At 43.1% G+C, this 57,671-nt stretch carries 55 protein-coding genes and 1 pseudogene (2 of these 56 running past the window's edge); 41 read left to right on the top strand and 15 right to left on the bottom strand.

Annotation, left to right across the window (positions count from 1 at the left end):
- Positions 1-965 carry the end of a cadherin-like beta sandwich domain-containing protein gene (locus M2444_RS18100; protein ID WP_280787676.1) on the top strand. It extends 3,691 nt beyond the left edge of the window, so the window shows 965 of its 4,656 coding nt (coding positions 3,692-4,656); its start codon lies off the left edge, out of view; its stop codon occupies positions 963-965.
- Positions 966-1,060: 95 nt separating this feature from the next.
- Here M2444_RS18100 and M2444_RS18095 read toward each other — a convergent pair whose 3' ends face one another.
- On the bottom strand, positions 1,061-1,948 hold the full coding sequence (locus M2444_RS18095; protein WP_280787675.1) for a fructose bisphosphate aldolase: 888 nt from the start codon (positions 1,946-1,948) through the stop codon (positions 1,061-1,063).
- A gap of 770 nt (positions 1,949-2,718) precedes the next feature.
- Between M2444_RS18095 and zwf the strand changes: the two genes are divergently transcribed.
- The 3 genes from zwf to M2444_RS18080 all read left to right on the top strand — a co-directional run bounded on the left by zwf (position 2,719) and on the right by M2444_RS18080 (position 6,031).
- Positions 2,719-4,254: a glucose-6-phosphate dehydrogenase gene (zwf, locus tag M2444_RS18090; protein ID WP_094868868.1), complete on the top strand. Its 1,536-nt coding sequence runs from the start codon at positions 2,719-2,721 to the stop codon at positions 4,252-4,254.
- Positions 4,255-4,326: 72 nt separating this feature from the next.
- A complete protein-coding gene (gene gnd / locus M2444_RS18085; protein ID WP_280787674.1) occupies positions 4,327-5,220 on the top strand; it encodes a phosphogluconate dehydrogenase (NAD(+)-dependent, decarboxylating) in 894 nt (297 codons plus the stop codon).
- Between the two features lie 166 nt (positions 5,221-5,386).
- Entirely contained in the window at positions 5,387-6,031 is a 645-nt protein-coding gene (locus tag M2444_RS18080) for a class I SAM-dependent methyltransferase (protein WP_280787673.1), read from the top strand.
- Positions 6,032-6,117: 86 nt separating this feature from the next.
- On the opposite strand, the gene M2444_RS18075 is transcribed toward M2444_RS18080, so the two are convergent.
- Positions 6,118-6,873, bottom strand: coding sequence for a DeoR/GlpR family DNA-binding transcription regulator (locus tag M2444_RS18075; protein ID WP_094868924.1), 756 nt, complete (start codon positions 6,871-6,873; stop codon positions 6,118-6,120).
- A gap of 458 nt (positions 6,874-7,331) precedes the next feature.
- Between M2444_RS18075 and M2444_RS18070 the strand changes: the two are divergent.
- The 11 genes and pseudogenes from M2444_RS18070 to M2444_RS18020 all read left to right on the top strand — a co-directional run.
- Positions 7,332-7,461 (top strand): annotated as a pseudogene (locus M2444_RS18070) (lactaldehyde reductase); the annotation flags it as partial.
- A gap of 27 nt (positions 7,462-7,488) precedes the next feature.
- Positions 7,489-8,955 carry a rhamnulokinase gene (gene rhaB / locus M2444_RS18065; protein WP_094868870.1) on the top strand — a complete coding sequence of 489 codons (1,467 nt, stop codon included), beginning with the start codon at positions 7,489-7,491 and terminating at the stop codon, positions 8,953-8,955.
- Positions 8,956-8,993: 38 nt separating this feature from the next.
- Entirely contained in the window at positions 8,994-10,250 is a 1,257-nt protein-coding gene (gene rhaA, locus M2444_RS18060; protein ID WP_094868871.1) for an L-rhamnose isomerase, read from the top strand.
- A gap of 49 nt (positions 10,251-10,299) precedes the next feature.
- Complete coding sequence (gene rhaD, locus M2444_RS18055; RefSeq protein WP_280787672.1) at positions 10,300-11,145, top strand: rhamnulose-1-phosphate aldolase; 846 nt, start codon at positions 10,300-10,302, stop codon at positions 11,143-11,145.
- A gap of 158 nt (positions 11,146-11,303) precedes the next feature.
- Positions 11,304-12,398 carry an NADH:flavin oxidoreductase gene (locus tag M2444_RS18050; RefSeq protein WP_280787671.1) on the top strand — a complete coding sequence of 365 codons (1,095 nt, stop codon included), beginning with the start codon at positions 11,304-11,306 and terminating at the stop codon, positions 12,396-12,398.
- A 275-nt stretch (positions 12,399-12,673) separates the two neighbouring features.
- On the top strand, positions 12,674-14,260 hold the full coding sequence (gene miaB, locus M2444_RS18045) for a tRNA (N6-isopentenyl adenosine(37)-C2)-methylthiotransferase MiaB (RefSeq protein WP_280787670.1): 1,587 nt from the start codon (positions 12,674-12,676) through the stop codon (positions 14,258-14,260).
- A 28-nt stretch (positions 14,261-14,288) separates the two neighbouring features.
- Entirely contained in the window at positions 14,289-14,738 is a 450-nt protein-coding gene (locus tag M2444_RS18040; RefSeq protein WP_060623306.1) for a YlbF/YmcA family competence regulator, read from the top strand.
- 165 nt (positions 14,739-14,903) lie between these two features.
- Positions 14,904-15,674, top strand: coding sequence for an NUDIX domain-containing protein (locus M2444_RS18035; RefSeq protein ID WP_042128449.1), 771 nt, complete (start codon positions 14,904-14,906; stop codon positions 15,672-15,674).
- Positions 15,675-15,704: 30 nt separating this feature from the next.
- A complete protein-coding gene (locus M2444_RS18030) occupies positions 15,705-16,244 on the top strand; it encodes a cysteine hydrolase family protein (RefSeq protein WP_280787669.1) in 540 nt (179 codons plus the stop codon).
- Positions 16,245-16,296: 52 nt separating this feature from the next.
- The gene (locus tag M2444_RS18025; RefSeq protein ID WP_076283476.1) at positions 16,297-17,748 is read left to right on the top strand and encodes a nicotinate phosphoribosyltransferase; all 1,452 of its coding nucleotides are present in this window, start codon (positions 16,297-16,299) and stop codon (positions 17,746-17,748) included.
- A gap of 96 nt (positions 17,749-17,844) precedes the next feature.
- Entirely contained in the window at positions 17,845-18,531 is a 687-nt protein-coding gene (locus tag M2444_RS18020; RefSeq protein WP_280787668.1) for a DUF6273 domain-containing protein, read from the top strand.
- A gap of 95 nt (positions 18,532-18,626) precedes the next feature.
- Here M2444_RS18020 and M2444_RS18015 read toward each other — a convergent pair whose 3' ends face one another.
- Together M2444_RS18015 and M2444_RS18010 are read right to left on the bottom strand one after the other, a co-directional pair.
- The gene (locus M2444_RS18015; RefSeq protein WP_306440371.1) at positions 18,627-19,082 is read right to left on the bottom strand and encodes a hypothetical protein; all 456 of its coding nucleotides are present in this window, start codon (positions 19,080-19,082) and stop codon (positions 18,627-18,629) included.
- A gap of 224 nt (positions 19,083-19,306) precedes the next feature.
- On the bottom strand, positions 19,307-20,650 hold the full coding sequence (locus tag M2444_RS18010) for an amino acid permease (RefSeq protein WP_094875193.1): 1,344 nt from the start codon (positions 20,648-20,650) through the stop codon (positions 19,307-19,309).
- 322 nt (positions 20,651-20,972) lie between these two features.
- On the opposite strand from M2444_RS18010, the gene M2444_RS18005 reads away from it, so the two are divergent.
- The 5 genes from M2444_RS18005 (at position 20,973) to M2444_RS17985 (ending at position 26,777) form a co-directional block, all read left to right on the top strand.
- Complete coding sequence (locus M2444_RS18005) at positions 20,973-21,983, top strand: 2-oxoacid:acceptor oxidoreductase family protein (protein ID WP_094868878.1); 1,011 nt, start codon at positions 20,973-20,975, stop codon at positions 21,981-21,983.
- A gap of 25 nt (positions 21,984-22,008) precedes the next feature.
- Positions 22,009-24,315, top strand: coding sequence for a thiamine pyrophosphate-dependent enzyme (locus tag M2444_RS18000; RefSeq protein ID WP_280787667.1), 2,307 nt, complete (start codon positions 22,009-22,011; stop codon positions 24,313-24,315).
- A 157-nt stretch (positions 24,316-24,472) separates the two neighbouring features.
- Entirely contained in the window at positions 24,473-24,955 is a 483-nt protein-coding gene (locus M2444_RS17995) for a helix-turn-helix domain-containing protein (RefSeq protein WP_094875190.1), read from the top strand.
- A 16-nt stretch (positions 24,956-24,971) separates the two neighbouring features.
- Complete coding sequence (locus tag M2444_RS17990) at positions 24,972-25,979, top strand: carcinine hydrolase/isopenicillin-N N-acyltransferase family protein (protein WP_179281506.1); 1,008 nt, start codon at positions 24,972-24,974, stop codon at positions 25,977-25,979.
- A gap of 93 nt (positions 25,980-26,072) precedes the next feature.
- Positions 26,073-26,777: a hypothetical protein gene (locus M2444_RS17985; RefSeq protein WP_280787666.1), complete on the top strand. Its 705-nt coding sequence runs from the start codon at positions 26,073-26,075 to the stop codon at positions 26,775-26,777.
- A gap of 576 nt (positions 26,778-27,353) precedes the next feature.
- Here the strand turns inward: M2444_RS17985 and M2444_RS17980 are convergent.
- Positions 27,354-27,566 carry a hypothetical protein gene (locus M2444_RS17980; RefSeq protein WP_094868883.1) on the bottom strand — a complete coding sequence of 71 codons (213 nt, stop codon included), beginning with the start codon at positions 27,564-27,566 and terminating at the stop codon, positions 27,354-27,356.
- Between the two features lie 99 nt (positions 27,567-27,665).
- On the bottom strand, positions 27,666-28,178 hold the full coding sequence (locus M2444_RS17975; RefSeq protein WP_094868884.1) for a MogA/MoaB family molybdenum cofactor biosynthesis protein: 513 nt from the start codon (positions 28,176-28,178) through the stop codon (positions 27,666-27,668).
- A gap of 172 nt (positions 28,179-28,350) precedes the next feature.
- Between M2444_RS17975 and M2444_RS17970 the strand changes: the two genes are divergently transcribed.
- From M2444_RS17970 to M2444_RS17945, 6 genes are all read left to right on the top strand, one after another.
- Positions 28,351-29,376: a CobW family GTP-binding protein gene (locus M2444_RS17970; RefSeq protein ID WP_280787665.1), complete on the top strand. Its 1,026-nt coding sequence runs from the start codon at positions 28,351-28,353 to the stop codon at positions 29,374-29,376.
- Positions 29,377-29,470: 94 nt separating this feature from the next.
- A complete protein-coding gene (locus tag M2444_RS17965) occupies positions 29,471-29,818 on the top strand; it encodes a four-helix bundle copper-binding protein (RefSeq protein ID WP_042128424.1) in 348 nt (115 codons plus the stop codon).
- Between the two features lie 166 nt (positions 29,819-29,984).
- A complete protein-coding gene (locus M2444_RS17960) occupies positions 29,985-30,134 on the top strand; it encodes a hypothetical protein (RefSeq protein ID WP_179281507.1) in 150 nt (49 codons plus the stop codon).
- 173 nt (positions 30,135-30,307) lie between these two features.
- Positions 30,308-31,270 carry an ATP-binding cassette domain-containing protein gene (locus M2444_RS17955; RefSeq protein ID WP_280787664.1) on the top strand — a complete coding sequence of 321 codons (963 nt, stop codon included), beginning with the start codon at positions 30,308-30,310 and terminating at the stop codon, positions 31,268-31,270.
- Positions 31,267-31,980, top strand: a complete 714-nt coding sequence (locus M2444_RS17950; RefSeq protein ID WP_094868887.1) for a hypothetical protein — start codon at positions 31,267-31,269, stop codon at positions 31,978-31,980. The genes M2444_RS17955 and M2444_RS17950 overlap by 4 nt, the downstream gene beginning before the upstream one ends.
- 45 nt (positions 31,981-32,025) lie before the next feature.
- Positions 32,026-32,490 carry a hypothetical protein gene (locus M2444_RS17945; RefSeq protein ID WP_042188942.1) on the top strand — a complete coding sequence of 155 codons (465 nt, stop codon included), beginning with the start codon at positions 32,026-32,028 and terminating at the stop codon, positions 32,488-32,490.
- On the opposite strand, the gene M2444_RS17940 is transcribed toward M2444_RS17945, so the two are convergent.
- From M2444_RS17940 to M2444_RS17930, 3 genes are all read right to left on the bottom strand, one after another.
- Positions 32,467-33,720 carry a winged helix-turn-helix domain-containing protein gene (locus M2444_RS17940; RefSeq protein WP_280787663.1) on the bottom strand — a complete coding sequence of 418 codons (1,254 nt, stop codon included), beginning with the start codon at positions 33,718-33,720 and terminating at the stop codon, positions 32,467-32,469. The genes M2444_RS17945 and M2444_RS17940 overlap by 24 nt on opposite strands.
- Before the next feature lie 106 nt (positions 33,721-33,826).
- Positions 33,827-35,914, bottom strand: coding sequence for an ABC transporter ATP-binding protein (locus M2444_RS17935; protein WP_094868889.1), 2,088 nt, complete (start codon positions 35,912-35,914; stop codon positions 33,827-33,829).
- A 47-nt stretch (positions 35,915-35,961) separates the two neighbouring features.
- Positions 35,962-37,710, bottom strand: coding sequence for an ABC transporter ATP-binding protein (locus M2444_RS17930; RefSeq protein ID WP_280787662.1), 1,749 nt, complete (start codon positions 37,708-37,710; stop codon positions 35,962-35,964).
- Positions 37,711-38,313: 603 nt separating this feature from the next.
- Between M2444_RS17930 and M2444_RS17925 the strand changes: the two genes are divergently transcribed.
- Positions 38,314-38,631 (top strand): HesB/YadR/YfhF family protein, encoded by a 318-nt coding sequence (locus M2444_RS17925; RefSeq protein WP_094868891.1) that lies wholly within the window; start codon positions 38,314-38,316, stop codon positions 38,629-38,631.
- A gap of 74 nt (positions 38,632-38,705) precedes the next feature.
- On the opposite strand, the gene M2444_RS17920 is transcribed toward M2444_RS17925, so the two are convergent.
- Complete coding sequence (locus M2444_RS17920) at positions 38,706-39,221, bottom strand: ADP-heptose synthase (protein ID WP_094868892.1); 516 nt, start codon at positions 39,219-39,221, stop codon at positions 38,706-38,708.
- A gap of 124 nt (positions 39,222-39,345) precedes the next feature.
- Here M2444_RS17920 and M2444_RS17915 point away from each other — a divergent pair, with 124 nt between their 5' ends.
- The 3 genes from M2444_RS17915 (at position 39,346) to M2444_RS17905 (ending at position 42,678) form a co-directional block, all read left to right on the top strand.
- A complete protein-coding gene (locus tag M2444_RS17915) occupies positions 39,346-41,094 on the top strand; it encodes an ABC transporter ATP-binding protein (RefSeq protein WP_094868893.1) in 1,749 nt (582 codons plus the stop codon).
- 134 nt (positions 41,095-41,228) lie between these two features.
- Positions 41,229-41,747 (top strand): sigma-70 family RNA polymerase sigma factor, encoded by a 519-nt coding sequence (locus tag M2444_RS17910; protein WP_280787661.1) that lies wholly within the window; start codon positions 41,229-41,231, stop codon positions 41,745-41,747.
- Positions 41,740-42,678 carry a DUF4179 domain-containing protein gene (locus tag M2444_RS17905; protein ID WP_280787660.1) on the top strand — a complete coding sequence of 313 codons (939 nt, stop codon included), beginning with the start codon at positions 41,740-41,742 and terminating at the stop codon, positions 42,676-42,678. The genes M2444_RS17910 and M2444_RS17905 overlap by 8 nt, the downstream gene beginning before the upstream one ends.
- A gap of 76 nt (positions 42,679-42,754) precedes the next feature.
- Here the strand turns inward: M2444_RS17905 and M2444_RS17900 are convergent, their stop codons facing one another.
- Positions 42,755-43,198, bottom strand: coding sequence for a DUF441 domain-containing protein (locus tag M2444_RS17900; protein ID WP_042188929.1), 444 nt, complete (start codon positions 43,196-43,198; stop codon positions 42,755-42,757).
- A gap of 1 nt (position 43,199) precedes the next feature.
- Positions 43,200-44,204, bottom strand: a complete 1,005-nt coding sequence (locus M2444_RS17895) for a YpdA family putative bacillithiol disulfide reductase (protein WP_280787659.1) — start codon at positions 44,202-44,204, stop codon at positions 43,200-43,202.
- A 180-nt stretch (positions 44,205-44,384) separates the two neighbouring features.
- Here M2444_RS17895 and M2444_RS17890 point away from each other — a divergent pair, with 180 nt between their 5' ends.
- The 4 genes from M2444_RS17890 (at position 44,385) to rsgA (ending at position 47,976) form a co-directional block, all read left to right on the top strand.
- Complete coding sequence (locus M2444_RS17890) at positions 44,385-44,981, top strand: DUF2087 domain-containing protein (RefSeq protein WP_094868896.1); 597 nt, start codon at positions 44,385-44,387, stop codon at positions 44,979-44,981.
- A 121-nt stretch (positions 44,982-45,102) separates the two neighbouring features.
- On the top strand, positions 45,103-45,561 hold the full coding sequence (locus tag M2444_RS17885; protein ID WP_094868897.1) for a DUF3939 domain-containing protein: 459 nt from the start codon (positions 45,103-45,105) through the stop codon (positions 45,559-45,561).
- A gap of 156 nt (positions 45,562-45,717) precedes the next feature.
- Positions 45,718-46,389, top strand: a complete 672-nt coding sequence (locus tag M2444_RS17880; protein ID WP_280787658.1) for an HAD family hydrolase — start codon at positions 45,718-45,720, stop codon at positions 46,387-46,389.
- Between the two features lie 495 nt (positions 46,390-46,884).
- Entirely contained in the window at positions 46,885-47,976 is a 1,092-nt protein-coding gene (gene rsgA, locus M2444_RS17875) for a ribosome small subunit-dependent GTPase A (RefSeq protein WP_280787657.1), read from the top strand.
- Between the two features lie 116 nt (positions 47,977-48,092).
- Here rsgA and M2444_RS17870 read toward each other — a convergent pair whose 3' ends face one another.
- Together M2444_RS17870 and M2444_RS17865 are read right to left on the bottom strand one after the other, a co-directional pair.
- On the bottom strand, positions 48,093-48,719 hold the full coding sequence (locus M2444_RS17870) for an FMN-dependent NADH-azoreductase (RefSeq protein WP_042128394.1): 627 nt from the start codon (positions 48,717-48,719) through the stop codon (positions 48,093-48,095).
- Between the two features lie 495 nt (positions 48,720-49,214).
- A complete protein-coding gene (locus M2444_RS17865; protein WP_042128392.1) occupies positions 49,215-49,454 on the bottom strand; it encodes a hypothetical protein in 240 nt (79 codons plus the stop codon).
- 142 nt (positions 49,455-49,596) lie between these two features.
- On the opposite strand from M2444_RS17865, the gene M2444_RS17860 reads away from it, so the two are divergent.
- On the top strand, positions 49,597-50,265 hold the full coding sequence (locus M2444_RS17860; RefSeq protein ID WP_094875176.1) for a hypothetical protein: 669 nt from the start codon (positions 49,597-49,599) through the stop codon (positions 50,263-50,265).
- On the opposite strand, the gene M2444_RS17855 is transcribed toward M2444_RS17860, so the two are convergent.
- A complete protein-coding gene (locus tag M2444_RS17855; protein WP_280787656.1) occupies positions 50,252-51,952 on the bottom strand; it encodes an alpha-amylase family glycosyl hydrolase in 1,701 nt (566 codons plus the stop codon). The two genes, M2444_RS17860 and M2444_RS17855, sit on opposite strands and share 14 nt — an antisense overlap.
- 273 nt (positions 51,953-52,225) lie before the next feature.
- Between M2444_RS17855 and M2444_RS17850 the strand changes: the two genes are divergently transcribed.
- The 6 genes from M2444_RS17850 to M2444_RS17825 form a co-directional block, all read left to right on the top strand.
- Positions 52,226-53,248 carry an ABC transporter substrate-binding protein gene (locus M2444_RS17850; protein WP_280787655.1) on the top strand — a complete coding sequence of 341 codons (1,023 nt, stop codon included), beginning with the start codon at positions 52,226-52,228 and terminating at the stop codon, positions 53,246-53,248.
- Between the two features lie 53 nt (positions 53,249-53,301).
- A complete protein-coding gene (locus M2444_RS17845) occupies positions 53,302-54,078 on the top strand; it encodes an ABC transporter ATP-binding protein (RefSeq protein ID WP_094868902.1) in 777 nt (258 codons plus the stop codon).
- On the top strand, positions 54,078-54,914 hold the full coding sequence (locus tag M2444_RS17840; protein WP_094868903.1) for an ABC transporter permease: 837 nt from the start codon (positions 54,078-54,080) through the stop codon (positions 54,912-54,914). Before M2444_RS17845 ends, M2444_RS17840 begins: the two co-directional genes overlap by 1 nt.
- Before the next feature lie 95 nt (positions 54,915-55,009).
- Positions 55,010-55,996, top strand: a complete 987-nt coding sequence (locus tag M2444_RS17835) for an aromatic acid exporter family protein (protein ID WP_094875173.1) — start codon at positions 55,010-55,012, stop codon at positions 55,994-55,996.
- A 165-nt stretch (positions 55,997-56,161) separates the two neighbouring features.
- Positions 56,162-57,184, top strand: coding sequence for an HD-GYP domain-containing protein (locus tag M2444_RS17830; protein WP_094868905.1), 1,023 nt, complete (start codon positions 56,162-56,164; stop codon positions 57,182-57,184).
- Positions 57,185-57,409: 225 nt separating this feature from the next.
- Positions 57,410-57,671, top strand: partial view of an outer spore coat protein CotE gene (locus tag M2444_RS17825; protein ID WP_036687755.1) — the beginning only. It continues 296 nt past the right edge of the window; the window shows 262 of its 558 coding nt (coding positions 1-262); its start codon is at positions 57,410-57,412; its stop codon lies off the right edge, out of view.

Here is a 57,671-nt window from a genome sequence, read left to right as displayed (position 1 = left end):
ATGTTAATCCTTCGGTCAATAGCGGAACAGTCACAGTAAATGGTGGTGTACTGTCTTTGAACGGGATAGAAATTAATGTTCCGGCTGGGGCAAAGGATAAAGGATTTACGGTAACAGTAACTAAACTAAGTGATATCTCGAACCTTTTCACTGAAGCTGAATTGATATTGCTGGGTGATATTTATGAGATCATCAAGAATGTGGAAGGGGATTTTGCTAAAGCGATCACAATTACACTACCTTTTGACAAGCAGAAAGTGGACTTTAACAAATCCGATGTAGGGTTGTACTGGTTGAACGAGCAGACGAAAAAGTGGGTGAAGCTGGATAATCTGCAACTGGATCTGGAAAGTGGAACGGTGTCGGGAACAGTTACGCATTTTACGAAATTTGCTGTTCTGGTCTCTGATAAAACAGTGGCCCCGACCCCTTCACCGGATGCGGATTTTGTTGATATCAAGGGACATTGGGCTGAAGCAAGCATCAGAGATTTGGTTAAACTTGATGCGATCAATGGCTATCCGGACAATACTTTTAAACCAGATAGTAAGATTACAAGAGCCGAATTCGTAACTATAATCGTCAAAGCCTTCCAGCTTCAGGCCGAAGTCGGCAAAGTGTTTGGCGACACGAAGACGCATTGGGCTAATGAAGCCATTGCAACAGCGGCAGCACTCGGAGTTGTTAATGGTTATAACGCTGGCAACTTCGGACCAGATGAAATGGTTACTCGTGAGCAGGTAGCTACAATTGTCGTTCGCGCAGCGCAGCTTGCAGAAGCAAATATGAGTATGAACTTCTCGGACAGCGCCAAGGTCTCCGCCTGGGCTCGTCCTGCGCTGGGTGCAGCTATAGCTGAGGGACTTCTTAAGGGATATACAGATGGTACATTAAAGCCGCAGGGCAGTACTACTCGTGCTGAAGCAGCAACTATTATTCTGAGAGCACTAGTGTTAAAAAAGTAAAACCAAATTAAAAAGGGCTGTTTCCCGACAGTTATTCACCTGTTAGGGAAACAGCCCTTTTATGTGTTTGGCTTCCTCACGAAGAGAAGAGCTGCTTATTGAATAGAGGCAGCATAAATGGCTTCTACAGATTTGGAGAGGAGCGCGTTAAACTCTTCGTTTGATTGCTCGGCGCTTAGTCCTTGCGATAAAGCACGCGAGAAGCTGGCGATCAAGCCCTGATTATGGGCGAGCTTATCGTTGGCCTCTGCTTGTGTGTAACCGCCGGACAAAGCGACAATTCTTAAAACATGAGGATCATCCATTAATTCACGATAGAAGTTATTCTCCGTGGGGATGGAGAGCTTAAGCATGACCTTCACATCTTTGCCCAGCTTAGACAATTGAGCTGAAAGTTCTTCTTTTAACAGCTTTTCGGAGGCAGTTTTATCATCAGAATGGATATCAACCTCAGGTTCGATAATCGGGATCAGTCCCGCTTCTAAAATTTGCTTGCCGACTTCAAATTGCTGTTCAACCACTTTTTTGATGCCGGAAGGATTGGCTTCTTTAATCACCGAGCGCATTTTCGTTCCAAAGATACTCCGTTCGTTGGCCCGCTTCAGAAGATCACTTAAGCCGGGAATTGGCTTCATGAGCTGTACCCCGTTTTCTGGTTCGGCAAGTCCTTTATCGATTTTCAAAAAGGGCACAATGCCTTTTTCCTCCCACAGATAATCAGCAGTATATTTTCCGTCGATGAGACGGTCCATTGTGTTCTCGAATAAGATGGCACCCAGTATATACTTCGAATCAAATGCAGGGCTCTTGATAATGCGCGTTCGCATCTCGTGAACCATTGCATACATTTGATCTTCATTGGAATAGCTGTCCTCTGTAATGCCATATTGCAGCAGCGCTTTAGGTGTACTTCCACCACTTTGGTCCAAAGCAGCTATAAATCCCTGTCCCGTCCGAATTCGATCCCATTGTTTCATATTCATGAAAAAATCTCCTTCCTTTCGTGAACTGAATGGCTATTCATGCGTTCTTTAATTATAACACTTAATATACTGGCCTTAAACAAGAGGCAGGGTGAATAAGGGGGTAGCCGTCCAACATGAGTGGGTCTCAAGCAAGGAGTTAAGGGCTTCTGCGTCCGATTCAACCAAGGAGATCAGCACGAGTTGACGTAACGGACTGCTTTGCAACTATTGGTCTAGTTTGTGCATTTTTTGAGAGAAATCGGACTGTTTAGCTCTTATCATCTCTCGGAAGCATACTCTGATAATCTTCCTCGAAGAGGACCTTTTTTATGCTTGAAAATCTAAGTTGAGATAAAGCAAGATCGATTTGTAATATTTTATTGACGTCGTCCATTTTAAAATGATCAATTACTTGAAGTTAGTTTAAAGATACAAGGGAGCGTGAGTAAAGTTGACGACTGGAAATTTTATTCTTGTTACTAATTGGCTGTTGTGATGGATTTTAAACCGGAGGGAGAGGATTCAAGTTTGTTAAAGCCGCACTGGGATTGGAATTTTTCTTTAATCAACGTGAATATCCGAGTAATTTAATGCGAATGATCCCATACTATTTTCTTTGTGACATTAATCATAATTTCCAATTCACAGCTTTGTGAAAATAATAACTTTTCGTAAATGTCGAAATGAGGTTGACGTATGAAAATATCAGTCGTATGATTGATTCTACTGAGTATGTTAGTAATTAAAAGTAAGTATATAAATAATATATAACAACAGGAGGAATGAAAGTGGAATCATCAACATTTGTGCTATTCGGCGCTACAGGAGATTTGGCAAAACGTAAAATCTATCCTGCACTATATAACCTCTTTTTAGATGGTCAAATTTCAGGTCCTCTTTCTGTGATTGGATTAGGAAGAAGAGAAGTTTCGAATGAAGCCTTCCGTAAGCAAGTTCTGCAATCCTTACAGACTTTTTCCAGACAACCAGCGGTTGACTCACCGCAATTGCAGGTGTTCTTGGAAGCTTTTGAATATAGTGTTCTAGATGTGGGGAATACCGAAGATTACTTGAAGCTCCTGGAGCATGTTAAACGTCGCGAGCAGTTGTTCAATATTCCAGAGAATCGGATGTTCTATTTGTCTGTGGGTCCTGAGTTCTTCAAGGAAATCGCAGCTAATATTCACTCAAGCGGTCTGGGTTCCACGAAAGGCTGGAAGCGTCTGATTATTGAGAAGCCTTTTGGCACAGATTTAAAATCAGCAAGAGAACTGAATGATAGCTTGAATGCCGTATTTACTGAAGAAGAAATCTTCCGTATTGACCACTTCCTGGGTAAACCGATGGTCCAGAATTTGGAGGTTCTGAAGTATTCTAATCCAGTGCTAAGAGCACTGTGGAAAAATAGATATATCGCGAATGTTCAAATTACAGCGAGTGAGACTGTCGGCGTTGAAGAACGGGCAGGCTATTATGATAAAGCTGGTGCACTTCGTGATATGTTCCAGAACCATATGCTGCAGTTGATGATGATGATGGCAATGCAGCTTCCTAAAGGCAGTACACCTGAAGAAATCCGTGGGAAGAAAATATACGTCATGGAACATCTCATTCCAATTAGCAAAGATGAGGTTAATAAACATGTTGTCCGTGGACAATATGCAGAGGGTGAAATTAAAGGGAATGCTGTAACAGGTTATTTGAATGAGCCGGGAATTAATCAATCCTCGCAAAATGAGACGTTTATCGCAGCGCGTTTATTTATAGATGATCCGCTATGGAATGATGTACCTTTCTATGTTCGTACTGGGAAGAGAATGAAGGAGAAATCCACACGTATTGTTATTGAGTTTAAAGAACCGTTTAATGATAGTAATAACTTGAATAAAGGAAATGACGTACCGAATTTACTAATTATCGAGATTGGACCGAATGAAGCCATAACGCTACAGCTTAACACGAAAGATCAGCTGCAAAAAGGAAAGCTTGAGCCTGTCCGCGCGACTTATGAAGCGGGTACCTCAGATGTTCCGGAAGCCTACGAGAATCTAATCTTCGATGCACTTCGTGGAGATGCTACCTTCTTCGCTCACTGGAGAGAAGTAGAGCTGTCATGGCAGTGGGTTACACCTATTCAGGAAGCGATGGAAGAGGGGCTTATGCCACTTCACACTTATGCGTCAGGATCATATGGTCCAGATGCGGCTATGGAGCTATTGGGTGAAGATCGCTGGTGGTTCGATGAGGCAGATCAGGAGACAGAAGTTACGTCTGCTCAAGCTGAAGTTGCAGCAACGCAAGAATCTATACGGCCAGGGGCGTAAGCCCCTGCCTGTTTTTTTTACCAAATTTGGAGAAATTACATCACAAGAAGCTATATATCGGAGGGGAATTACATGAAAGTAGGATTAGTTGGATTAGGAAAAATGGGCTTTAATTTGGGCCAGAATTTGCTGGATCATGGACATGAGGTTGTCGCATTTGATTTGAATGCACCTGCTGTGGAGGAAATGAAAGCAAAGGGCGCTAAAGGAGCAGTAACACTTACTGAACTGGTACAACAATTGGAAACGCCTAGAATCATTTGGATTATGGTACCACATCAGGTTGTGGACTCTGTCATCGCTGAGATCACACCTTTGTTATCCAAAGGAGATATCGTCGTAGAAGCGGGGAATTCCCATTATAAGGAATCCATTCGCCGTTATGAGCAATTGAAAGAATACGGAATCAGCTTTATGGATGCAGGTACCTCAGGAGGAATGGAAGGCGCGCGGAACGGCGCTTGTTACATGGTTGGTGGAGATCCTGAAGCTTGGGAGGTTGTGGAGCCCATCTTCCGTGATACGGCTGTGGAAAGCGGCTTTTTATATGCCGGTAAAGCTGGTAGCGGCCATTTTCTGAAAATGGTGCATAACGGTATCGAATACGGCATGATGGCTGCCATCGGTGAAGGCTTTGAGGTGCTGGAGAAGAGTGAGTTTGATTACAACTTTGAGGAAGTCGCCCGGGTGTGGAATCATGGATCTGTTATCCGTTCTTGGCTGATGGAACTGGTTGAACGTGCTTTCTCGAAAGATGCTAAATTGGATGAGATCAAAGGGATTATGCACTCCTCCGGAGAAGGCAGATGGACCCTCGAAACCGCATTTGATCTGCAAGCTGCAACACCAGTGATCGCGATGGCGTTATTAATGCGCTACCGTTCACTTGAGACCGATACCTTCACTGGTAAAGTAGTGGCTGCACTCCGGAATGAATTTGGTGGACATGCCGTTGAAACGAAGTAATTAATGTTAATCATTAGCCCGAATTTCCTCGCAATTCATTCTGCGGTGAAATTTGGGCTTTTGTTTTGCAAAAATTAATAAATGGAGAGAATAGATCGAGTACGACTTTAATCCTTTTAACATATTTTAGAGTTAGATGGGGAAATTACGATAAGGGGGAGTTGACATGCGAAACGGAATTCGAGAAAGAATTCATTTTCTGTATAAATTTCTGCATGCGCCCCGACAATTAGGAAGCGTTACTCCCAGTTCACGCTGGCTGGCAAAAACGATGCTTGACATCCTTCCGTGGCAAGAAATGCATAACATCGCTGAACTGGGTGCGGGCACTGGAGCCATCACAAGATTTATTCCAAGCAGGGAAGAGACCGGGATGAATGTGCTCCTGTTTGAGAAGGATCCTGATTTTCGTCATCAACTAAGACTTAAATTTCCTGGCCGTATTTTTCTAAACGATTGCCTGCGGCTAAGGCTTGCACTTCATAATAGAAGGTTAGAGAAGTTAGACTGCATCGTGAGCAGTTTGTCTTTTAGGAATTTTTCAGCCTCAGAACGGACGCTTTACTTTGAACAAATCATCTCTTCTTTAAAAGAGAGTGGCTGGTTCATCACTTTTGAATATTTTCCTCAAATGAAGAAGGAATTAATGCAGCATTTTGATATAGTGAGTGTTAAATGGGTGCTGTTAAATTTCCCGCCAGCGCTTGTTTACATCTGTAGGAAGAAGGCTTCTACACAAGTAAAGCAGGCAGATCCTATTCATTCTTCCATAGATGTAATATCAATTTCTCAGGTTTCTACAGAAAGATAAGGCTGAAAAATACAACAAATGCCGTCACCCATAGCTCAATGGGGAACGGCATTTTTTAAATTAGGCTCAGTATGTTATTACCTATGTTAATAGAGAACCTCAATATTGTCCTCGTTCAGACGTTTCAGCCAAGCTTCAGAAGGCTTACGGTCCGTGATCAAGAAATCAATTTGGCCAAGCTCAACCAGCTTCGTAAAAGCAGTCTTATCGAATTTGGTGTGATCCGCCAGGAGCACGACCTTGTTCGCTTGCCGCAGCATGAACTTCTTAAGCTCACACTCCGGTTCGTTGGAATCTGTGATGCCTCGTTCCATATCCATTCCTTTGCAACTGATGACCGCAGTATCCACATTGTATCTTTGAATGGTGTCATGGGCTACGGGTCCCACCAGCGATAATGACCGGTAGCGAAGTGACCCGCCGGTAGAGATGATATCCATTCCTGAATTCGAGAACACATGCAAAATATTAATGGAGTTTGTGATGATGGTTAAATTGTTTTTGTTGCCGAGCAATTTTAGAAACTCAAAGGCTGTAGAGCTTGGATCTACCATTAATGTATCTCCATCATTGATTAAATCGAGTGCCTTCAAGGCGATTCCCCGTTTAATATCTGTATTCAAGGCATTTCGTGTAACAAAAGGCAGATCCTCATTCGTATGACGATTCAGCATAGCACCGCCATAGGTACGACTAAGGATGCCATCCTTCTCAAGCTTCTCCAAATCTCTGCGTATCGTCTCTTCTGTAACTTCAAACATCCGGCTCAAATCAGAGACCAGTACCCGTTTATCTTGATGGACGAGATCTATAATTTTTTTACGTCTTTCGGCTGCAAGCATAGGAATCACCTTTCCAAAGCTATATTTTACAATCATAGCGCTAAATATCTGTGTTTTGCAATGAAAACAACGTAAAAACATCTGTACTTTCCAATAATATTCACAAAACAGATATAAAACAAACAAAAACAACATAAATTATATTTAAAATGTTGACAACAAAGATTTAGGGGCATACGATGAAGAAGGAAATAATTCCCTTAGAGATTAGTCGAGTTAGTGTGATGCAAGGCCGGCCCAGCTGCTATTCAGAGGCCAGCCTGAGGCGCAGCAGCCGGAATACTGCGCTCTAGAATGCAGAGTAAAGTGATTAAACTTGGTGTTGATGAATTAACATTAGGAGGCTGGTCAAGAAATGAGCACACATGTGTTTTACGTTCCACCCGATCAATATTCGTGAGTAAATGGTGTATGCATTTTTCCTAGGCGGACTTGGTTATTTGCATGCGATGGTGCATCAGCTTGGAGTAGATGAGGTCGATCTTGATCTTTTAGCCAGAGAACTCCATGAAGGACGCTTGTGCACCGGGTAATCCTTTTATTCCTACGAAGGAAGAAGTCATTGCACTATTCAAAAAAATACTATAATTCATCCCTTACTTTAGGAGATTCTTTATGAATAATCATATCGCCGTGGATATTGGTGCCTCTAGTGGGCGGTTAGTACGCGGAATACTGCAAGAGGGCGTCCTCACCTTAGAGGAGCTTCATCGGTTTAGCAATCGTTTTGTAGAACAAGAGGATTCTTATTTCTGGGACATAGATTATTTATTCGAGCAGATTATTATAGGGCTTCAGAAAGCTAAGGGGCAAGGCATTACAGCGTGTACGCTGGGGATAGATACATGGGCTGTAGATTATGTTCTTGTGGATGCAGAGGGAACACGTATTCAAGAGGTTTACGCTTATCGTGATCGTAGAACCGATAAGGCTATGGATGAGGTAGCTAAGCATATTTCTCCTCAAACTATATATGAAAAGACTGGTATTCAACAGTTATCTTTTAATACGTTGTATCAGCTTTATGTTCACAGTGAAGAAGAAATAGCCCAAGCGGATCAAATCTTACTCGTGCCTGATTATCTGTATTTCAGATTAACGGGGTGCAAGATCAATGAGGTTACTAATGCATCTTCAACTCAGCTATTGAATCTAGAGAGTCGAGATTTCGATAATGACCTGTTGGATTTTCTGAATATTAAAAGAGATCAATTCGCTACATTGACTGAACCTGGAGTAATTATTGGCCCCCTCGATGAAGCACTATTTCAGGAATATGATCTTCCGGATTGCCAACTGATCTGTGTAGCCACACATGATACAGCTTCTGCAGTGCTGGGTGCCCCTCTTCAAAGGGACTCCGCGTATATCAGCAGTGGAACATGGTCATTGCTCGGTGTTGAACGAACTCAGCCACTCAATTCTATGATGGCCATGAAGGCCAATTACACCAATGAATGGGGCGCATACGGAACCTATAGATTCCTCAAAAATGTTATGGGCCTTTGGCTCATCCAAGAGGTTCGCAGGCTAATGGACGATCGTTATAGCTTTGCGGAACTAACAGAGCTTGCACATGGAGAAGAAGGCTTCCGGAGCCTGATCTCCTGTAATGATCCAAGATTTCTCAATCCTTCAAATATGATAGAAGAGATTCGTAATGCCTGCGCAGAGAGCGGGCAGCCTGTTCCTGAGACGCCAGGTCAGTTGGCTCGCTCTATTTTTGACAGCTTGGCATTAACGTACCTTACTTACTTGGAAGAACTAGAAGAATTAATAGAAAGCCGGATCGAGGTTCTGCAAATTGTGGGTGGAGGTGCTAACAACAGCCTGTTATGCCAACTGACTGCTGATGTTATAGGCAGAGAAGTTAAGGCTGGCCCAACGGAATCCACAGCACTTGGTAATCTAGTGGTGCAGATGATTAGCACGGGAAGCCTAACTGATATTAATGAAGCAAGAGATATTATCGCTGAATCATTTGAGATAAAGTCGTTCACACCGCGCCAGACCGCTCATCTTGAAGAAATTCTAATTCGCTGGAAAGAGCTTCAGTTGTCCAAAATACAACATCAAATCTAATTAAACTTACGCTATATGATTTTAGGAGGTACTACAGCATGGATCAGAGTATTATCACTAGCTATAATGAAGCCAAAAAATTATACGCAGCCCACGGGATTGATGTGGAGAACGTGCTGGAGCGGCTCGCGCAAATTAAGATTTCCATCCATTGCTGGCAGGGCGATGATGTACAAGGGTTTCTTTTTAAAGATAAAGAACTAAGCGGGGGAATAGCGGTAACAGGAAGTTATCCCGGCCGAGCTCGCACGCCAGATCAACTGCGTCAAGATTTAGAAAAAGCATTATCCCTTATTCCTGGTAAGCACAAAGTAAATTTACATGCGATCTATGCAGATACAGATGAAAAAGTTGATTTAGATGAATTGGAGCCACGCCATTTCCAATCTTGGGTAGACTGGGCGAAAGAGCAGGGGCTGGGCCTTGATTTTAACCCTACTTGTTTCTCACATCCTAAAGCTGCAGACGGTTTTACGCTAAGTCACTCTGACGAGAAGATTCGTAACTTCTGGATTAAGCATTGTAAGGCTTCGCGGACGATTGCTGAACATTTTGGTAAAGAGCTGGGGCAACCTTGCGTAACTAACTTTTGGGTGCCAGACGGATATAAAGATGCACCAGTCGATCGTTTAGCGCCAAGAGTGCGGTTAAAGGAGTCGTTGGATGAGATTTTCAGTGTGGAAATAGATCCTCTTTATAATATTGATGCTTTAGAAAGTAAATTGTTCGGAATCGGTTCTGAGAGTTATGTGGTTGGATCACATGAGTTCTACATGGGCTATGGTTTAACTCGCGGTAAAGCTATCTGTTTGGATGCCGGACATTTCCATCCTACGGAGATGATCTCAAATAAGCTATCTTCGATTCTTATGTTTAGCGAGCAGTTGCTGCTGCATGTAAGCAGACCCGTCCGTTGGGACAGTGACCACGTTGTAACGATGGACGACGAGCTGCTGGAAATTGCCCGTGAACTGGTGCGTGGGGATTTACTCTCCCGAACGAATATCGGACTCGATTTCTTTGATGGCAGTATTAATCATATCGCTGCTTGGGTGATTGGTACACGCAATACCATTAAGGCGTTACTTCGCGCAATGCTCGAACCGGTGGAAGAATTAAAGAGAATAGAGCGGATTGGTGATTACACTTCACGACTAGCGCTTACGGAAGAATTCAAATCGTATCCGTTTGGAGCCGTGTGGGATTATTATTGTGCATCACAAGATACATCCGTTCGGGAGCAATGGCTGGCGGAAGTGAAGAGTTATGAACAGGAAGTTCTGTCTGCAAGATAGAGTGCTAGAGTGGATGTGGAGAGCAGCATATACAAAGGAGAGATTGACAATGAGTACATCTGTTTTGGAATCCAAAGGGTATATTGCAAGTAGTGAGGCTCCATTTATTCAGGAAATGTCAGAGATTACCCGTCATATGTGGGAGCTTGGCTGGGATGAGCTGAATGGCGGTAATGTCAGCTATCTGCTGGATGAAAATGAGGTTGCTAAATATATTAACGTCCTAGAGCCACTACGCACCATTAAACTTACCTTCCCTGTAAAAGAATTAGCCGGCAAATACTTCATCGTGACAGGCTCTGGCAAGTATTTCAGAAATGTGATCAAAGACCCGGAAGCCAATCTCGGTGTGCTTCGTGTTAGTGCCGACGGTGAAAGCGTAGAAGTGTTATGGGGATTACGGAACTGGGCTGTACCTACAAGTGAATTGGCTTCACATTTCATGAGCCATATTGAGCGACTGAAGGTTGACCCTACGCACCGTATCGTATTGCATACACATGCTACGAATGTTATCGCGATGACCTTCACGCATGATCTGGATGAATTGAAGTTTACGAAGACGCTTTGGGAAATGTGCACAGAATGCCTTGTTGTTTTCCCGGATGGCGTTAGTGTCATTCCATGGATTGTTCCTGGCAGCAGTGAAATCGGCCGCGAAACGGCTAAGAAAATGAAGGATCACCGCCTAGTGATCTGGCCGCAGCACGGGATTTTCGGCACAGGCTCCACTATGGATGCCACTTTTGGTCTAGTAGAGACTGTTGAGAAGGCTGCTAAGATCTACAACTTGATTGGCGGAAGAGAAATGAAGCAAAAGATCACGGATCAGCAGCTGTGGGATTTAGCTAAGGCGTTCGGAGTAACTCCAAAAGCTGGTATTCTTGAGGGTTAAGAAGTTCGTAATAGGATAAAACCGGGCATTCGCAGATTTTGCGAGGTCCGGTTTTTATGATTTTTTCTTACATGAAGATCTTAAAATTTGCATTTCCCATCTTTTGGGTGGATAATAAGCTTACTTAAAGTTATCTAATAATTAAATGGAGGTAACATATGAATACTGAACTCTTATTCACACCTTTTCAAGTGGGGAATCTTACATTAGCCAACCGAATTGTCATGGCACCAATGACACGGGTATACTCTCCGGATGGTGTACCAGGGGGTAATGTTGCCGCGTATTATCGCAGACGGGCAGAGGGTGGAGTAGGATTGATTGTTACCGAGGGCACAGCCATTAATCATCCTTCGGCAGTCAGCCACGCCAATATCCCCAATCTACATGAAGAAGCGGCTTTAGAGGGCTGGAAGCAGGTGGTAGAAGAAGTTCACGCAGCTGGAGGTAAGATCATCCCCCAATTATGGCATGTGGGAATGGCGCGGACTATAGGGGAAGGCCCTAATGTTGAAGCCCTTCCTATTGGCCCTTCTGGTTTGAATTTAGCAGGGGAACCTGTGACAGAGCCGCTGACTACAGCTGAAGTTGAAAGCTTAGTCTCAGCATTTGCTCAAGCAGCAGCGAACGCTAAAAAAGTGGGTTTTGATGGCATTGAGATTCACGGCGCACATGGGTATCTGATAGACCAGTTCTTCTGGGAAAGAACGAACAAACGTACCGATCGATACGGTGGTGATTTGGCAGGTAGAACAACATTTGCTGTTGAGATCATTGAAGCGTGCCGTAAAGCGGTTGGGCCAGATTTTCCGATCGTGTTACGCTTCTCTCAATGGAAATTGGGTGCCTATGATGAGAAGCTGGCAAAAAATGCAGCTGAGCTCGAAAGCTTCCTGACCCCACTTAGCAATGCTGGGGTGGATATTTTCCACTGCTCCACTCGTCGCTTCAGTCAACCTGAATTTGAGGGATCTGAACTAAATCTGGCGGGATGGACTAAGAAGATTACTGGGAAGCCATGCATTACAGTGGGCTCTGTTGGCTTACAAAGTGACTTTTTCGCAGAAGATAAAGCTCAGAAGCCAGAAGATAACATAGATGAATTGCTGGAAAGAATGGACCGTGAAGAGTTTGATTTAGTGGCAGTTGGCAGAGCACTTATTAGCGATCCGGCTTGGCCTGCCAAAGTTCAAAGTGGAGCTATAGACGAGATTATTCCGTTCACTCCGGACGCTACTAAATCACTGTACTAATGCTTGTTGAACACAGCATGGCATTTTTTTGTGTAAGAGACCGTTTATCTGTTTCAATAGGATAATATCTGCTTATATTACAAGCATACCCCCCCCTTTAATATAATGGAATTTGACCCTGCCAATCGTTGGCGGGGTATTTTTTTGTAGAGAAGAACTATTCTATTCCGTCATTCAAAGGTCGGGTACTTCTAACTTAGCCCAGCAATATGTTATAATTTTAAATTAGCAAAGTATAAAAATAATTGTTTAACAATAGAGGACGTGAAAACAGCATGACTAAGGGGAACCATAACTCACCGGACTTAAAATCCGGCAAGGGTTCTAAAGATTATTCGAGATATTTTGATTTTAGCGACGCTAAGGTGATTAGTGAAGAAGAAGGTAAGATTACTTACCGGATTAAAGGAAGAAATGTGCAAATTAATAGCCAGCCTGATTACAAAGAAGGAAAACGGCGTGGCAAGGAAGAAATAGAAGTGCATTATGATTTCCAGATTCCTGAAGAAATGCAGAATTTCGGAGTAGACAAATATTATCATATTACGACTTATGGCTGCCAAATGAATGAGCATGACACGGAAACGATGAAAGGCCTATTAGAACAGATGGGCTACAAAAGCGTTGATGATCGGAATCATGCGGATCTCATTCTGCTCAACACTTGTGCCATTCGTGAGAATGCCGAGGATAAAGTATTTGGAGAGCTTGGTCATCTTAAGAACTTGAAGATTGAAAAGCCAGGTCTTTTGCTGGGCGTGTGTGGCTGCATGTCGCAGGAGGAAGGCGTTGTCAATCGGATTATGTCTAAGCATGGATTCGTGGATATGATCTTTGGTACGCATAATATTCACCGTCTGCCCCATCTCATTAAAGAAGCTGTATTCAGTAAAGAGCTTGTAGTGGAGGTATGGTCTAAGGAAGGCGACATTATTGAGAACTTACCGAAGAAACGTGAAGGTATGCGTGCTTGGGTAAACATCATGTATGGCTGTGATAAGTTCTGTACGTACTGTATCGTACCTTTTACACGGGGAAAAGAACGAAGCCGCCGTCCGGAAGACGTCATTGCTGAAGTAAGAGAGCTAGCGCGTCAAGGATTCAAGGAAGTGACTTTGCTAGGGCAGAACGTAAACGCATATGGTAAGGATTTTACAGACATCGATTACACCTTTGGTGACCTAATGGATGATATGCGTTTAATTGATATCCCGCGTATCCGCTTCATGACCTCGCATCCACGTGATTTTGACGATAAATTGATTGAAGTACTCGGCAAAGGCGGCAACCTGGTGGAGCATATCCATCTACCGGTTCAATCGGGAAGTACTGCCGTACTTAAGAAAATGAGTCGCAAATATACTCGTGAAGTTTATCTGGAATTAGTTCGTAAGATCAAGCTAAGTGTGCCTAATGCGGTATTAAGTACCGATATTATCGTTGGTTTCCCTGGAGAGACTGATGAACAATTTGAAGATACCCTATCGCTAGTGCGCGAGGTTGGGTATGATATGGCATATACGTTCATTTATTCACCTCGTGAGGGTACCCCTGCAGCAGCTATGGAGGACAATGTACCGATGTCAGTGAAGAGCGAACGTCTGCAAAGACTCAATGATCTCATTAAAGAGAATAGTCGGATCATTAATGACCGTATGCTAGGTGAAGTCGTCGAGGTACTGGTAGAAGGCGAGAGTAAGAATAACTCGGAAGTCCTTTCTGGCCGTTCCCGTGCGAACAAGCTGGTCCATTTTGAAGGTTCGAAGGAGCTTATTGGCACCTTTGTAAAAGTGAGAATTACAGATACCAAAACATGGTACATCAAAGGGGATATTGTGGCAGAAGCTGCTGCTGTTCATTAATCATCACATACGAATGGGGAGATGGCTTGTGAGTACAGAGGAACAACGTTTGAATAAATATGGGATGAAGACTTATAATACCCGTGACTTGATCGTACGCGAGGATATTATGGGTAAAGCTAAAGAACTAGCTTCATTGATCTCGACAAGTGAAGAAGTAAAGCATTTTCAGCAGGCTGAGCAAAAAATCCTGAACCACGAGCGGGTTCAAGGTCTAATTGCAACGATTAAGAAAAAGCAGAAGGAGATTGTCGCCTTCGAAAGCTTTAATAATAAAGATATGGTAGCCAAGATCGAGCGTGAAATTGAAGTGTTGCAGGATGAAATTGACGGCATTCCAGTCGTGAACGAATTTCAACAGAGCCAGAGTGACATCAATTATCTTCTCCAGCTTGTCATTTCCGTGATTAGAGATACGGTTTCGGAAAAAATAAATGTGGAAGCCGGCACCGAAGCGCCTCCGACCACATGCGGATAACCCACACTCAGTTTAGGGGGCGGATGCAGATCCGCCCCTTTAAGTTTTACACTATACATAATCCTAATCTTTCTAAGTCCAGTTGTTGATTTTAGAAGTTAAGGTTTGGTACATTTAAAGATACGAATTAGTAAAATTATAGCTTCGGAAAAGGATGGGGCAAATATGAGCGAAAATGGGGAACAAACCTATAACGCCAAAAAATATCGTACACCGGACGGAGTTCCGGCCGACATCGTAATGTTTACACTGACCAAACGCGAACGTAAGACGGTCACGAAGACGCTTCCCTTACGTGAGCTTAAGGTAATGTTAATTAGACGAAAGAAATGGCCATGTGCTGGAATGTGGGCTCTCCCAGGCGGATTCTGTCAGGAGGATGAGTCCATTTATGCTGCGGCTACACGTGAACTCAAAGAAGAGACGGGTGTAGATGGCGGTCATTTGGAATATCTGGGTGTTTACAGTACACCAGGCCGCGACCCTCGCGGATGGATCATCAGTCATGCTTTTTTTGCACTTGTAGAAGAATGGATGTTGGAGCAGAGACAAGCTTCGGATGATGCTGGCGAGGTAGGTTTATTTACGTTGCAGGAAGCACTTGAAGAGCTGGAGCTCGCTTTTGATCACCATGATATCATCAAGGATGCATACTTGCGAATTCAACAACAAATGCTTCAGACTACGATCGCAAGACAGTTTTTACCTAGACATTTTACTCTCAGTGAGCTCTATCAAGTCATTCAAACGGTAGTGCCGGAATTTAAGGAACCGAATTTTATTCGTAAAATCACTTCAACACGTAGCCGTCAGGGTATATTAAAAGAAGTAAGAGATGAAGAGGGAAATGCGCTTAGTTCAAATCAATACTCCCAGCGTCCAGCTCAGCTCTATATGTTCACAGATCATGAGCCTTTGTTATCCATCTACACGTAGTGGTTTAAATCAGGAGAGGGGATTCATCTCATGATAGCACTAATAGTGATCGACTTTACGAATGATTTTGTCAACGGAAATCTGCCGGTGGGTCAGCCAGCCGTAGATATCGAGCCTAGAATCAGCCAATTAACGTCGGAGTTTGCCCAAAATGGCGATTATGTCGTTATGGCCGTGGATTTACATGAAGAGCAAGACCCTTACCACCCGGAGAGCAAACTATTTCCTCCTCATAATATACGCGGAAGTGAAGGACGTGAGTTGTTCGGAAGTTTGAAATCTGTGTATGAGCACAATCGAGGTTCTATTTATTGGATGGACAAAACGCGTTATAGCGCTTTTAGTGGAACGGATCTGGAAATTAAGCTGCGGGAGCGTGGCATTACTGAACTTCATTTAATTGGTGTCTGTACAGATATTTGTGTACTGCACACCGCAGTGGATGCATATAACAAAGGATTTGCAATTATTGTGCATGAAGATGCAGTTGCCAGCTTTAATCCAAATGGACATACTTGGGCGTTAGAACATTTCCGGGGAAGTTTAGGAGCAGACGTTGTTAAGGCATAATACTAGAACAAAACATACACATATAGCAGCGTAGATATTAGGAGATGAGGACTTGAGAAGAGAACTTGCACTACATACGGATAAGTATCAGATCAATATGATGTACGCTCACTGGGTGAACGGAACGCATAAACGGAAGGCTGTATTTGAAGCTTATTTCCGTAAGCTACCTTTCGGTAACGGCTATGCTGTTTTCGCTGGGTTAGAGCGTATTGTTGGATATATCGGCGGTTTGCGGTTTACTGAAGATGATATCCGTTACTTGTCTGAGCAAGAAGAGAACTATGCGCCAGCTTTTTTGGAGGAACTGTTGCAGTTTCATTTTCAGGGAACCGTTCATTCGATGAAAGAAGGCGCATTGATTTTTCCAGATGAGCCATTAATCCGTGTGGAAGGGACAATTATGGAGGCTCAGCTGGTGGAGACAGCCATTCTGAACTTCATGAACTACCAGACGTTGATCGCTACTAAGGCTTCACGAATTAAACAGGTGGCTCCGAATGACATCTTGCTGGAGTTCGGTACCCGGCGTGCGCAAGAAGCTGATGCAGCGGTGTGGGGGGCTAGAGCGGCCTATATTGGCGGCTTTGATGCTACTTCCAACATGCTGGCAGGCAAAATGTTTAGTATTCCAACCAAGGGAACACATGCACATTCCTGGGTCCAGAGCTTTGGCAGCGAGCAGGAGGCTTTTGATGCCTATGCTAAGGTGATGCCGGACGAAGTTACACTATTGGTCGACACCTTCGATACACTCCGTAGTGGGGTGCCTAATGCAATCAATACGGCCAAGAAGCTTGAGGCTCAAGGTAAAAAAATGGTCGGTATACGTTTGGATAGCGGTGACTTGGCTTATCTATCCCGTCAAGCGCGTAAGATGTTGGATGATGCTGGTCTGGACTATGTGAAGATAGTCGCTTCCAACGATTTGGATGAGAACACGATCATGGATCTGAAGCTGCAAGGCGCAGCAATTGATACTTGGGGTGTGGGTACACAACTGATCACCGCCTCGGACCAACCCTCTCTGGGTGGTGTCTATAAGCTGGTGGAAATTGAGTCCGCTACTGGAGAAATGATCCCGACAATCAAGATTTCTTCGAATCCTGAGAAAGTATCCACGCCTGGCAAGAAGGACGTATTCCGGATCATCGGTAAAAATGGCAAAGCACTTGCGGATTATATCTGTTTCCCAGAAGAGGAAGCTCCGCGTAACGGTGCACGTTTGAAGCTGTTTAATCCGCTCCATCCATACATGCATAAGTATGTTGAGCGTTACGAGGCATTGCCTATGCTAGAACCTATTTACGTTAATGGATTTCAAGTGTATACTTTGCCGGATTTGAATGAGGTTCGCCGTTATCATCGGGAGCAAAAGGATCTATTCTGGCCGGAGTATCAACGTAAGTTAAATCCCGAGGTATATCGGGTGAATTTAAGTGAAAAGGTCTGGACTAGCAAGCAGCAGTTAATCGCTGAGCATATACGACCGGATATAGAGTAGTTTTTGCAGGAGCAATTCTGTCAACAGTGTTAACGCGGGAGAGTGAAGTACCCGCGTTTTTTTGTTTTTTCGGGAGCAAATAAGGAGGAGAACCTGATGGACAAGGCTAAGCATGCTTTTACCTCGAACATGAACTTTAAGCCGGGCGAAATCATTACTTTCGGCACGTATTCACAATCGAAGGATGGTAAAGAACTGCCGATTGAATGGCGAATTCTACATAACTCAGGTAGTGAACTGTTTGTTTTGAGCGAGTACATTTTGGAATGCAAGAGGTATCACGGCAAGAGCGCAGATATTAAATGGCGTGATTGCGTGGATATTACGTGGCACGAAAGTGATTTACGAGAGTGGTTGAACGATGAATTCTATCAAACCGCATTCAATGCTGCCGAGAAGGAATTAATAAAGACGACTCATTGCACAGACAACGGAGAGGGTACCCCTGATACAGAGGACAACGTTTTTTTGCTTAGTGTTGAGGAAATAAAGGCATTCTCAGAGATACATGGCAAAGAACTACGGCGTGCGGTTGGCACGGAATTTGCTAAAATGAAAAAGTCCGATGGATGCAGCTTATACGTATATGATAAAACGGATAAAGATAACTATATCATCAAAGACGGCGAAGAGACTGGTTGCTCCTGGTGGTGGCTGCGAACACAGGGAAACAAACCTTCACGTGCTTTTTTTGTCGGTCCGAGCTGTAGCATTCGCAGCTATGCGAATGTTAGTGTAGCCCGTGACGGCGTGCGCCCGGCTTTGATAATTAATCTTCCATGATCAAAAAAATTGGTCTAGAATGTATACATTTAAAAGAGGCGTATCCCACTCTTCGCTAATGTGAAGAGCAAGGGATATGCCTCCCATTCTAATAACTACAGTCCGATAAACATATTTCTGCTAAACGGCCCCCAGTTTGCCCCTGTATACCCGGATCTCCCTTCTAAATTAACAAAACAAGGGAGCAAGATATAAAGAACACCCATAGTAGCATTCGTATTGAAGGTCATAACAAATCTCATTTTTGAATTATCAATTGCAGCTATCATTCCCTTATCAGCACGAATCGTATTCTCTCTAGTAAGAGCCTCTCCCATTCCTACACTTGCTATGTCATTTGGATTTGGCATATTACTTCTTATCCAATAATTCGAAATATTTGTTGCTGATGCTAAATCCGCAGGTTGATCGTAAGTAACTAAAATTTGATTCATAGCAATTTGTCTTGCCTCTACGACGACAGGATGAGACATCACCATTTCTCTTTCGTCAACAGTTGTATTTCTCATCCCATTGGGATAAATCGAAGTAGGATTATTATACATAGACATTTCTGGTCCCCCCATTATTAATTACAATAGTCATTTGTCACGAGACATTGTATGTAAGGGAGTCATGATTAGTGTTAAATAAATAAATATACAAAAAAAGCAAGGGAGAGTAATGTAAACGCGTGGCTGAATGGCAACAATTAAAAGAGGCGCATCCCTCTCTTCGCTATTGTCGAAGAACAAGGGATACACCTCTTTTTGATACATCAGTCCTAGCTAATACTTTAGTTCTTTTTCTTGAATTTTACGAACGACCAAATCGTTAGCATCAACAGGACTCCTAAACAGGTGCCTATGCTGATACGGTTCTGGGCATCAAAGAGAAAGGAAACCGCAATAATAGTTAAACATGCAAGTGTAATAGCAGTTATATAAGGGAATCCCCATACCTTAAAGGTTGGTTCTTTCGGATAGGATCTTCTCAGCTTAAGCTGTGACATACAAATACTGATCCATACGAGAATAACTACAAAGCCTGGAACAGCCATTAGTAAACGGAACAGTCCATCCTGTGCGAAGTACGCTAACAATGAACCGATAACAAGAACAACGGCACAGAGCTTGAGACTGTTGATGGGTACACCTTTTGCAGAGGTTTTTGCTAAGCTGCGTGGTGCTTCGCCCTGTGACGCCATAGAGTGCAGCATCCGGGTGGCGCCATAGATTCCAGAATTGGCAGCAGAGAGTACCGCTGTAATCAAAATGAAGTTCATAACGTGATCGGCACCCTTAAGTCCTGTAGCGGCTAACACCTGAACAAACGGGCTTGTATGCTCATTCAGTTGATTCCAGGGAATTAATCCGCAGATGATTAAGATCGGTAAGGTATAAAACAGAATGACGCGCAGAATGAAGCTTTTGACAACCTTAGGTAAGACCTTTTCTGCATCCTGAGTTTCTGTCAAGGTTAGCCCAATCAACTCTGACCCGCCGTATGAGAACATGACGACAAGTAGTGCAGAGAAGATGGGGGTCCATCCTCGTGGGAGAAATCCACCATAGTCCGTAAAGTTGTGTAAGTATGGAGTAGCTTCCGTCATTGGCAATAGCCCAAAAATCAATGAGCTTCCTAAGATAATGAAGATGATGATCATAGCAATTTTGATACCGGCTAACCAAAACTCCGTTTCTCCGTAACCACCTACACTCATCATGTTGATGCCGATAATTAAAGCGCCACTTGCTAGACTAAGCAGCCATAATGGAACATCCGGTAACCAGTATTGTAAGAAGCTTCCTGCTGCCAGTATTTCAATTACACAGACGGTCAACCACATAAAGCAATATAACCAACCCACGATAAAGGAGAGTCGTTCTCCAAAAGCTTCACGAATGAAGTCCTTCATGTTCCTATTCGGGTACACCGTAGCCATTTCGGCTATTGCTCCCATGACCACTAAGAGTAGCAAGCCTGCTAATACATAAGTAAGAATAACCGCAGGTCCGGCAATGCTTATGGTCTCAGAACTCCCTTTAAAAATCCCCGTACCGATTACTCCGCCCATCGCCATAAAGCTGATATGCCGAGGAAGCAATTTCTTCTGTAATGATGCTTCGTTTGACTTCACAATTAATGCCTCCTAAGCTGTCTTCGAAAAATTACACCAAGCATCAGTTTATCCTGAAATGGACTAGTTGAAAAGTAAAAATAACACACATTTTTATAAAGAAGGCTGTCTTTTCACTGGAGTGTGATATTTATCATGAAGAATGTGATGAATTTAACATCTTAATTTTTAATTTTATTGCTAAATAAAAGTAGCTAAATAAGTTTAGGTAACACATGGAAAATGCAAGATTTGTCACTTCGCGACTTGCAAAATCAAGATACAATCTTTGAAAAAGTCATAAGGATATTATACGGATGACATTCTGAAAGGGGCTATGTCGGTGGTACAGTTACCAAAAGTGAACGAACTCGGATTTTTTGAGATTCGTCTGGAATCAATTGGAGGGCTAGGCGCGAACTTAGCTGGTAAAATGCTTGCAGAAGCAGGAGTAGTCGGAGCTGGAATGAATGGAGTGAGTTTCTCATCCTATGGTTCTGAGAAAAAGGGATCAGCGGTAAAAGCGCATATCCGTTTTTGTGATTTGAACACGCATATTCGCGACACTTCACCGGTAGAACGACCACATGTCGTAGGAATATTCCATGAAGCGTTGGCTAAAACCGTCAACGTGACTAGCGGAATTTATGATCATAGTACAGTGCTTGTGAACTCAGCCAAGTCACCGGAGGAATTGAAGTCTTCTCTAAACATGATGGCTGGAACTATTGCCGTTGTTGATGCTACCACGATCGCATTAGATGAGAAGAATCGCGTAAACATGGCGATGTTAGGCGCGTTGTTCCGGATGTGCGATTTCTTGGATCCTGAAATTATGAAGGGTGTTATCGAGAAATCTCTTGGCAAAAAATATCCGCAGGCTGTTCAATCCGCATTAACTACTTTCGAACGTGGCTTTAATGAGGTTACTTTCATGCATTTTCCATTGCCTGAAGGTGCGATTATGCCTGAGTTCGTCCGGTCCGATATTTCGGCCTTAGGTTATGAAACACAGCCGATCGGGGGTACCATTACAAATCCTGGCAGCAGCTTTTTAAAGAATCTCAGCATTTCAAGATCCGGTTTATTGCCTCATTTTAAATTAGATGATTGTATTCATTGTGCGCAGTGCGATACGGTATGCCCTGATTTATGTTTTGTTTGGGAGGAGCAACCGGATAAGAAGGGACGTCCGCAAATGTTCCTGCAAGGAATCGATTATCAATACTGCAAAGGCTGTCTGAAATGCGTAGAAGCTTGCCCTACAACGGCATTGTCTGGCGAGCGCGAGGAAGATGGCTACGCAGAGAGCCATACGGTCCGGCATATTTTCGATCTCGTTACTCAGGCCTAATATACGGAGGAAAGGTGGAACATACGTGGCTATTGATTATGAAAAAGAAGTAAGTTCTACGAAGGTAGAACAGAAATTCCTATATGAATCCGGCAATGAAATGGCAGCTTATGCTGCTCATCAGATTAATTATCATGTCATGGGTTATTTTCCGATCTCCCCATCGACAGAAGTGGCTCAATTTCTTGATACGATGAAAGCGAACGGCCAGCATGATATTATGCTTATTCCATCAGATGGGGAGCATAGTTCTGCTGGAATTTGTTATGGCGCTTCGACGGCTGGCGGTCGTGTATTTAATGCTACAAGTGCCCAAGGATATATGTTTATGCTTGAGCAATTGCCGGTACAAGCTGGTACACGGATGCCTATGGTTATGAATTTGATCTGCCGCTCGATTTCCGGTCCGCTTAATATTCACGGTGACCATTCTGATTTGTACTTTGCGCTGAATACGGGCTGGCCGATACTGATGTGCCGTGATCCACAATCCGTTTATGATATGAACCTGATGGCATTAAAGCTTGCTGAACACGCCAAAGTACGTCTTCCAGTAATGGTAGCTTCAGACGGTTATTTTACTTCTCACCAGAAACGTCGTGTACAGGCATTTGCACATCGTGAGGATGTTCATAATTTCGTTGGGCCACAACCTCCGGTGGGCTTTACGGATACATTGGACCGCAATAATCCGGTTACTGTAGGTCCGTACATGAATGAACCTGACTACATCAACAACCGTTATCAGCAGTCGGTAGCCATGTATAATGCGGGTGAAGTCTTCGAAGAGATTGCGAAGGAATTCGCTGAATTGACTGGACGACACTATCCTATGATCGAAGAGTATCGGATGGAAGATGCGGAAGTAGCCGTATTCCTGATGAACTCTGCCTCAGAGATCATTAAAGATGTTGTAGATCAGCTTCGTTTGCAAGGGATCAAAGCAGGTGCAATTTCGCCGAATATGATACGTCCTTTCCCGCAGAAGCAAATTGCGGAAGCGCTGAAAAATGTAAAGGCAATCACCGTAGGCGACCGTGCAGATTCGGTTGGTGGTCACGGCGGTAATATGGTAAATGAGATCAAGGCAGCACTGTTCACCTATGGTAACACTACTACAAAGGTCATTAGCCGTATTTACGGGTTGGGCGGTAAGGACTTCTACGCAGAAGATGGTCATGCGTTCTTTGAATTGGCACTAGATGCTGTTGCTGCAAACCGTGTTGAAGTACCGTTTGACTACTATGGTCACAATCCAGGTACGCCGGACAAAGCGCCACAGCGTCTATTGAAGCCGATGAACTTTGATGCGTTGAAGACAGGGTTAATTACGGTTAAACAGGATGAAGCTACAGGGAAATTAAGTGTGCGAATACCCCCACTGCGCAGCTTGACGAAGAAACCTAAACGGCTGGCACCTGGTCATGGCGCATGTCCGGGCTGTGGGATTTTCTCAGGGCTGGAGACGTTCTTCAAAGGGATCGAAGGGGATATCGTTGCTCTGTATCATACAGGGTGTGCCATGGTAACAACTACAGGATATCCATATTCTTCTCATAAATCTACGTTTATTCATAACCTATTCCAAAATGGTGCTGCTACCTTATCTGGTGTGGTAGAAATGTTCTGGGAACGCAAACGCCGCGGTGAATTGGACGGACTTGGACTTCAAGACGACTTTACATTTGTAATGGTAACGGGTGATGGTGGTATGGATATCGGAATGGGACCTGCGATTGGGGCTGCACTACGCGGTCACAAAATGATTATCGTAGAGTACGATAATGAAGGTTACATGAATACAGGGGCTCAGCAGTCCTATTCAACACCATTGGGTCACCGTACTTCTACTTCCAGCATAGGTAAGAATCAGCAAGGTAAAGTTACACAGCATAAGGATACTGCTCAAATTATGGCAGCTACTAACATTCCATATGTCTTTACAGGTTCTGAAGCTTACCCGCAGGATCTTGTGAAGAAAGCGGCAAAAGCACAGTGGTACGCTCAGAATGAAGGATTAGTGTACGGTAAAATCCTGATCGCCTGTCCGCTGAACTGGATGTCGGAAGATAAAGAAGGCACCAACATCGTCTCGCTGGCTGTTGAGTCTTGCTTCTTCCCACTGTATGAAGTAGAACACGGTTCTACGAATATTACGTACAATCCAGAGGACAAAGGCAAACGTGTTGAGCTCTCAGCTTGGCTGAAGACCATGGGCAAAACCCGTCACTTACTGAAGCCTGAGAATGAGCCGGCTTTACGCAGCTTCGAGGCAGAAGTGGAGCGTCGCTGGAATCGTCTGAAAGCAAAACATGAGCATCCTGATTTGTAAAAGATAATGATGAAATGAATAACCCGACAGATTTCTCTGTCGGGTTATTTTATATATAACTGTATAGAACAGATGTACGGTTGACATAAAATACGTCAAAATGTAAGATGGGTTTAATTGGATTAGACATATTTTATGTCAATAAGGAATGGTGATCATGGAAAGTAATACTACTGTATCTGCCCTAACAATTTTGCAATACCTTGCATTAATTCATCAAGTGACGTACACCAATGTATGCAGAGAAGTAGGGCTGACCCCGCAACAATTTAGTGATTGGGTCAAGAAACGTCGTCCTGTACCCAAAGAAAGACTGCAAGCATTGGCAGAATTTTTCAAAGTGGATGCTGATCTGTTGATTGATGAGAACAATTACTTGCTTGATCTAACACCAGAAGTGAAAATCGAGGTGCAAATTCTTTTTTTAACCCGGATGTTAAGGAATGAAGAGGAGAATCCGGAGAAGGAAGGCTATCTACAGAAATTGCAACAGCTGCAATGGGAAAAAAGAAAGCAGACCTTGATTACAAGATTCTCAGCCCTCTTAGATCAAAAGAATAAGCAGATTGAAGAGTTATGTTTAGCTTTTCTGGATCATATGGAAAATGAAAATAAAGAGGTTCTAAACAAGCTGCTATAAGAAAAGGGAGATGAACATGAGTACAACCTTCCATATGCTTAAAAATGAATTCAATAGAGTCTGTAAAAATCAAGATGTAATCTACGATGGAGTGTATCTTTTTACGAACCAAAGAGGTTTACAGAAGACTGCATTAATGATGCCTCCAGCTCAGCCCGCTTCTTGGATTTCTCAGTATGGAAGCCTAACCATCTCACAAATTGGAAAAGAAAATCCTAATGGGGGGATGAATGAAGCAGGGCTGGTGGTGGAGCAAACGACACTTTGGCAGACTAAATATCCTGCGGTGGATGAACGACCCGCTTTAGGTGAACTGCATTTTATTCAATATTTACTTGATACCTGTGCTACTGTTCAGGAAGCATTGGTAGCAGCTACGACGGTTCGTATCGATCAAAGCACTTCTAGTTTACATTATCTGTTGGCTGACCGGAGGGGCAATCAAGCGATTCTTGAGTTTTTAGATGGAAGGTTGGTTGTATATAAAGGCAAGCTTTCCATGCCTATTATCGCTAATACAGTGTATGAGGAAGCTGTACAGGAGATTCAGAGGGTGGATTTCAAGGGCTGGGAAGATCGGGATGCTTATGAACAGAATTCACTGGATCGCTATAAGATTGCCTATGAAGCATTAAGCACATTAGCGGAGCAAACGCCTGACACGGATTTTGCATTTAAAGTACTTGCCGCAGCACGGCGCGAGGATACTGTGTATAGCCTGGTATACGATCTGAATCAGCTACAGATAGAGGTGATGACTCAGCGAAACCAAGAAAGAATTAAGATTCGTTTAGAGGACTTTGATTTTTCTGTAAAGGGGCCAGCTCAAGCTGCTAACCTACAAAAGCTGCGTGCAAACCACGAAAGAGCCCAGTTCGAGAATTACTCAGCTGATTTTAATCATAAAGCAGTCCAATCCTTTTTTAGAGATCCGGTTTTGACTTCCGTTTTTAGATGGGAGATCTCTGATGACATGATTCAATTTGTAGCCAATTATCCGGATTCTTTTATAAGGACTGAGTAATAATTGGGTTGTAAGACATGCTGGGAGTCCTCTTGGTACCCCCTTGGATGTGGTATTATATGGAGAATGTAGGAGAGAGGAGGACTGATTTTATTGAGCTGGATCTTTTGGATTTGTTTTATTGTTTCATTACTAGTGTCCTATTGGGATCAGCGAAAAACATTGAGATTAAAGGATTGGGCGTTAATTATTGGAGCCTTTTTACTTTGTGAGTTCTACATCAATTTGTTCGGCTTACTGATTCCTGTGGGCTTTTTTATTGCATTAATTTATATGTATAAAAAGAAGCAGTTTCTTTTCTCGAAAGCGCTTATTTTTGGGTTAATTAGTGTCTGTGTTATTTTCTATGGCCCTAAGATTAGTTTGAATGAAATCCATGAGCTAACGAAGGCTAATAAATATACTGAGCAATTTAATCAGATTAAATCCGTTTCACAATTTTCCGTCGAATCAGATATGAATGGAGTTCTTAAGGCGGCTGCGAGTCAATTGAAAGAAAAGAATCCAAAGTCAGAAATACCTGTAGAGGATCCTCATGTTGCCTTCAGTATATGGGTTCTCCAGCATAGAAATGTAGCAATTAAGGATTTAGATTGGTTATGGTATGAGGCTCCGTTAGAATTACATTATTATTGGCAATCTAACCGCCCAGATCAGCGGGTTACATTGGAATACGTTATTTTTAATGAGGTTGGATACATGGGTGTTTTTGAAAGGAAAAATGAAAAAGAACCCTATCATCTCCGAACGATCTATGAGTTTGACCGCCTTAAAGCATGGTCTCCGATGATACCCTGACTCTGAGTTTAACAAAGATAAATCATGAGTACCGATTCACGACCCCAAATGGAATTTTATTCTCATGGTCATCCAAACCTTTCGCTAGACAAAAGAAAACTGCAATTACGGCTTGACCCCCTTAATCTGTAGTCCGCCACGTTTCATATAAAGATGTACTTTTTGCAGGTTTATTCGACATTTTGTCTTTTACAGTGAGCGATTAGTTAAACGGAAGTATCTTCGAGTTACATTGTGCTGCTGTTTGACTTCTGATCGATCCTTTCTTTGAAAAAACAAGCCATTTTATTTTCAGAGGCTTGCTTTTATAGCTGTGCTATCGTGAATCACTAGAACAAATTCCAGTGGCCCTTAACTCTAGCATATTGTTCTGTCTTAACTAATAGATAACGGGTAGAGATCACTGTCCCTGCGCTTCCCGCGATTGGTGCTCCGGTTGATAGAAGACATACAGACTAGATAAACGATCCATTTTGTCAAATGTTTTCTGCAAAAGAAGCGAGAGAAGACCCAATGCATTTAGCACGGGTCTGTCTCTCACTTATTGGGGACTTTTAATAGTGGTGTGAAGTAGAGTTATCTTCCGCCTCTAGGCATCATGTTATTGTCGCAAAAAACATCTTTCACAGAATAGGTGTAGCAATGGCGAGGAACGGGTACACAGTGATGACGTCTAACGATTTCAACTGGATGAATCACATTTACTACTTGTGGATGGAAGTGATCTTGATAAACCACCTTAGGTGGGTCAGTTACCGTTTGGGCCGGGCATTTTGGACATTCAGACATTTCCTTCAGCTCCTTTTGTGTGTGGACTTACCGTATTATACGCACAGAACAAAAGCCTGCTTGGTTGTTTGTCTATTGTATTTAAAAATGGGTATTTGCTTAACGCTTGTAAATTTCACGCATAACATGGCGAAGTTCCGGGATAATTAACCGTTCCATAGCCAGTTTTACGGCTCCAGCAGAGCCAGGCATAGAAAAAATTGCGGTCTTTCCCATGGTGCCTGCGATGGCTCGACTAAGAATAGCTGCCGAACCGATGTCCTCTGTAAAGCTTAGCATCCGAAAAATCTCACCGAATCCAGGTAATGTTTTATCTAGCAAAGAGGCAACAGCTTCATACGTCGTATCCCGTGGAGAAATCCCTGTTCCACCTGTGAGGAGTACAGCTTCTATTCCGGCCTGGTCAACACATTTATACAATAGCTCACGGATATCCTGATAATTATCTTTCGTAATGGTGCTGCCTATCACTTCATACCCGGCTTCTTCGAGCATAGATTTAATCAAAGCTCCTCCGGTATCTGTTTCAGTAGTTCTGGTATCCGAGACAGTAATGATATAGCAGGAAACGGTTTGAGGCGCTTCTTTCCGATGTTCTTCAACAGATGACAAATGGCTCAACTCCTAGATTAGAGATGTTATCATGATAGGGGATGGCAGAAGTAAAGACAAGCTTACGTGTACTTACAGAATGCAGCTGGAATTTGGGGTGCCGCTTGCGTGCTTCGCGCGCATGTAGTACACTCGCTACACATAACTGTAATTTGCTGGGGAGCGATGAAACATGGAACAGGTCGTACCTGTGTATATATTGTCAGGATTTCTGGGGAGCGGCAAAACAACATTGCTGCAGCGCCTACTAGATCATTGGAAAAATCAGGGTTTACGCCCTGCAGTAGTGATGAATGAGTTGGGTGAAGTGAATTTGGATGGATTGCTAGTTGAGCAAACTGTCCCTATGGCAGAACTACTTGGTGGATGCATATGCTGTTCTATCCGAAGTGATCTTAGTACAGAGCTGGCAACACTCATTAAGAAGGAGACACCGGATGTCGTAGTGATCGAGGCAACAGGAGCTGCAAATCCGCTGGAAATTGTAGATGGCGTAACCGAAATTTCGTTGTATCAAAAGGTAGAACTGAAAAGCTTGATCACCGTTGTTGATGCCGTACATCTTCTTGAACTGTATCGCGCACAGCAGGGGGCAACTTATCGTTTGATGCAGGAGCAGATTCGCTGCGCTTCTGTCTTGCTATTGAATAAAATTGACCGTGTAACCGCTGAAGAGGCGGAAGAGGTTACCGCTGTACTACGGAAATGGAACGCTTATGCACCCATTCTGCCAACTGTGCGTTGTGATGTAGAACCGGAGGAATTGCTGCGTGATGCAGGTGGAGTTCTTACGGATGCACAATTGGAAGAGGTTGAGGATGGCAGTGAGAGCTTCTTGCATGATGAAGATGAACACACGACTAGAGGCACACATACTAGCCACGATCATGTTATGGCGTACACACATTATTTTAAACGTCCAGTAAACAGTGAACAATTCGAACAGTTCGTTAAGGAATTACCGCGTGATGTTTATAGAGCTAAAGGTATTGTGACCTTTAATGACACCTCCAGCCGCTTTCTTTTCCAATATGCCTATCGTGAAGCTGATTTTATGAAAATCACACCACAAGGCGAAGTGCCTGACGTTGCCGTATTCATCGGTGAACATTTCTCATCAAATGAACTGCGCACTAGGTTACTGGAGATGGAAGGGCGTACCTTCGTTCGTCCTAGTACAATTAAGAGAAGTCTATAATCAGATCTCCTTGTCAGAAGTTGTAATGGTTCATTCCTAATCTTGTAGGTTAATAGTATCGCATACCCTATAAAAATACAGGAGGTTTAAGGCTATGACCCGAATTCAATATCAGGAGTGCATTGACGCTTGTTTAGAAAGTATGAATGCCTGTAATTATAGCTATGTCTCAAGCCTAAAAGAATATGATCTTGCTTCTCTGCGTGAAAGCATGCGGCTAGATCGTGAATGTGCGGATATTTGTTCATATGCCGTACAAGCGATGACTCGCCAAAGTCCGTTTGTAGCCGGAATTCTCCGTCTATGTGCCGAAATTTGTGAAGCCTGTGCAGATGAAAGCAGCAAGCATATACATACACATTGTCAGGAATGTATTGATGCCTGCCGTAGATGTGCTGAGGCGTGCCGTCTAATTAGCGATGCGGTTGAGGTTTATGCGTAAATACATGTAACCTAATTCTCATATATGAACCGATAACCAGATTGTTGCTGTAGAAATATAGCAATAGTCTGGTTTTTTATATTCAGAACAGATGAAACCATTTATATAGCCAGAGCTTGCACAGATCTTTGAATATATTGAATGGGTGGAGCAAAATAGCAGCCCGATGGACCCGCCTGATCCGGTTGGCTCTTCAGAGGGGACAGGTTTATTACGTGAGCTATATGATTTGCTTATGTTCAGTCAGATTACACCAGAGAAAGCTGCAGAACAGTTCCGGCTTCGAGCTGAAGATATTCTGTCACATACCAAATAAACAAAAAGAGGGAAAGGATTAACGGAAAGCAAACAATTTTATAATAAAACTTCTGGATTTAAGAAAGGGCTGCTTTAGCAGTTCTTTCTTTTTTTGATTAAAATTTGGTTCGTATAAGAGGAAATTCGTAGGGAACTGGAGAATTAACAGTAGATATGAAGGGAGCACGATTAGTGACACACAGAGAAGAACTTAACTTTACTGACATTGGCATAGATGCTACTCCCCTAATAGTATTAGAACAAATTAGTAAGCAATTTGCACGACGAACAGTGTTGGAAGAAGTTTCGATGGTCGTTGAAATGGGAACTGTCACTGCACTTATCGGAAGGAATGGTTCAGGTAAAAGCACGCTGCTGTCTATCTTAGCTGGACTCATCCATGTTTCCTCAGGGAAGTTGGATCGCATTCATCATCATATGAGGATTGGATATGCGCCTGAAATTTTTCCAGGGTCGAAGCTTTCCCCAGAGCAGTATTTGCGAAGCATGGGTCAGATTAGCGGACTTGCACCAGCTCAGATCGAGCAGGAATTAACAATGTTATTCGAACTGTTTCTGTTGGAGAATTTTCGTACACAATCTATGCTAAACTTCTCCAAAGGGATGCTGCAAAAAATAAATCTGATCCAAAGCTTAATGGGAAGTCCTTCATTGCTGCTTCTGGATGAGCCTATGTCGGGATTGGATCTCACTTCCATGAATAAGCTTGTTGACCTTCTGATAAATTTGAAGAAAAAGGGCACAGCCATAGTATTCTCGGTACATGAGCCTCAGTGGATAGAAATGCTAGCCGACCATGTCCATGTACTTCAAGGAGGAAGGATTGTTAAGTCCATTGTGGGGTCTCAGAAGTTGAGAGCAAACCCCACTACTTATATCCGATTATCCAAGCTGTCCATTCAGAATCAGCAGTATCTGAAGGGTATGACAGGGTTTATTTCTTTAGGGGAAGTTAAGGATAGTGCTTATAGTGATTGTATAGGGCTGACTGTAGAGGCTTCACATTCTGACATCTTTCTGCGGTTTGTATTAGAAGCGGGTGGCTCAATACAATCGGTAGATCCCCGAGGGGGACGTGACGGTATAGAACTGTGGATGAGCCCAGCGACCAGAGCTAAGGAGGTCGATTCATGAATTCGCTTATCGCTTATATGCTGCGAAGCTATACCCGATCTCAGCGATATTTCGGCCCATTAGCAGGGATTGTGATTGCGGTTCAGATTTTGTATTCCTATAAACCTAATCCGGTAATGAATAGCTATGCAGCTACTGCAGTAATGCTTTTTATCAGCTGTGCCTGGATGGGCCTCAGCTTTCTAAATCATGAACATCCTGTACATCGGCAGATCGCAGTGGTTCATCTGCGAAGCGCGGTTAAGCATAGTGTAGGGGGTATTCTTTCACTTGCATTTCTTACGTTGCTGCTTGATCTAATCCTTGTTATTTATCCTTGGGTAACGGGCCACTTCGCAGAATCACCAGGGGTGTATCGGTTCAGCTTAGCTCTTGCTGGACACGGGTTATTAGGGATGCTTGGTGTGTCCATTTCCTTATATCTGCAATCTTCGTGGGTTAAGAAAGGCAGCCATGCTGCCGGTATCATGCTGGGAATTGTTATAATGTCACTTGGTGGGACCCAGATCAGTGATAGTTTGCCCGGTTCGTTACATTTTCTGATCTGGTTGTTACCACCTGTCGCCCCAGTTATGGAGGTTATGATGAAAGCTGATACTATACCATTAGCGGAGTTGTTAGGTTCATTTGCACATGCGCTCTTATATATAACACTGCTTATCGGTTTTTATTTGTACAGATCAAGACAGAGAGACTACAACAAAACATAACTTGTATAGATAAAAGTAAAAAGGATATTGAAGTGGAGGGGAAAGATGAAGCATACACAAGTACCAGAGAGTGAACAATCCAAGGAGTTATTTGCGTATTTTGGACTAGCAGTCTATTATGGTCAAGCCCTAGAACAGCAGTTGACCAATTTGTTATTGCTCACCAAATTATCGCAAGGCAAGACGCCCACTGAAGCAGATCTGACGGATCTGTATCAGCGAAAACTCAGCAATTCACTCGGTCAACTCATCAAAGAAATACAGCATCACTTTCCTTTCTCGGAGCAAGAAACCGCTCAGCTAGAAGAAGTATGGAAACAGCGAAACCATATCGTTCACGATTATTTCAAAGAACGGATACAAGAAACATTCACCCCTGCTGGAAGGGCAAAGATGATCGAGGAGTTAAAACGATTCAAAAATAAAGCTAGACGGCTAGAAATCAAATTACAAGGCTATTGTACAGAAATGTTCACGAAACTGGGGCTAGAAGAGGAGACCTTGCACTAATAACTCTTCTAATCCGCAGTCCTCTACAACCTCCGGTCTAAAATGAATCTTAGAAGCTCTAACGCAGCGTGATAGTGCAGATAGAGCTTCGCCTAATGCCGGAAGCATCTCTGGTGTTAGGCGCTCACCCGGTTCCCACCACCAATTCATAATATTCAATGTTTGGCTCTTCTTATCCACCACCGGTTCAAATCTCGCAATAAAACGATCATTATATAATAAAGGCAGTACATAATATCCATATTCTCGTTCCAAAGCGGGTTTATAGACTTCCCAGCGGTAATGAAATCCAAATAATTGTCGGATCAGTTCTCGATCCCATATCAAGTTATCGAGTGGAGCTATTACAGCTGCAAACGAATAACCTGATTGACTCTCAGCATCTTCTGACTCTTGCTGTATTACAGCTTCTAAAGTTAGAGCGTCCATGCTACGGATGTAGAGTGGGAGCTTAATACCCTCCACTAGAACTTCCCTGAGGCTATCGCTTTGTAACAGCCTTTGGATCGCTGCCGCACGTTCCTTGCTCTTCAGACCGGAAATCCCCAGCCATCCGTCTCCGGATTTATTCCATAACAGTCCGATACTGCCTATTCTACGCAGCACATACCAATCATGAAATTGTTCATCGGTGGGGTTAGGGTCTTTCGTGTTCAAAAGATGATGTGGTAGCAGACGTTCAGCGAAATCGTAATACCGGCGGGTATGAACACGATGATGAACGACTATCTCCCCCCAAAAGTACATACTTTCCAAAGCGGCACGTGATAGTCTAGCCGGAGCCCAAGCCCAATCCACCTTGTCCTTTCCTTCTACATCCAAGGAGGAGAGAGGACCGCGCTTTATTAGCTCCTCACGAACCTGCTGTACGGCAGCCATTACAGGTTCATTAACCTGATGGTACAAGGCAGAAGCTTCTCTTCTCCGTTTGAAATAAGGCCAGTCCTCTGTACAATAAATGGACATGTTCTTGTCCCAACCATCGAATAGAAGTCGGTCTTGATACAGTAGCTCTTGGGCTTGCTCAGGCGTGAACCCGGGAACTCGTGCTTGGAGGACAAGCTCATGGTTATGGCCTGCGATGTTAAGAGGATCATATTGGATACAGCCTACGTGACGAACATAATCATAAATACTAAGTTTACCGGCAGGAAGAGCGCCCCTGGTTAACTTTTGGTGTGCCAGGAGAAAAAGTCGAGCTTGTTTCTTAGTTATAGTGTATGTACGCATCAAATGCCTCCTTCACCTATATGTATTATTTTTCATTTTACAGAACAAACGTTCTAATATCAAGTGTAGAAAAACCCTGAATCACAGATGTGACTCAGGGCATCGATTACATTTTCTCTAACGATGGTTGCAAGCTGCCTAACGAAGTTCGGGAGGATGCACTCTTATTATTGTCTATACTGTTAGAACCAGCACCTACTTGCAGCTGATACATCCGGAAGTATCTGCCGCCGAGTGCCATCAGCTCATCGTGGCTACCGCGCTCTACGATCTCTCCGTGATGCAGAACCAGAATCTGATCTGCACTTCGAATCGTGGATAAACGGTGTGCGATGATGAATGTCGTGCGTCCTTTTTTAAGGACTTCTAATGCATCTTGAATGACGCTTTCGGTCTCCGTATCGATATTGGAGGTGGCTTCATCAAGAATCAGAATAGCAGGGTCGAAGGAGAGCGCTCTGGCAAACGAAATCAATTGTCGCTGACCTGCAGATAGGGTGCTCCCTTTTTCAATAACGGGTTCATCAAAACCTTGAGGAAGGTGGGCCAGCAATTTATCTGCTCCGACTTCCCGTAAAGCCCGTTCAACCCGCTCGCGTGAGATTCGTTCATCCCCCAGGCTGACATTAGAAGCAATCGTACCAGTGAAGAGGTAAGGGTCTTGAAGAACAATCCCCATGTGATTACGCAGCCATTGCTTCGGAATATCTGTGACCTTCTGGCCATCAATCGTGATTTCACCTTTTTGCGGATCATAGAACCGGAATAACAAGTTGATTATCGAGCTTTTTCCGGAACCGGTATGACCCACTAGAGCAACCGTTTCTCCCGGACGTGCTTCAAAGGAAATATCGCGAAGGACGAAGTCTTTTTTATAAGCAAAGGACACGTTCTTAAACTCCACTTTTCCTTTATAGCGCGGCATGGAACCGTCGGTAACATTTTCCCCAGGCTCATCCATAAGAGTAAACACACGACCCGCAGATACCATAGAAGTGTCGAGATTTGCAAGCTGATTCACCATACCTGTAATCGGTTGGAACAAACGTCCAAGCACATCGACGAAGGCGTATAGAACCCCTAAAGATACAAAAGTAGAACCCGTAATACTGCCATGTCCGAAATACCAAAGCACCATCACAAAAGAGAGACTGCGCAACGAGTTCACCAGGTTGTGGGAGGTAAAGGCATTCAAATTCAGCATTTTATTCTGATATTTCAAGTAGTCATCGTTCAGATGCTCAAATTCTTCACCAAGCTGCTTCTGACGGCGGAATATGCGAACAATGGACATTCCTTGAATCGATTCATTAATGATAGCGTTGATCTCACTCAGACGTGAGCGGATAATCGTATTATATTTTGTAGCGATTTTGCGATAGAGCACGATCCAAAGAATAAGAATCGGGATGATGAACAAGCTGATCAGACCTAGCCGGACATCGAGCAAGAACAAGGCGATGTATACGCCTGTAATATTAATAATACCGGTACTGAAATTGGAGAGAACGGCAATGAATAGATCTTTTATCGCCTCAGTATCATTGGTTACACGGGAGACTACCTTACCTGCTGGCAAGTTATCAAAAAAGTAAACCGGAAGTCGCTGGATATGCGCATACACATCGGTTCGCAGTTTTCGGATCACCTGATTCGCTGAAGATTGCAGCCAATAGGTTTTACCAAATTCGGCAAAGATCGAAATCACTAGGAAGATAGCGTACAAACCGACTAGCTGATAAATGCCTGGAAGCTCAGGTTTGTAAAAAGCGAACAGCTCATCTGCTGAAAGCTTAACCGCAGGATAGATGGCTTCGTCCTCACCACGTGTGATATGCATTTCACCATTGCTGAACTTTCGCTCACCATCTGGTTGTGTTACAGCTTCATTAATAAAGTAGAAGGTTCTTCCCTCTTGAAGAATGCGAATTTCTTGACCCTTAGCTTCCCCGGGTTCAAAACGATCTCCTCGTTTATAGTAAGCGTTGTTATACTGAACGGCCTCATCTGGAGAAGTAGTGCTAAAATAAGGCTTTTCAATGGCCAGCATATGATTGTCAATCATACTTTTGGCGATAAACGGACCTGCCAGTTCAGCCGCTACCCCGATGGAGAGGAGTAGAAGGGCTGCAATAAAGGTTTTTTTTGCAGTCAATGCGTATTCAAGCAGGCGTTTGCCTGTACTCTTTGTCAACGGTGACACCTCCTAAAAGTTTTGCTTAGTCATAGCTAGTATGTCTATTAATCATTCGATAAATTATTCTCTACTTGCTGCCGGTCATACTGCTCGCGGTACCAGCCATTCATATCTAATAGCTCCTGATGCGTACCACGTTCAACAATGTGGCCGTTATCCAGTACAACGATGATGTCGGCATGTTGAACAGCAGAGAGGCGATGCGTAGAGATCAATGTTGTTTTTCCTGCACGCTCTTGGCGAATATTCTCAATAATCTGGGCTTCCGTACGAGCGTCAACAGCGGATAAAGCATCGTCCAGAATCAGTACATCTGGATTGGCGATAAAAGCTCTGGATAAGGATACACGTTGTTTTTGACCACCGGATAAGGATACTCCACGCTCACCAACCAATGTATCTAAACCATCGGATAATGTGCCTAAGTCATTTTGGAAGGCGGCAGCTGTGATAGCTTTCAAGATCGTATCGTCGTCCGCGTTATCCAGACCAAATTGAATATTCTGACGAACAGATTTAGAGAAGAGGATCTGTTCCTGAGGAACATATCCCATCCAGCTGTGCAGTTGATCCAATGAAATCTGTTGAATTGGAACACCAGAGATGAGAATTTCACCATTACCTGTCGGATATTCTCGTAGCAGCTGTTTGAGCAGCGTTGATTTACCGCTACCTGTACGACCGACTACACCTAGTGTTTGCCCTTGGTTCAAGGTCAGACTGACATTAGTCAAATTGTCAATCGTCGATGAAGGATAACGGAAGGTCACATCGTTAAGTTCAATTCGGGTAGGATTTGCAACATGAACCGGGTTAGCGGCACTCTGAACATCTGCTTTGGAGTTTAGCGTCTCATCAATACGTTCGAGAGAGGCACCCCCGCGTTGCATGATGTTGATCAGCTCACCAATGGCGAACATCGGCCATACAATCATCCCGAGGTACATATTGAAGGAGACTAGATCACCCAGCGTGATCTGATTACGGAATACAAGATAAATCCCATAGGTAAGACCGATAATGTAGCTGAGTCCAACGCAGAATCGAATTGTCGGTTCAAAGAAGGCATCTACACGGGCTACAGCCATATTCTTGTTGTATACATCTTCTGTTATATCCGAGAATCGTTTCTCATCGAGTCTCTCTTGCACATAAGCACGGATAACCCGCACACCGGAGACAGATTCGAGAACATGATCATTCATATCTCCGAATGCATCTTGTGCTAAGGAATAACGATCATGTATTGCTTTGCCATAAAAAATCATAGCGATTGCAATTAACGGTAATGGCACTACCGCTGCGAGAGTCAGCTTCCAACTGACGAGAAACCCCATTGCAAACAGTACGACTGTGAGATAGATTGTTGAATCCACCAGAGTGAGCATACCGAATCCCACGGTAGCTGAGACCGCTCTAATATCGTTGGTTGCCCGAGCCATCAGGTCACCGGTTCTATTGCGTTCGAAGAACGATGGGGTCATGGTCATCAAATGATTCATAAATCTTGAGCGCAGAAGGCGCTCTACGAGGTTGGAGCCTCCGAATAATTTGTGCATCCATATGTAGGTAATCCAATAAATGACTAGCAGTAAAATGAGGATCATGCCGATATACTTGGCTAATGATGCTGTAGTAATAGAACCGCGTACTATGTCGTCAATGGCATTGCCTAGCAGACGTGGGGGTAATAATTCAAGCACACCTACTCCAATAAGTAAGATTAGGCCAATCAGGTAACGCCTTTTTTCTCGGCGAAAGAACCAGCCGAGATTGCGGAGAACGGAGAACAAGTAAATCCCTTCCTTTCAAGTTAAAGTAATAGCTGTGATGTTGGAAAAAAGCGCAAGTGGTTATCTCTATAGCCAGAAGAATCGACGTTATCGTCCTTCAAAGAGGACAATCGTTTCTCGTAGAAATATAAGGAAAATTTATATCGTGAAATATATAAATTCTTATATTTAAACAAAAAAGGCATATCATCCGAAAACGGACGATATGCCTGTAATTTACAGCTATCATGCGCACGGTGCTATACAGCACCAGGCATGTGAGAGACCTACAAGAACTAAAGTTATACGATCATTTACACTCGTATGAACTTCAGGATGGGTTCACCACTTGGGCTGCTTCGGTATTCAGTTGATTGGAAATTCCAACAATAGTTATTTGATATGGCTGTAACTTCGTAAACACCGCGCTCACCCCTTTCATTGTTTTAATAATTAATTTTGGTAATAACTAGCAGACGTTTAGTTATGTTCAGAGTTTATCACTCCGTTTGCAAAGTTGTCAAACTAATTTTTGAGGAGCTTGGGAAAACATTAATTACATAAAGGTGTTTGAAAATCGATTCATTTTCAGTATGATTAGACTATACAAAGGAGCTGAGAGAGATGAACATGGAAATTAGTCAAGCAGCGGCAGCTTGGTTTAAAAGAGAACTGGATCTTAAGAATGGCGACTATATTCGTTTATTTCCCCGCTATAGCTCGGGAGGTGGACTTCACCCTGGTTTCTCCTTGGGTATCGGGATGGAGGCACCTGGACGTCCAGCAATACAAGTTGAACAAGACGGTATTGTGTTCTACATGGAAGAGCAGGATTTATGGTATATGGAGGGCTACGGCTTAACTATTGTGTATTCTGAGGCAGAGGATGACATTGAATATAAGTATGAAGCCAATTCGGTGCCTGGCGGAGTACAGGTTTAAATGTCTTAATTTTGTTTTTTTACGAATGTGAAAAGCCCTTGCCAAAAGGCAGGGCTTTTTCTACGTTGATATAATCAGTGCGAATTGTGGAACGTTTCTTCCTCCATTGCAAAATCGAAATCGTCAATGTCGTATACTTGAACAGGGACCCCACCTTCAATAATGCGTTGAATCAGCTCGAATTGATCGGTAAGAATGGGCACCTTCTCACGTTGTGAAGACAATAGAAGCTCCGTTTCGATGGGATCGAATGTTTCGCCGTAGACAGCGGTATCCATGCTGTTAATGATGGTAATCTTTGATTGTCCGCCTAGTAGAATACCAGAGCTTTTTGCCCAAGGAACGGCCAGACAGCGGTTGATTTTTTTAGCATTTAGCGGCTCTTCGAAATAGGCAATGAGCTCACCAATCTTGAGTTTGACATGCTTGTCATCATCTGGACGGTTCATTAACGGATCATCACTGTCCCGAAGTTCGTATAATTCCATCACGGTCGTATAAGGCACTATATATTCTACAGGGCTGCTCGATATGAGAAGCTGGCCGTAAATCGCCATCATGACGGCTTCCGTCACAAATTGTCTAGACATCTTTATCCTCCTGAAGTTCGGGTACTGCAATCGTACTTATGGACTTAAAAATATAAAAACACTGTAGAGCGCAAAAGTCAACTGTACTTAGCAACTCAGTAAAGAGAAAGGATAGAATATCTCTGTGAAACAATGGAAATCATATTTTACTTTTGTACGGCCTTACATGAAATGGATTGTGTTTACGCTCTTTATAGGTATGATCAAGTTTAGCATCCCGTTGACACTGCCTATGATCCTGAAATACGTGGTCGATGACCTGCTGATGAACCCTGCCATGAGTGCTCAGGAGCGGGTATCGCAATTGATGCTTATTCTCGGAGGCGCTTTTGTTTTATTCGTAATTGTAAGGGGACCGGTGGAGTATTACCGGCAGTATTTTGCCCAGCTGATCACAAGTAAGATATTGTTCGATATGCGCAATAAGCTATACAGTCACTTACAGCGCTTGTCGCTGCGGTATTATCAGAATACAAAAGTGGGCGAAGCAATTTCGAGATTTATAAATGATGTGGAACAGACTAAAAATTTAGTAGAAGTCGGAATGATGAATGTATGGCTGGATTTATTTACGCTAGTGTTTGCGCTTGGTTTTATGTTTTATTTGAATCCAGTGCTGGCGCTAGTATCTATCGCTGTACTTCCGTTTTACGCCTTTGCGGTGAGTAAACTATATAAACGACTTAAGGTGTTAACCAAAGACCGTTCACAGGCTCTAGCTGGCATTCAAGGCTATCTTCATGAACGGATTCAAGGCATTTCGATTATCCGCAGCTTCACGATGGAAAAAGTGGATCAGAAGCAGTTCGAAGATATCAACGGTAACTTTCTCAAAAAAGCGATGGCTCAAACCCGTTGGAATGCGATTACCTTCGCGATTATTAACACACTAACGGATATTGCACCACTGCTAGTCATCGGATACGGGGGTTATCAAGTTATTCATGGCCATTTGACTGTGGGAACCTTTGTTGCTTTCTTCGGCTATCTGGACCGGATGTATGCGCCGCTGCGTCGATTGATTAATTCCTCGACAGTGCTAACTCAAGCCTCGGCTTCCCTTGAACGGGTGCTTGAGCTGCTAGAAGAGCCTTATGATATCGTGGATAAACCGGGAGCAAGACCTCTGACGAATGCACGTGGTGAAATTGATTTTCATAAGGTTTGGTTCAAATACAACGAAGAGAATGATTGGGTACTGAAGGATATCAATTTAAGTATCAAACCTGGGCAGACGGTCGCTTTTGTCGGAATGAGTGGTGGTGGGAAGTCCTCTCTCATAAGCTTGATTCCGCGTTTCTATGACATCAGCAAAGGTAGCCTCCAGATGGATGGTCAGGATATACAAGGTTTGACGCAGGAGAGTTTACGAAGAGCCGTTGGAATGGTGCTTCAAGATAATTTCTTATTTAGTGGGTCTGTAAGAGATAATATCTTGTTCGGTAATCCTAATGCTACAGAGGAGGAAGTCCTCTCGGCGGCGAAAGCTGCCAATGCGCATGATTTTATTGAGCAGCTGCCGCTAGGCTATGACACAGAAGTGGGAGAGCGTGGAGTGAAGCTGTCCGGTGGACAAAAGCAACGGGTTGCGATCGCAAGAGTGTTTCTTAAAGATCCGAAGGTTCTTATATTAGACGAAGCTACATCAGCGCTGGATCTGGAGTCAGAGCATTTAATTCAACAAGCGCTGCAATCCCTCTCATCGGAACGTACTACACTAATTGTTGCACATAGACTGTCTACAATTACACATGCAGATCAGATCGTAGTGCTCGAGAATGGTGAGATCACAGAGCGTGGTACACATGAAGAACTGATGGGGCTAGATGGAAGTTATGCGAGATTGTTTAACGTACAGCATTTGGATACATGATAAGAACTAACCTTACAATAAATTACTTAGGTGGTCTTCTCGAGAGAGAGGGCCATTTTTTTTAAACCCATTTGAGTCTTTTTGAATATCACGTGCGTCTAAAAAGTATAAGCAACATGAAAGGTAGTGAGAACTTGAATACAACAGAGCTGGAGGAAAAGGCGATAGCGGGTGATGAAGACAGCTTTACTGCATTAATAGATGGGATGCAGGAGCGTCTTTACCGTATGGCATACTCCTATGTGAGGAATAAGGATGATGCGCTGGAGATTGTACAGGAGACCGTCTACAAAGCGTATATCTCTATTCATAAACTGAAGCAACCTCAATATTTTAAATCTTGGCTTACAAAAATAGCCGTCAATTGTGCTTTGGACTTTATCCGGAAATCTAAAAAAATCGTGTATATGGATAAAAATCCTGAAGTCAGCTATGTTTCAAAACCGATAGAAGATGTCATTGATCTACAGGAGGCGTTAAGTGTCCTTGATAAAAAATCAAGAATGATCATTGTTATGAGATATTTCGAAGACTTACCTATTAAAGAAATTGCGGGAGTAATGGAAATGCCAGAGAGCTCTGTAAAAACCGTCATCTATCGGGGTTTAGGGAAATTAAAAATAAATATGAAGGGAAGTGAGTACTTTGGATAATCAACTTGAACGGTTACAGAAAGCATACAACGATATTGAAATCCCCGAAGAACTCTCACAAGCTTCTCGTAAAGGGATTGAAAGAGGAAAACTTCATAAACAACAGAAAAGAGGAACGAAAATGAATGGATTAAAGTGGACAGGATCAGTTGCAGCAGCAGTTATTATTTCTTTTACAGTAGGGGTAAATACGGTGCCAGCCTTCGCGGATAGTATGAATGATGTCCCAGTGCTCGGTAAGCTTGTAAGTGTATTGAAATTTACGGATGGAAGTGCAGGCGGCGGTACGATCCAGGATGGAGTAGATGTCAATTTCATTTCTTTGAAACATCAGAAGAACAGTGATCAAATGATTTTAAACTTTGCAAATTCGGACAATACGCAAGACCTAGCAAGCTCTTATAACGTAAAATTCACCGACAATCCTTATACAATGACCGTAACCGTGAGCGGGGCAAGGAACTTCTCAGCTGTTAAAGATCTCGAGACATTAAAAGAAAGCAAGTATGTTCAAGATGCTTATCCTTTAATTACATTGGATGACTCGATGATACGTTTCAATGTAACCTTCAAAGAGCCAGTTGCTTATGAGGTGAAGGAATATAAGGAACCGGCACAGGTTGCAATTACATTGAAGGATAAGAAGGGTAATGTGGGGGAAGGAACTTCTATATATTCCCTTAGAACACTCTCAGAGCCAGCTGGCGAGAGCCAAGGAATGGCTGAAGAGATGTTATTCGGGTTAGAGAATGTGCGCGTATTAAAGGATCAGAAGGGATTATTCCTGGTGGAAGCTGGGTATTTCAATACAGAAGCAGAAGCTTTGGCTCAACTGAAAAAAATTCAAACAGAGCATGAGGTTGGTGATCTGTTGTTTGTAGAAAAACGATCGTCACATGAAATTCCACAGTCCATTTCGCAGGCTGAGTAAATACACAATAGAGCAGCGATTCTCTCGTTAGTGGAGAATTGCTGCTCTATTTTTGTATTGAATGGTTACCCACCGGTTACATTTTGCCAATCAAGAGCGACAATATACCGGCTGCGATAAGCGGCCCTACAGGGACACCCTTGAACAATGCAACGCCAATCACTGTTCCGATCAGGAGACCCGCAACAACTGTGGGCTGGTTGGTCATAAGGATGGCTCCACGCCCGCCAAGATAAGCGACGAGAATGCCGATCGCAATTGCAAGAAGAGACTTCCAGTGGAGGAAGGACTGACCGACCATCTGCAGCGATATTTTACCGCTGGCCAAAGGCGTCATGACCCCGATCGTAAGAATGATTATCCCGATGGTTAAACCATATTTCTCAAGCCAAGGGAAGGTCTGCTGCAGGCCAAGAACTCTTAGCAGTAGTAGGACGACCATTGCTATTGTTACAGGGGAATTACTGCTTATAATACCGAGCGCAGCAAGACCAAGCAAAAGCAAAGAGGTCATGTCCATCTTAATCGTTCAACTCCTTATTGTGAGAACTGCGCTTCGCAAGAATGTGATCCGCGATAAGTTTACCATGCCCACGACCTGTCTCGATAAATACTTCATTCGCATTACGGCCTGAAGCGATTACTCCTGCAACATAAAGACCTGGAACATTACTTTCCATAGTTGAAGGATTAAAAGCTGGCTTATCCATATCGTCATCCATAACAACGCCGGCAGAAGTGAGAAGCACTCGGCTGGGCCGGAAGCCAGTCAAAGCAAGGACGAAATCATTATCTATGGATTTTTTGTCTCCATTATGACTTGTAACTATAACCGAACTAGCCGTAATTTCAGTAACACGTGATTCCAGATGTAGAGTGATCTTGCCCTTTTGTACCATCCCTTCAAAGATTGGCCGAACCCAAGGCTTAATATTCGAGGAAATGCTCTCACCACGATAGACCATATCGACTATAGCTCCAACACGCATAAGCTCCAGTGCTGCATCTACTGCAGAATTACTGCCACCAATGACAGTAACTTTCATCCCTGTATATGGATGGGCTTCACCGAAATAGTGGGTAACTTTAGGGAGTTCTTCCCCTGGAATACCGATCATATTCGGTTGATCAAAATAACCTGTAGCGATAACGACATTTGCAGTGATACGTGTGTGATGCTCACCACGCATATTGGACGTATGTACAGCATAGGTTCCATCTTCCAGTGGCTCAATGGATAACGCTTCTTCATAAGCAGCAATATCTAGACCATACTGCTCCGCAGCCCGGCGGTAATAGACAAGAGCTTCGTGGCGGTAAGGTTTATCATTGGTCGAGGTGAAAGGAACGTCTCCGATTTCTAATAACTCAGCAGTACTAAAGAATTGCATATTTGTTGGATACAAATAAATGGAGTGAACGATAAAGCTTTTTTCAATAATGAGACTGGACAGTCCTTGGCGCTGGCATTCGATAGCTGCCGAGAGGCCGCATGGACCTGCACCGATAATAATTACATCTTTCATACAGTGGGTTACCTCCTGATTGTTACTATCTTTTCTTTAAATCCTACCCTAAATTCATTCATTTTGCCATAACCATAAGATTAAACACAATAACCATTGCAAGCATAATGTTGATTGTTATATAATTAGATATATATCTAATGATCATCTAGCTTATGAAGGTGAAGGAGTGTGATTCCAATGCAGTTAGAAAAAATAGTGAACTATCATAAAGCTTTGGCTGACCCAACGCGTCTTCGTTTATTGTTGCTTCTGTCACAAGGAGAAATGCACGGACAAGCGCTGGCTGAGAAATTGAATTTATCGCAACCAACAGTAACTCATCATGCTGCGAAGTTACGTGAAGCGGCATTAATTAAGGAACGACGTGATAAAAATACGGTTTATTTCAAGTTGAATCCAGAGTTCATTAGCAGTGGTGCTGAGTCTTCACTTCAGTTTATTTTTTCAAAAGGAGCGAGGAATATGGAGGAGAAATCACCTGGAAGTAGTCTAAAGGAGTCTGTACTGCGTAATTTTTTTTCGAAGGATGGGCGGCTTCGGCAAATTCCGGCACAATATAAGAAGAAACTGATCGCACTTCAGTACATGGTTGAGAAGCTAGAGCCGGGGGTGGTTTATTCTGAGAAGGAAATTAACGAGTTCATTAAGCAGTTTCATGAAGATTTTGCTACTATTCGGCGTGAATTTATAATGCATCAGTTTATGTATCGAGAGAATGACAAATATGAGCTTAATCCTCAAGAAGTATGGACTCGTTGGGAAGATGTCAAATAATGTTCATGAAGTTATTAACAAAGTGTGTCTATTAGGTTTATCTTGATTAAGAGGGAGGAATTCGAATATAATATAATTGTAAGCGTTAACAAAGATAGTTTTTCGAAAGGAGACTTGTCTTATGTTTTTCAAACGCACAAAAAAACAACCCCAATCGGAACATTTCACCGTTACCCTAAATCAAGTCAAGCAGGCGATCAGACAGTTTGAAGAGGATATGCCTGCGCTCATTAATAGAACAGCTTTAATCCTTGATGACAAAAGAATAGATTTGAGCAGACTAACACGATATTTAGGAGGCATTCCAGAACAGAATTTCTACATGTCACGCGAGACATATGAAGTTTTCGAGGAAGAAGATAAGCTTGTTCCGTATTACCTTGATATGGTCCAGTCGGCTGTCGATAATTATATCAGTGATACAGGTCAGCTGCCACTTGTTGAAGATGCCTGGTTACCTGAGGTCCATTATCGATTGTTAGCGACAGAAAGTTATCTCAAAGAAACCCCTCCTTTTCCACTGTATATTACAGAAGAGGAAATGATGCTGACACATCGAGCGGAGCATTTTGAGCAATGAAACAATCTAATTTAAAGCATATAGAGACTGTTCGGTAGAAGGGGAGACAGCTTTTCCTTTTTACAGAATGGTCTTTTCATTGTCTTTAGAGACATAGTACAATAGATTTCTGAATATTCAATTCTGAAATCAACAGCATATAAGGGGAATCGCTTGATGAAAGAGATACAAGCTATATTATTTGATTTGGATAATACGTTAATGGATCGTGATCATACCTTTCGCAGTTTTAGTATACAGTTTGTTCAGGACTTCCTAGGACATTTGGAAGCTGAAGAAGCGCAGAGGGTAATCGAGGATATGATTCACAGAGATGCTGATGGATACCGTGATAAGGACGGATTCTTCGTAGAGCTAAGCGAGGTACTGCCTTGGGAAACGCCAGTTACGGCTGAACATATTCGTGCGTATTATGATGCAAGTTATATCAATCATGGTGCTACAATGAAGGATGCGGTGGACGTTCTGAAGTACTGCAAGGAGCGAGGTTATATACTTGGTCTGGTTACCAACGGCAAAGTAGATATCCAGAACACCAAAATTGATACCCTTGCCCTGCGAGACTACTTCAAGGCTATTGTTATTTCTGGAGAAGCAGGAATGGCTAAGCCCGATCCTAAGATTTATCAACTTGCATTAGACAGATTGGGAGTTACTGCAGATCAGACTTTGTTTATTGGAGATCACCCTGTAAATGATATTTGGGGTGCAGGCAAAGCAGGGCTACAAGGCATTTGGCTGCAAAGAAAACATGCCTGGGACGATCAGTTGGACATACAACCTTGGAAGATAATCTGCGAGTTGAACGAGCTTAAGTCCATTTTGTAATTTATCAAAATTTATAGTTGACATTATACGGCAGCGCCGTTTATGATAACAGCATCTTATTTCGGAAGGAGACGATGTTTTATGACAGTTTTAAATGTAATGAACTCAACTGTTGTGGATACGTGTCTTCCGGGAACAGCGGCTGCCGAATAAGTTATTCGTGCAGTTTAGCAGGTAAGCTCTATTACGCTTATTAGAGCCGCGGGAACCGTATTGGGTCCGGCGGCTTTTTTGCGTATATAGAATCGATAGGAATTGTAGTTAATTGTCTATTTCTCTATATATCGCACGGGAAAATGAACTTATCCTTGTCTTTAGGATGAGACATTTCTCTGATTATGTGTGCACTTTTTGTCCTTTTCGTCCTAGAAGAGTTCATGAAGTGTGACAGCCGCCGGAGTCTTAAATCCTGGCGGCTTTTTATGTTCTCGGAGAATGCTGGAAGTACTTAGTAAATAAAAATAAAAACTTAAACAGATCTTTAGGAGGATTCGAATGACTAACATACAGCAATATGGTTGGAATGAAAATTGGAGTTCAAAATGGGGTGAAAAGTGGAAGGAGACGGAGGATAAACGCCTTGTTCCCGGAAGAATTGTAGGCGATTTTGGCAGTAAGTATAGGGTAATGACTGATTTGGGAGAGACATGGGGTGAGCTATCAGGCAAGCTGAGACATACGTTTGTCGCTTCAGGTGATTTTCCGGCGATCGGCGACTGGGTGGCTCTTTCCATGCAGGATGGCGGCGAGCATGCGATTATACATGGGATATTGCCTCGGCATAGTGTCATCTCACGCAAGGTAGCTGGTAACACACAAGAGGAGCAGATTGTTGCCTCGAATGTAGAAACCTTATTTCTGGTCAGTGCTTTGAATGATGACTTTAATGTTCGGCGGATGGAGAGATACTTAATCATGGCTTGGAACAGCGGAGCTAATCCAGTCATTCTACTGACCAAAGCGGATCTTTGCCTAGATGCAGAGAGTAAAATTGCCGAAATGGAAAGCGCCGCTCCAGGTGTGCCAGTTCATGCGGTTAGTGCATTGCAAGATAATGGCCGTGAGAAACTGCTGCCTTACATTGGGAATGGACAGACAGTAGCTTTAACGGGTTCATCTGGCTGCGGCAAATCAACGATGGTCAACTGGTTATGTGGAAAGAACCTTCAGCTTACACAGGATGTAAGAGAAGGCGATAGCCGTGGACGCCATACTACTACCCACCGTGAACTGTTTATTATGCCGGACGGAGGAATCATAGTGGACACACCAGGGATGCGTGAGCTGCAGCTATGGGAAGATGAAGGTGGATTAGATCTGGCGTTTAGTGATATTAGCAGCTTAGGTGCTGGATGTCGGTTTAGTAACTGTAGACATGAACGTGAGGAGGGCTGTGCGGTACTTGAAGCGGTTCAAAACGGTGAGTTGGAAGAGAAGAGACTGCTGAACTACCGGAAGACACAGCGGGAGCTGATGTACCAAAGCACGAAAGAGGTGAAGCTCAAGAGAAAAACCGCAGCTTCTTCTAAAGTTCATTCGACAAGGACTAGAGGGTACGGCTGGCGTAAAGAACTTGATGAGTATTAGAAGAACTTTATAGACAGCGACGGGGCCAAGGGTAGTATTTAAATAGGCTAGATAATCAAAAAAAAGGGTGACCACTCAGGGTCACCCTTTTTTCTAAATTCTTTTATAGGCTTGTATTAGAACGATGCAGCAGTTTCCTTAGCCAATTGTAATCCGTTCTCAATGATTTCAGCGGATTGTGCAGGAAGTTGGTTATGACCTTCGATGATGACTTGAGTAATATCTTTAATACCCCAGAGGTTAAGGTTACCAACGATGAAGTTTACAGCCATTTCAGCACTTGCTGCAGGACCTTCGGAATAAATACCACCTCTAGCGTTCAGAACGATTGCTTTTTTACCTGTCAAAAGACCAACTGGACCTTCAGCAGTGTAAGAGAAGGTTTTGCCAGCTTGGCAAAGGTAATCGACATAAGTATGCAATACAGCTGGTACAGTCATGTTCCACAGTGGGAAACCGAATACTACTTTATCAGCAGCGATAAACTGTTCCAAATATTTATTAACTACAGCAGCACCTGCTGCTTCTTCAGCTGTTAGTTCGTAGCCTTGAGCAGCTTTGTACATACCAGTGATCAGGGTATTGTCGTAGTAAGGAAGTTGCTCTGCAAACAGATCAAGTTCAGTGATTTCATCTTCTGGATTGTTGAGTTTGTAGTTCTCCAAGAATTCATTGTAAAGCTTAACGCTTACGGATTGTTCTGCTGGACGGTTGTTTGCTTTGATAAATAAAACTTTAGACATTATGATTGCTCCCTTGAATGTGTGTATTTAATATTAACTATAAATAATATAGCATGTATTCTTTTGTTTGTAAATTATTTTTTTGTAATTGTTTTTTGGGGGAAATGAGTATTTTATAAAGGAAACAGAGTTTGAAAAATACAAATCCCGGTTAATAAACTTACAAGGTAACAGGAAAATATTCCCTATATCCATAAGGATCTGAATGAATTAAAAGGAGCGATGGACATGTCCATTGATCGGTTTATCATTAAGAAATTGGATAGCTGTCACGAAGAGCATACACGCCAAAATTTAGTGAGACTCTTTAAACTTCGGATACAGAAAGCTGAAAAAGCAGAGAATAAGAACTATAAAATTAGCTGAAATTGCTCCAAACTCATGTAATCATTCATTACTAAAGCAGCAAACTTAAAAACAGCAAGTCTCTTTCTGAGACTTGCTGTTTTGTCTGCCAAAGGATAAAAGAAACTTCACAAAAAAACTACCCCTCTATTAATAGAGGGATAGCGCCAATGAATCATTCTCACTATAACTGTGCAATATAGCCTCAGAGCCTTTAATTTCGATACTAATTAATGAATTCAGGCATTTCTGGATGGCATTCTTGCCCTTTTGAATTTTGAGCTCCAACGTACTGTTAAGTAATCTAAGTACTTTTTGAGTGGGCTGTTTATTTTCTGTTGTGAAATACACAGGTACAAGTTTGTTCTGAAATGTGATGAGCATTCTCATTTTGAAGACACCTCGCTAAAAGTATTTCATGTTAATGATAATACCCTTTGTTTCTTAATTTTACCTTAAAATTAGCTTATGATAACATAAAGATTGTTAGATTAATATACATATATATGAAATACAGGAAGGATACAATGATGTGAATGACAATGGATTGGCCGATTTAACGCATTTTTTATTTCCAGATGAAGCAAAGGGGCAAGCAGTTCTGGATCAGTTACATACAGGTTTAACCGCAGAACGGATCTGTAGATTGAAATATAAAGAGAAGGAGGAAATGAAGGATCTGTGTCTGCAAATACATAAAGACAGGATACTAGTAATCTGCAATAGTAACCCGGAAACCCTTCCCTATGAATTAAAGGATGAAAGTGAAATGGAGAGCTTTTGTCTTCAGCTGTTCGAATGTGAGAACATGAAAGAGCTTTACAATCATGGGATTCCGGCATTACTAATGTCAAAAATAAAGTTTGAGGAGCTGAAAAAAAGCTCATGTTCATCCACGCTGCAAATGCTCTCAGATTGTTTAGCAGCTGAGACAGGGGATGATGTACATTCCATCCAGCTGGCACGGGTGATGAAGTGCTTCATGTCGGAGGGAGAATTACGACTTTGCACATCCAGTGACAGTGGATGGAGGTTCCAGAAAGCACGCTTCTTGGGCGATCATTCCAGTGGCTGGTTGTTACGAATGAGCAGTGATCCATCCAAAGACTGGCTTATAGCCCTCCCGATTACAAAAGCTCAATTATGTGGGTCAGTAACAAAGTGGGTGTTACATTCTTCCTCATTTCTCACTCCACAATAGCGGTTGAATAAGGAGGGAGGGTAAGTTGATCTGAATTCAAGATCGATTTGACAGCAATCGTCTTTAAGATCTTGGAGTAAGAGAAACCCTCGACATTGGGTTGCAGTACAACGGTTTGTTCTTCTCCAGTAAGGTTATGAACGACGAGCACCTGATCCTGTGTTGTTAGTCGTTCGTAAGCCATAACCCCGGGATTGCCAGAAGCATAGTCACGGATTCCGCCATCCCGGAGCGCAGGAATCTCATTTCTTAGCGCAATAAGCTCGCGATATCTTTCTAGCATTGAACCACTGTCATTCAGCTGGCTCTCAACATCAACGTTTATCGCACCCGCATTATTACTTCCGGCCTCCCAAGTAGTCTGCCCCTCTCCTTGATCGGCTGCACTCCATCTCATAGGCTCTCGAAGTCCTTCATCTGGCTTCACACCGCGCATTCCAATTTCTTCACCATAATAGATAAAAGGATTCCCAGGCAAAGTTAACAGTAGGGCTGCTGCCATTTTTGCATGATTCGGGTTATTGTCTAATTGACTCATGACTCTGTTTTGATCATGATTCGTCAAGAAAGTAGCATCGGTAAATTGGCTATCGGATATTTTGGAATACAATTTATAGGTTCGTTCCAGCGTAAAGGCCGTCCCGCTGTCTTTTTCAGTTTTTACAGAGTTCACCAGTGTTTCTGCTAAGCCAAAGTTAAAGCTTGAGTCAAATGCTTGATCTAAATAAGCTCCGACAGTGACAGCAGAATTCTCCCAGACCTCGCCAACAATGTATGCCTCTGGGTTTACTTCATTCATAACCTTGCGGAACTCCTGCCACCAGGATACATTTTTAGCAGTAGTAGCCTCACTTTTGTCACTCAAAAGATCTTCGTAGATATGCTTCGCAGCATCTAGTCGGAAGCCATCCACTCCTTGCTCCAGCCAAAACTTTCCGATGTCCTTCATTTCAGTACGAACTTCTGCATTATCGAAATTCAGATCAGGCATGCCTTCCCAAAATCCGCCCAGATAATGACTGCCAAGGATAGAATGCCACGCATTGCCACCGCCAGCAGCGCTGGCTCCATTTGCGGGACGACCTTGATCCTCGGCCCAGACGTACCAATCACGATATTTGCTGTCACTGTTTTTAGCCGAGTCTACGAACCATGGGTGTTCTTTGGAGGTATGATTCACAACCAAGTCCATAATTATTTTAATTCCTCGTTTATGCGCCTCTGTAATAAGCTCCTGCATATCCTCAATCGTCCCATATTCAGGATTAATCGCACGATAATCAGTTACATCATATCCATGATAGCTTGGTGATGGGTTGATGGGCATGAGCCAAATCCCGCCAATCCCCAAATCAGTCGTGGTTTCAGGATTCCCATCATTTAAGTAATCCAGCTTCTGGGTGATCCCTTTGAGATCTCCAATGCCATCGCCGTCTGAATCATAGAAGGAACGAACAAATAATTCATAATAAACGGTGGAAGGTTGTTCGTCCGTCTTATTTATAACTTTTCCAGCTTGGGGTGCAGCGGTGCTCTGAATGGAGCCTGCTCTAGGGGAGGGCGTGGCAACAGATGTTTTGTTGCTTGAATTACCAGTGCAACCAGACAGCAGTAATGTGGTTAGGCTGATGCCCACCAGAGAGCATATTGTAATTTTTTTGGTTTTGAACGTAGCACCTTTATACATATGTAAAAACTCCTTCAATTGCAAATTTTCTAATACAAGAAATGGAAAGCGCTTTATTTCCTATAGTACTCGAATGCATCCCCTTAGGTAAAACGTTTGCACAGATACAAAAACAGCAAATGAATCGATATTTATCCATTATTTCAATAAAAGTCGCTAGTATCATGGTTATTCTCGGATTTCCCTATGTTATTGAAGGTTTTAACCTTTTAGTAGGCATCTGCATATGCTTTAAGCAAGGGCGAAGGACCCGGTAAGAAAGGAGAATGAAGAATGAAGATTAGGAAAAAGCTGTCATTGTCGCTCATGATCATTACTTTATGCTTTTCAGTGCTTGCCGGTTGCGGCGGAAAGTCAGAGTTGGTGAAGGTGAAGATTGGTGAAGTCACCCGTTCTGTCTTTTACGCACCCGAATATGTTGCCTTATCTCAAAATTTCTTTAAAGATGAAGGGCTTGACGTAGAGCTGCAGACGATACCCGGTGGAGATAAAACCATGACTGCTCTCCTCTCAGGTGCCATCGATGTTGCATTGGTAGGTTCAGAAACCTCCATTTATGTGTATCAACAGGGTTCAGATGATCCGGTCATTAATTTTGCACAGCTGACTCAGAGGGATGGAACGTTCCTGTTTGCCCGCAAGGCTGACGGAGCGTTTAACTGGGATAAAGTAAAGGGTTCTACCTTCCTGGGGCAAAGAAAAGGTGGAATGCCACAAATGGCAGGTGCGTTTACTTTATCTAAAAAAGGAATAGATCCAACAAAAGATATAACCTTGATCCAAAATATTGATTTTGCCAATATTGCTGGTGCTTTTGCTTCAGGTACAGGCGATTATGTGCAGCTATTTGAACCACAGGCTTCAATCTTTGAACGTGAGGGCCGAGGGGAAGTAGTGGCTTCGTTTGGTGTAGAAAGCGGCTATTTACCATACACCGTATTTATGTCTAAGAACAGTTATATTAGTAAAAATGGAGACACGGTGCAGAAGTTCACAAATGCGATCCAGCGTGCACAGCTTTGGGTGAAGGAGCATAGCCCAGAAGAAATTGCGGATGCGATTATGACTTATTTTGATAAGACGGATAAAGACATCGTAGTTTCAGCAGTCAAACGGTATAAAGAACAAGATACCTATGCGGTTAATCCAATTATTGATCAAGAAGAATGGAACAATCTGCTTGATGTCATTGATAATGCTGGTGAGCTTAAAGAACGCATTCCCGCTGACAAAATCGTGAATAACAATTTTGCTGAGAAAGCAGAGAAGAGCATAAAGAGCAGCACTTCAAAATAAGAGAGAACCGAAGATCCTAAATAAGATGTGTAAAATTGAAGGAGGGGCTGACAATGCTTCCAGTAGTGCAATTAAAGGGAGTAACGCATGCCTATCTTGGCGACCGAGAAGCTTCACTGGCCGTTGAGGACCTAAACCTTAATGTCGAGCAAGGAGAGTTCGTTAGCTTAGTGGGACCAAGTGGTTGCGGCAAGACGACTCTTCTATCGATTATTGCAGGACTGCTGCAGCCCTCTCAAGGCGATGTATTCGTAAATGGCCAGCCCATTACGGGTCCCTCACCAGAGGTTGGGTATATGCTGCAGCAGGATTATCTTTTTCCTTGGCGGAGTATTCTGGACAATGCCGTGCTAGGTCTGGAGCTGACTGGAAGCTTGAACGAGGAGAGCAGAAAGCGGACTTTGGAGCTTCTTCAAGAGATGGGTTTAGAGGGAAAAGAGAACGCCTATCCTTCTCAGTTATCAGGTGGGATGCGCCAGAGAGTCGCTCTGGTACGTACCTTGGCTACGAATCCTGGACTGCTTCTATTAGACGAGCCGTTCTCGGCGCTTGATTACCAGATCAAATTACAGCTGGAGGATTTGGTCTCTGAGACCTTACGCAGCAGGGGAACGACTGCAATCTTAGTCACGCATGATCTATCAGAGGCTATTGCAGTAAGTAGCAGTGTTATTCTTCTACAACGAAATCCAGGGAAGATCCGTAAAGTATTTTCAGTGCCAGAGCAAATTCGGTCAGCACCTCCGCTGTTTGCGCGAGATCTGCCAGGCTTTTCGGAGCTTTTTCATGAAATATGGAAAGAGATGGAGATTGCAGGGAGGGAAAGCTAATGAGGCATACGGAGCAATCGGGATTATTAGCTTCCCGTGAACAGTGGCTGCAGCAAATGCACGGAAATTATAAAAAAAAGAAGCACCGCTGGCGTAATCAGGTGATGGTCGTAAGAAGCAGCCTGTTACTTCTGTTTTTTGTTCTCTGGGAAGCAGGGGCAAGGATGGGATGGATTGATGAGCTATTATTCAGCTATCCCACAAAAATCTTCCGACAGATTTGGGGAGATATGGTTAGTGGAAGCCTGTGGCCACATCTGGGGATGACGGTAGGTGAGACTGCGGTAGGCTTTGTACTGGGAACGCTGCTAGGGACACTGCTCGCTGTAATTATTTGGTGGTCTCCTTTTTTATCCGCAGTGCTTGATCCGTATATGGTCGTATTTAACAGTATGCCGAAGGTGGCGCTGGGGCCGATTTTTATCGTCATGTTCGGAGCCGGATTCACTGCTATCGTTGTTACTACTTTATCTATAACGGTAATTATTACGACGCTTGTTGTATACAACAGTTTTTGTAGCGTGGACCCGAATCTGGTCAAGGTGGTTCGCTCTTTCGGAGCTTCCAGAGTTCAGGTGTTCTTTAAAGTGATTCTCCCAGCTTCATTCCCAACGGTGGTATCCACCCTAAAGGTGAATGTAGGGATGTCATGGGTAGGGGTTATTGTAGGGGAGTTTCTGGTCGCTAAATCGGGTCTCGGATATCTGATTATTTATGGTTTTCAGGTGTTTAATTTTACGCTCGTAATGTCCAGTCTTTTGATTATCGCGGCCGTGGCTACGGCAATGTATCAATTAGTGGTATATCTTGAGAAGCGATTGTTATCCCGGCGATGAACCTTATGTAATATTGTGTCTGTACACAAAATCTTGTAACATGTCTATATCTTTACCTATTTATTGGGTTAGTGCTTGTAAGGAGAGATAAGGCTATGGGATTTCGTGTGATTAAAACAGCAGCAGCTACGTTATTATCCGTACTAGTTGCATCTGCAGTAGGTATACCTAATGCGCAGAGTGCAGGCTTGCTGGCAATTTTGGGTGTAGAGGTTACTTTGAAAAGGAGTTTCCGAACGATAACGGCTCGTTTTTTAGCCTCGCTCGTGGGACTCTTTTTTGGCTGCATCCTATTCTGGCTTCTAGGGTTCCATTACTGGGTGCTAGGGCTGTATGTACTCATAGGCTTCCCGATGATTGTAAAGTCTGGCTACAAAGAAGGGATTGTCACCAGCTCGGTTATCGTGTTTCGCGTGTTTGGACAAGCTGAACTATCGCTTCATGTCCTGTTGCAGCAAATAGAGCTTCTGGCTATTGGGCTCGGTTCAGCAGGGCTGGTAAACTTGATTTACATGCCTCAGACTAGTGGAGTCATTTATGGAATCCGTAAAGAAGTGGATCGCTATTTTTCGGTTATTTTTACCCAGATGGCCCGAACGCTTCGAGATCCTGCGTATATTTGGGACGGCAAAGAATTAATTGACGCAGATAATGCAGTACAGCGGGGACTAACGGCCGCTACCCGTGAAATGGAGAATCATGTTATTCATCCTGATGAAGCATGGAATGTTTATTTCTACATGCGGAAGGAGCAACTGGAATCGATTCAAAGTATGGTGCAGCTGCTCTCTCAAGTGTATCGCCATTTACCACATGGGGAGATGGTTGCTGAGTTATTTGACCAGCTTAGCGGGGATGTGCTTGCGGAAGAATATACTGGACGAACTGAGCATTTACTGGACGAGTTGACACGAGAATTCGAAGAAATGGATCTGCCAGAGACACGTGAGGAATTTGAAGTGCGCTCAGCTATCCTTCAATTATGCAGGGAACTGGCACTTTATTTAAAGATCGCTAAGCGACATAAAATCCCGGTCAGTTACAAGCCGGAGAAACGTCTGAAGATTCGAAATAAGGCTTAAATTGAGGCTTTAATAAACTGAAGTATTAACTATCTCTGTCAAAATCACGATAAGATATGTATGAGCTAAAAGTTGATCACAGGATATGATTAACGATTTTATGGTGAGTTCAAATAATAGCAGGAAGTTCGGTAGGCGAATTTTCCGCATTGGCAGGTGAGGCGTATGGATAAAGTTATGGAATCATTTATAGGAAAACAGCTTATAGCTAATCTTTTTAATGACAAAGGAGTATTTGTTTTACCCGCATTGACTTTATTAAGTGCTGAGCATATACGATTAATCCATCAACATAAGATCACGCTAGAGTCTCATGACGTCGTACAGCTGGATAGCGCGGAATTTTTCCAACTTGCAATCGATGATTGCACAGCTGCAATAGAGAATATTTTTGAACAGCTTCGTCAGAACAAAAACAAACGGATTCCTATGCTTGAAGTTCGAAATGAAGTCATTCCGTTTATCCAGCAGGTAAGCGAAAAGAATGACTTCTACGGCGTATTGGCTGCCTTGCAGTCCAAGGATGATTATACATACAGACATAATGTAGCGGTTGGTATTTTATCTACATTGCTAGGTAAATGGCTAAAATTAAAGCCTGAGGATTTAAGTATGCTAACGATCGCAGCGACCCTTCACGATATCGGAAAAATGAGGATTCCGGATGAATTATTAACCAGGCCGGGCCCGTTGACCGCTGAAGAGTATCAGCTAATGAAAAAGCATACGACCTATGGTTACGAAATGATCCGGGACACTATTGGAACCAATCATTTGCAAGCGCTCGTCGCCCTGCAGCATCATGAAAGAATGGACGGGAGTGGTTATCCCTTCGGCGTACTTGGGAATCGGATCACTGATTTCAGTAAAATTGTTGCAGTAGCAGATGTGTTCCATGCGATGACATCCGACCGGTTCTATCGTAAAGCTTCACCTCTTTATGAAGTGTTGTTGCAGATGGAGGAAAGCGTATTTGGCAAGCTTGACCCTTATATTTGTAGAGTCTTTATTAATAAGTTAATGCAGTCAATGATAGGGAATGAAGTGGAATTGACAGATGGACGGACAGGAAAAATCATTATGATTCTTGCTACTGATCCACTGCGTCCCCTCGTGAATATTGATGACGATTTTATTGACCTGAGCAAACATAGATCTATTGGTATTGTGCGCGTAATCCCGCAATAACGGGCTTTATAAAGGTTTTTTAACGTTCAGAACGGATATGTATTAGGCTGGACCATTTTTATAATCTACTCATATCTGTACAAATTTTGAAATAAAATGAACTATAAGTCTCCTGATAAGACGCTCTGGAGGGCTTACTCAAATTTATTTATAGACTAACAATCAACAAATGCCTAGAACCTGCATACACTTGATAGTGAATGATTGTATGGAGGAGGTTTAAAGATGTCATTAAGCCATAAACGTCAAACAAGGGAGATCATTACGAAGGCAATTTGCGGCAAAGGTCGTAAGTTCTCTACAGCAACCCATACCGTGACTCCGCCACATCACCCGACTAGTATTCTGGGGGCTTGGATTATCAACCACCAGTACGAAGCGGTTGCCGCCGGGAACGGAATCGAAGTAATTGGTACTTACGATGTAAACATCTGGTACTCGTACGACAAGAACAAGCAGACCGAGGTAGCTAAGGAAACGGTCTCCT

It is taken from the genome of Paenibacillus sp. PastF-3 (assembly GCF_029893135.1).
GTDB classification, from domain to species: domain Bacteria; phylum Bacillota; class Bacilli; order Paenibacillales; family Paenibacillaceae; genus Paenibacillus_AQ; species Paenibacillus_AQ nitricinens.
This window is presented reverse-complemented; position numbering and strand designations above follow the sequence as displayed.

Coding starts and splice junctions, on each gene's coding strand:
- M2444_RS17835 (WP_094875173.1), top strand. CDS start 55,010: ATGGGATTTCGTGTGATTAAAACAGCAGCAGCTACGTTATTATCCGTA.
- M2444_RS17840 (WP_094868903.1), top strand. CDS start 54,078: ATGAGGCATACGGAGCAATCGGGATTATTAGCTTCCCGTGAACAGTGG.
- M2444_RS18035 (WP_042128449.1), top strand. CDS start 14,904: ATGAGCGAAAATGGGGAACAAACCTATAACGCCAAAAAATATCGTACA.
- M2444_RS17925 (WP_094868891.1), top strand. CDS start 38,314: ATGAACATGGAAATTAGTCAAGCAGCGGCAGCTTGGTTTAAAAGAGAA.
- M2444_RS17980 (WP_094868883.1), bottom strand. CDS start 27,566: ATGTCTGAATGTCCAAAATGCCCGGCCCAAACGGTAACTGACCCACCT.
- M2444_RS17880 (WP_280787658.1), top strand. CDS start 45,718: ATGAAAGAGATACAAGCTATATTATTTGATTTGGATAATACGTTAATG.
- M2444_RS18095 (WP_280787675.1), bottom strand. CDS start 1,948: ATGAATATGAAACAATGGGATCGAATTCGGACGGGACAGGGATTTATA.
- M2444_RS17855 (WP_280787656.1), bottom strand. CDS start 51,952: ATGTATAAAGGTGCTACGTTCAAAACCAAAAAAATTACAATATGCTCT.
- M2444_RS17830 (WP_094868905.1), top strand. CDS start 56,162: ATGGATAAAGTTATGGAATCATTTATAGGAAAACAGCTTATAGCTAAT.
- M2444_RS17865 (WP_042128392.1), bottom strand. CDS start 49,454: ATGAGAATGCTCATCACATTTCAGAACAAACTTGTACCTGTGTATTTC.
- M2444_RS18050 (WP_280787671.1), top strand. CDS start 11,304: ATGAATACTGAACTCTTATTCACACCTTTTCAAGTGGGGAATCTTACA.
- M2444_RS17970 (WP_280787665.1), top strand. CDS start 28,351: ATGGAACAGGTCGTACCTGTGTATATATTGTCAGGATTTCTGGGGAGC.
- M2444_RS18020 (WP_280787668.1), top strand. CDS start 17,845: ATGGACAAGGCTAAGCATGCTTTTACCTCGAACATGAACTTTAAGCCG.
- rsgA (WP_280787657.1), top strand. CDS start 46,885: ATGACTAACATACAGCAATATGGTTGGAATGAAAATTGGAGTTCAAAA.
- rhaD (WP_280787672.1), top strand. CDS start 10,300: ATGAGTACATCTGTTTTGGAATCCAAAGGGTATATTGCAAGTAGTGAG.
- M2444_RS17950 (WP_094868887.1), top strand. CDS start 31,267: ATGAATTCGCTTATCGCTTATATGCTGCGAAGCTATACCCGATCTCAG.
- M2444_RS18080 (WP_280787673.1), top strand. CDS start 5,387: ATGCGAAACGGAATTCGAGAAAGAATTCATTTTCTGTATAAATTTCTG.
- M2444_RS17945 (WP_042188942.1), top strand. CDS start 32,026: ATGAAGCATACACAAGTACCAGAGAGTGAACAATCCAAGGAGTTATTT.
- gnd (WP_280787674.1), top strand. CDS start 4,327: ATGAAAGTAGGATTAGTTGGATTAGGAAAAATGGGCTTTAATTTGGGC.
- rhaB (WP_094868870.1), top strand. CDS start 7,489: ATGAATAATCATATCGCCGTGGATATTGGTGCCTCTAGTGGGCGGTTA.
- M2444_RS17890 (WP_094868896.1), top strand. CDS start 44,385: ATGCAGTTAGAAAAAATAGTGAACTATCATAAAGCTTTGGCTGACCCA.
- M2444_RS17920 (WP_094868892.1), bottom strand. CDS start 39,221: ATGTCTAGACAATTTGTGACGGAAGCCGTCATGATGGCGATTTACGGC.
- M2444_RS17960 (WP_179281507.1), top strand. CDS start 29,985: ATGGACCCGCCTGATCCGGTTGGCTCTTCAGAGGGGACAGGTTTATTA.
- M2444_RS17990 (WP_179281506.1), top strand. CDS start 24,972: ATGAGTACAACCTTCCATATGCTTAAAAATGAATTCAATAGAGTCTGT.
- M2444_RS17965 (WP_042128424.1), top strand. CDS start 29,471: ATGACCCGAATTCAATATCAGGAGTGCATTGACGCTTGTTTAGAAAGT.
- M2444_RS18075 (WP_094868924.1), bottom strand. CDS start 6,873: ATGCTTGCAGCCGAAAGACGTAAAAAAATTATAGATCTCGTCCATCAA.
- miaB (WP_280787670.1), top strand. CDS start 12,674: ATGACTAAGGGGAACCATAACTCACCGGACTTAAAATCCGGCAAGGGT.
- M2444_RS17895 (WP_280787659.1), bottom strand. CDS start 44,204: ATGAAAGATGTAATTATTATCGGTGCAGGTCCATGCGGCCTCTCGGCA.
- M2444_RS17845 (WP_094868902.1), top strand. CDS start 53,302: ATGCTTCCAGTAGTGCAATTAAAGGGAGTAACGCATGCCTATCTTGGC.
- M2444_RS18015 (WP_306440371.1), bottom strand. CDS start 19,082: ATGTCTATGTATAATAATCCTACTTCGATTTATCCCAATGGGATGAGA.
- M2444_RS17995 (WP_094875190.1), top strand. CDS start 24,473: ATGGAAAGTAATACTACTGTATCTGCCCTAACAATTTTGCAATACCTT.
- M2444_RS17900 (WP_042188929.1), bottom strand. CDS start 43,198: ATGGACATGACCTCTTTGCTTTTGCTTGGTCTTGCTGCGCTCGGTATT.
- M2444_RS17850 (WP_280787655.1), top strand. CDS start 52,226: ATGAAGATTAGGAAAAAGCTGTCATTGTCGCTCATGATCATTACTTTA.
- rhaA (WP_094868871.1), top strand. CDS start 8,994: ATGGATCAGAGTATTATCACTAGCTATAATGAAGCCAAAAAATTATAC.
- M2444_RS17940 (WP_280787663.1), bottom strand. CDS start 33,720: ATGCGTACATACACTATAACTAAGAAACAAGCTCGACTTTTTCTCCTG.
- M2444_RS17870 (WP_042128394.1), bottom strand. CDS start 48,719: ATGTCTAAAGTTTTATTTATCAAAGCAAACAACCGTCCAGCAGAACAA.
- M2444_RS17885 (WP_094868897.1), top strand. CDS start 45,103: ATGTTTTTCAAACGCACAAAAAAACAACCCCAATCGGAACATTTCACC.
- M2444_RS18030 (WP_280787669.1), top strand. CDS start 15,705: ATGATAGCACTAATAGTGATCGACTTTACGAATGATTTTGTCAACGGA.